The sequence below is a fragment of the Neobacillus niacini genome, assembly GCF_023715415.1.
In the GTDB taxonomy this organism is placed as follows: domain Bacteria; phylum Bacillota; class Bacilli; order Bacillales; family Cytobacillaceae; genus Neobacillus; species Neobacillus niacini_C.
Genome location: NZ_JAMBOB010000005.1, coordinates 173,015 through 230,685, shown reverse-complemented (window position 1 = coordinate 230,685; position 57,671 = coordinate 173,015). Strand labels below are relative to the sequence as shown.

The following is a 57,671-nucleotide window of genomic DNA, read 5'->3' as shown; positions in this document are numbered from 1 at the left end:
ATCACGATCTGATAAATGTGGCAGCTTGCGTTCAATACTAACCATTGTTTCTGCTTGAATGGCAACCGCCTTATCTCTTAGAGCCGAGATAACAGGAACAACACCCAATAGTCCAAGCCATTGCTTGAAATCCACGATTTCTTTTTCAATCATCAGCATAATGACTTGAGCCGCTTTCTTACGCTCCTGAAGGTTTGCCTCAACAATTCCCTCTAGGTCATCGATATCATATAAAAAGACACTTTCAAGCTCAGCAATTTTCGGATCTAAGTCACGTGGAACGGCGATATCAACCATAAACAATGGCTTACCCTTCCGCTTTTTCTCGACTTTTTCCATCATTGTTTTGGTAATGACAAAGTCCTTTGCACCAGTAGAACTGATTAGGATATCTGCATCAATCAATGATTTTTGTAGTTCTTCCATTGTTTTTGCCTCGCCGGCAAATCGGTTTGCAAGAACTTTCGCTTTTTCATACGTACGATTAATCACGGTAACTTTTCTAACACCGTTACCATGTAGATTTTGAGCAGCCAGCTCGCCCATTTTGCCTGCACCAAAAATTAAAACATGCTTATTCTCAAGTGAACCGAAGATTTTCTTTGCTAGTTCCACTGCAGCATAGCTGACAGAGACCGCATTTGCGCCTATTTCCGTTTCGGCATGTCCACGCTTCGCTAAAGTAATCGCTTGTTTAAATAGTTGGTTAAAGACTGTGCCCGTTGTTCCTAGTTCTTGAGCTAACATAAAGCTCGTACGAACCTGCCCCAAAATTTGAGTTTCCCCTAATACCATGGAATGAAGACCGCATGCCACCTTAAATAAATGCTCAATGGCACCATCTTCCTCATAAACAAATAGGAAAGGTGAAAACTCAGATTGGTCAATTCCGAACCATTCAGATAAAAATTCTTTAATATAATAGCGGCCAGTATGCAACTGATCTACAACCGCATAGATTTCTGTACGATTGCAAGTGGATACGATTATATTTTCTAGGATGCTTTTTTTCGTGCTTAATTTTTGTATCGCATCCCCTAGGTCGGATTCATTAAATGTCAACCGCTCACGGATTTCCACAGGGGCAGTTTTATAGTTTAAACCTATCACTACAATATGCATTTTGTTACAACACCCCCAATAAGTAATACAAGAACTACTTTTACATTATTAACTAGTCTGATTATAACACGGGTTTTTTCACTATTTCCCCGAAAAATGTGAACAGAAAACGAAACATATGTTACTATAAAAAGCGGAGGCGCCTTGTCCAGAGGCGACAGGCATAAGACGAGCTGGCGTGAAGGTTGCTCTTTAACCTTCTCGACAGATTGGCTTATGACCCCGAGCCTCTAGGCGCTGCAGCTAGCCTAATATATAGGAAAAAAGTTTAAGTAATAAATAAATATATCATCCTTATGTACAGTACCAAAAAAATGAAAGTTATTCAAGTATACCTTACTGGAAGTGGTGTTAAAATGAAGAATCAGCGCATTTTCCCTGGAATTATTCTTATAGGCTTTGGGGCCTATCTTTTCTTACAACAGTCTGGATTTACGGCTCTACAGACATTGTATTCATGGCCAACGCTTCTTATTATAGTTGGCGTCGCTTTTTTAGGACAGGGATATTCTGCAAAGGACCATGAAGCTATTCTGCCAGGAGTCATCCTTGCTGGGTTCGGTCTTCATTATCATTTTGCCGGCAAGATTGTATTCTGGCCCAACAACACGATTGGTATGCTTGTATTGTTTATATCCATTGGCTTCTTTCTTCGTTTTCAAAAGACAAATAATGGTTTGTTTCAAGCCTTTCTCTTTTTAGTATTGGCATTATTGCTATTATTTTACGATAAAGTTTCAGAATATCTTGGATTTCTTCAAAATGGCCTAAGTATTGCGTGGAAGTTTTGGCCTGCAATCATTATTTTGATAGGGGTTTACTTTCTTTTTCGAAAGAAAAAATAAACGTCAGGCAGAGAGCCTGACGTTTTTTTCTTACATATAACTCTGTAAAATGGACCATGCCTTATCTTTGCCTTCACCGGTTTCCGATGAGAACAGAACGATATGGTCATTTTCATCTATATCGAGTGTTTCTTTTGTGACCTTTAAATATTTTTGCCATTTCCCTCTTGGGATTTTATCTGCCTTCGTCGCTATAACAACACAAGGAATATCATAATGCTTGAGGAAATCATACATCATCACATCATCCTGTGTTGGCGGATGCCGTAAGTCAACAATCAAAACTGCTGCTCTTAATTGCTCACGGGAGGTAAAATACGTTTCAATCATTTTCCCCCAGGCTGCCCGCTCCGATTTAGATACTTTGGCATATCCATAACCAGGAACATCGACAAAGTGAAGAATTTCGTTAATTAGATAAAAGTTTAGGGTTTGCGTTTTACCCGGCTTAGAAGAAATTCTCGCTAAGCCTTTTCTGTTAAGCATTTTATTGATAAAGGAAGACTTACCCACATTAGAGCGTCCTGCTAATGCAAATTCAGGTAAATCTGTTTCTGGGTACTGTGCTGGCCTTACGGCACTGATGACGATATCGGAACTAACTACTTTCATTTACAATCCACCTTCTACTAGTGCATGCCTTAGTACTTCATCGACATGCGAAACAAGCACAAACTCTATTTCATTTCTAACACTTTCTGGGATGTCATCTATATCTATTTCATTATCCTTCGGAAGAATGACCTTTGTTAACCCTGCTCTATGAGCACTGAGTGTTTTTTCTTTTAAGCCGCCAATTGGAAGTACACGTCCTCTTAGCGTAATTTCTCCTGTCATGCCCACTTCACGGCGAATTGCTCTGCCTGTAAGTGCCGAAACAAGAGCTGTCGCCATTGTAATCCCTGCAGACGGACCATCCTTCGGTACAGCACCTTCTGGGACATGAATGTGAACATCATATTTTTCATGGAAATCTTCTTCGATACCAAGCTCGCCCGCTTTAGAACGGATATAACTGAAAGCAGCCTGGGCGGATTCTTTCATAACGTCCCCTAGTTTTCCTGTCAAGACAAGTCTTCCTTTACCTGGAGATAAAGATACTTCGATTTGCAGTGTATCTCCACCAACGGTTGTATAGGCTAGACCAGTCGCAACCCCGATTTGATCCTCTGTCTCCGCTTGACCATAGCGGAATCTAGGTTTACCTAGGAACTCCTCGACATTCTTTTCCGTTACGATGACGCGCTTTTTCTCACCTGATACCACGATTTTGGCTGTTTTCCGACAGATAGTGGCCATTTGTCGTTCAAGACTCCGGACCCCTGCTTCACGGGTATAATACCTGACTGCCTTAAGAATCGCATCATCGCGGACTTGAAGGATGCCTTTTGTAAGTCCATTTTCTTTAATTTGCTTTGGCAGCAAATGATCTCTTGTGATATGAACTTTTTCGATTTCCGTATAACCAGCAATCGTGATAATTTCCATTCTGTCTAGTAGCGGTCCTGGAATTGTTGACAGGTTATTAGCAGTTGCTATAAACATAACCTTGGAAAGGTCGTATGTCTCTTCGATATAATGATCGCTAAAATTATGGTTTTGTTCTGGATCCAACACCTCAAGCATTGCGGAAGATGGATCTCCCCGGAAGTCGCTCGACATCTTATCTATCTCATCTAATAAGAATACAGGATTAATGGTACCCGCTTTTTTCATACCTTGAATAATTCGACCAGGCATCGCACCTACATAGGTTCTTCGATGACCGCGAATTTCAGATTCATCACGCACTCCGCCAAGGGACACACGGACAAAATTACGATTTAATGAATTGGCAATGGAGCGTGCTAAGCTTGTTTTCCCTACTCCTGGAGGTCCAGCTAGACAAAGAATAGGTCCTTTTAAGGAATTCGTTAGTTTTTGAACGGATAAAAATTCCAAGACACGTTCCTTTACTTTTTCAAGTCCAAAATGGTCCTGATTGAGAATTTTTTCGGCACGAAGAATGTCAATATCATCATTTGTTTTCTTCGACCATGGAATCGTAATCAGCCATTCAATATAGTTTCGAATCACAGCACTTTCAGCTGAACTTGAAGGCACTTTCTCATAGCGGTCAAGCTCTTTCAATGCTGTCTTCTGTACATGTTCAGGCATGCCCGCTTTGTTTATTTTTTCCGTTAAATCGGCGATTTCGCCTGTCTTTCCTTCTTTATCGCCTAATTCCTTCTGGATAGCCTTCATTTGTTCACGCAGGTAATATTCCTTTTGCGTCCTTTCCATGGAACGTTTGACACGCTGCCCAATCTTCTTTTCAAGATTTAGGACTTCTTTTTCATTTTGAATCGTATCGATAACCATATTCATACGTGCTTTAATATCGATTGTTTCAAGTATTTCTTGTTTTTCCTTCAGCTTGATTGGTAAATGGGAAGAGATAATATCTGCCATTCTTCCTGGTTCTTCGATATCTACAACAGAAGCATAGGTTTCGGCTGAAATCTTTTTAGATAACTTTATGTATTGCTCGAAATACTCAAGCATTGTTCTCATTAATGCCTGATCTTCAACATCCTTCGTTGTAGACTCCTCATATGTCACAATGCTGACAGCATAATATTCTTCCTCATCATGAAAGGATTCTATTCTTGCTCTGTTAAGCCCCTCAACCAATACCCTGATAGTGCCATTCGGAAGCTTTAGCATTTGTTTAACCTTCGTTAAGGTCCCAATTTGGTATAAATCCTCTTCAGAGGGATCGTCTATTGCTATATCCTTTTGTGTAGTTAAAAAAATCAAATGGTCATCTACCATCGCTTTTTCAAGAGCTTCAACCGATCTTTCACGTCCAACATCTAAATGAAGGACCATAGTCGGATATACAAGCAACCCTCGAAGCGGCAGGAGGGGGACGATCAATTCTCTATCTTTCGCCATTAAATTGCACCTCCACATGCATAAATCAATCTTTCCCGCTAAAATAAGCAGAAATCGTCTTTGTACAATTCTATCTCATTTGCAAATATGTGTCTAATATTACGAAAGTCACAAATTAAGTTTGTCAATATATTATTAATTTTCCCCAATGAGGACGATTTCTTTCGTCCTTTGCTTATAAAAAACACTTCGGTTAGGACAACCGAAGTGTTATCTGTTAAATGGATTCTTTTTTAGAAAGTTCTATAGAAGCTGGAATAACCTCTTTATGTGCGAGATTGCTGACAAGTGCAATGTCAAACACTTCACTTAAATGGGTAACAGGCACAATTCTGATTCCCTTTATTTCATTTAAAATCGATTGCATATTTTCCTCTGGAATGATAACGGTTGTCGCTCCCGCTTTTTGTGCTGCCTTTACTTTAGGGTATACCCCGCCGATTGGCTTCACATTGCCATGAATGCTAATTTCTCCCGTCATCGCCACTTTGTTATCAATCGGGGTTTTGTAGATGGCAGAATAAATACCCGTTGCCATTGCTATACCCGCCGACGGTCCATCAATCGGTACCCCGCCTGGGAAATTAACATGAATATCAAAATCTCCTGCTGGAACACCCATTGACCTTAGAACGGTAATAACATTTTCAATCGATCCACGTGCCATACTTTTTCTACGGATGGATTTACCTTGTCCGCCAATACTTTCTTCATCAACGATTCCTGTAATGTTGATAGTTCCTTTATCCTTCGCTGGGATAACCGTTACCTCGATTTCAAGCAAGGCCCCTGTATTCGGACCATACACAGCTAATCCATTCACCAGACCAATCCTTGAATCGTCATTGATTTTTCTTTCCATTCTAGGTGACAGCTGACTGGAATGAGCAACCCATTCTAAATCTTCGTCTTTGATATATTCTCGCTCATCGGTAATTGCCAGCCCAGCAGAAATTTGAATCATATTTACGGCTTCCCGGCCATTTCTTGCATATGTAGATAATATCTCTAATCCATCTTCACTAATGTCCAGTTTCACTTTTTCAGCTGCTTTTTTTCCGACTTCAATGATTTCTTCCTGTGTTAAATCTCTAAAGAATACCTCCATACAGCGTGACCGAATGGCTGGCGGTATTTCACTTGGAGTCCTAGTTGTTGCACCAATCAAACGAAAGTCTGCCGGCAGTCCATTCTTAAAAATATCATGGATATGAGTCGGAATTTGTGTGTTTTCTTCGTGATAATAGGCACTTTCAAGGAAAACCTTCCGATCCTCTAGCACCTTCAATAACTTGTTCATTTGAATCGGATGCAGCTCACCAATCTCATCAATAAATAGTACACCACCATGGGCGTTTGTTACGGCACCTTGCTTTGGCTGAGGAATTCCTGCCTGTCCCATCGCACCTGCACCCTGATAAATCGGATCATGAACAGAGCCAATTAAGGGGTCGGCAATGCCTCTTTCATCAAATCGAGCTGTGGTTGCGTCCAATTCAATAAAAACAGAGGTTTGTTTAAAAGGTGATTTTTGAACTTTTTTTGCTTCCTCTAGAACTAATCGAGCGGCAGCAGTTTTCCCTACCCCTGGTGGTCCATATATAATAACATGCTGAGGATTTGGACCACATAAAGCTGCTTTTAATGACTTTATTCCATCTTCTTGTCCAACAATATCTTCAAAGCTTGTAGGGCGTACTTTTTCAGCTAATGGTTCTGTTAAAGAAATTGATCTCATTTTTCGAAGCTGTTCCATTTCCTTACGGGATTCCCGATCAATGGAAACCTTTTGTGTCCGTTGGTTTCTTAGCAAATTCCAGAAATACAGCCCAATAATGATTCCAAAAAACAGCTGTACAAATAAGGCAATCCCCGTCCAACTCATACTTTTCCCTCCTGCTACAAGAATACTCAATAGATATTAATAAGTATTTCCTGCATGTTGGTGGAATAAACCACAAATTGTAAGAAACTGTTTCCAGTGGAAGGTATAATTTTATAAAAAAAAGACTATGCAATAATTGCAGGTGGAAAATTCTAATTGTAAAATAAGGAAAAATTTATCTATTCTTTGTGAGAAAATTCTATATAATAGATTTATGCGGAGCACTCCCGTTTATCTGTGCTCCATTTCTATTAGAAAAAAGAAGCTGGGGGCGAAACATTCATGTCTAATGAAAATGAAGTTTTATTAGATAAAGGAAAACAAAATGAACCAAGAAAGATAAAAGTAGAAAGGAAAGAGGGAGAACCAACTCCAGCTTTCATAGGGGCTTCATGGGCAGCGCTATTAATAGGGGTTTCGGCGTATTTCATAGGCTTATTTAACGCAGCCATGCAATTGAACGAAAAAGGATATTACTTTGCAGTTTTAATATTTGGACTTTATGCTGCGGTATCTTTACAAAAAGCGGTTAGAGATAAAGATGAGGGAATACCGGTTACGAATATTTATTATGGTATAAGTTGGTTAGCACTGATTGTCTCTATTTCATTAATGGGCATCGGTTTATACAACGCCGGCAGTATAGATTTAAGCGAAAAAGGCTTTTATGGTATGTCATTTGTTCTTAGTTTATTTGCAGCGATAACGGTGCAAAAGAATATTCGAGATACACAGCGCGCAAGAGAAAGAAATTAAGTTTTTCCTTTAAAAGACGACAGTGAGATGTCGTTTTTTTATTGAATTAAAAGAGCACAACAAAAAAAAGCAGAGATAACTCAATTGTGAATTATCTCTGCAAAATTTTATAACCACGGTCTCATGTATTACTTTTGATTAAGCAGATTTCTCTTCTGCTACAACGGTTCCATCCTCTAGGACAAGCTTCGGAAGACTGTTGTCGATAACGGTTTCTTTGGTAATGATACATTTCTGGATATCATCACGAGAAGGTAAATCAAACATAACGTCCAGCATGATTCCTTCAATAATAGAACGTAATCCGCGGGCACCTGTTTTGCGTTCAATCGCTTTCTTCGCAATTTCGCTAAGTGCACCTTCCTCGAATTCCAATTCTACCTCATCGATTTCAAGCATTTTTTGATATTGCTTAACTAATGCATTCTTAGGCTTCGTTAAGATTTCAATTAATGCAGACTCATCTAACTGCTCAAGACTTGCAATAACAGGCAGACGACCGATGAATTCAGGAATTAACCCGAAGCGGAGTAAATCCTCAGGTAATACTTTAGAAAGAAGCTCTTTTTGCGTAATTTCCAGCTGCTTCATATCAGAACCAAAACCAATAACCTTTTGACCTAAGCGGCGCTTAATAATTGGTTCGATTCCATCAAATGCTCCACCGCAAATAAATAAGATATTGGTGGTATCGATTTGGATAAATTCTTGGTGTGGATGTTTACGTCCGCCTTGAGGTGGAACGCTCGCAACCGTACCTTCTAGAATTTTCAATAATGCTTGTTGTACACCTTCACCAGACACATCTCTTGTGATAGATGGATTTTCTGATTTACGGGCAATTTTATCAATTTCATCAATATAAATAATACCCTTTTCAGCTTTTTCCACATCGTAATCAGCAGCTTGAATCAATTTTAAAAGAATATTTTCAACGTCTTCCCCAACATAACCAGCTTCCGTTAAGGACGTTGCATCCGCAATTGCAAACGGCACATTCAGAATACGTGCTAATGTCTGTGCTAGTAACGTTTTACCACTACCCGTTGGTCCAATCATAGCGATATTACTCTTAGAGAGCTCAACATCATCAATCTTACTGTTAGAATTGATACGCTTGTAATGATTATATACCGCAACCGATAGCGATTTCTTTGCTTGATCTTGACCAATGACGTAATCATCAAGAATCTCACAAATTTCTTTTGGCTTAGGAACGTCTTTAAATTCTACTTCCTCTTCTGTTCCAAGCTCTTCTTCAACGATTTCTGTGCAAAGCTCAATACACTCGTCACATATATATACACCTGGTCCTGCGACCAATTTACGAACTTGGTCTTGTGTCTTTCCACAGAATGAACACTTTAATTGGCCTTTTTCATCATTAAATTTAAACAATTCTTTCACCCCTTGAGAACGTGTTATAACCCTATTTAAAGTTGCGTAACACAAACAAAAATCCGTTTTTTTCGAAACTATTCAGTGGTATGTATTGCATTGTAACACATGGACCTAACGGACAGGTAATAAAAAGCTTTTCAACTATGTTTTTACGGCAGCGCATTTTTGTTTGGACGCCCTTTAAATAATTCCTATGTACCCATTAAGCATAACCACTTTTTCTTAAATTAAATCTTCTATAAAGCCGGTTTTACTTAATTCGCTATGTAATTCTGTTTTTCCTGCAAGCATTTGTATGCTTGTTAAAAAGGTTTCCCTGTCCTTATTATAATATGTAATTGAAAAAATGTATAAAAACAGGCACGATAAAATCGTGCCATGTTTTAACAATCGTTATTATTTTTTATTTTCTATTAAGAATTCAACCGCTTTTTGCTTTTGAAGATCGCCTTTGATTCCTTCTAGGCCGCCAAGTGCTTGCTTAATGTTTTCAACTGTCATGTTGTACATGCCAGCCATTTTTTCAAGCTCAGCATTAACATCTTCGTCAGTAGCTTCAATGTTTTCTGCTTTTGCAATTGCTTCAAGAGTTAAAGCAACGCGAACACGGTTTACAGCTTCTTCATTCATTTGCGCGCGTAATGCATTCTCATCTTGACCTGAGAATTGGAAGTAAAGCTCAAGGTTCATCCCTTGCATTTGTAAACGTTGTTCAAATTCTTGAAGCATACGGTTTACTTCGTTTGTAACCATTACTTCTGGAATTTCAACTTGTGCATTTTCTGCAGCTTTTTCAACTACTGAATCACGTAGGTGGTGCTCAGCTTCGTGCTTCTTGCTATCTTCTAAACGAGTTCTGATTTTTTCTTTTAATGCGTCTAATGTTTCAACTTCATCATCCACATCTTTCGCAAACTCATCATCTAATGCAGGAAGTTCTTTTCCTTTAATTTCATGAATCGTTACTTTGAATACTGCTGGCTTACCTGCAAGTTCAGCTGCATGGTATTCTTCTGGGAAAGATACTTCTACATCTTTAGATTCGCCAGTAGCTAATCCTACTAACTGCTCTTCAAATCCTGGAATGAATGAGCCAGAACCTAATTCAAGTGAATGATTTTCAGCTTTTCCGCCTTCGAATGCTTCACCATCAACGAATCCTTCAAAGTCAAGAACAACAGTATCGCCAAGTTCAGCAGTACCTTCTTCTTTCACTACAAGCTCAGCTTGACGGTTTTGAAGAGTTTCTAATTCTTTTGCTACATCTTCGTCTGTTACAGTTGTGTCGAACTCTTCTACTTCTAGTCCTTTGTACTCGCCTAATGTTACTTCAGGCTTAACTTGTACAGTCGCTTTGAAGATAAGTTCTTTACCTTTTTCCATTTGTTCGATATCGATATCTGGACGGTCGATTGGGTCGATGCCTGCTTCGTCAATCGCATTACCGTATGCTTCTGGAAGAAGAATATCTAATGCATCTTGATAAAGTGATTCTACGCCAAAACGCTTTTCAAACATTTGACGAGGCATTTTTCCTTTACGGAAGCCAGGTACATTTACAGTCTTAACAACTTTATTAAAAGCTGCAGTTAAGCCTTCATTTACTTTTTCAGCACTTACTTCAACAGTAAGTACACCAGTGTTTCCTTCTAACTTTTCCCATTTTACTGTCATACTATTTTCCCTCCAACAATCTATTATCATTTCATTCGTAACGAAATTGACAGGATAATGAATTCATCCACTTTTTTTATGTAAAAGATAGTTTTTACACAATGCAACCCTTATATTATAACACAGGATTTTTTACTTTCAACAAAGTTACCTATATATTGGGATAAGAAATTTCTTCTAATTCTCTTATTTTTACAAGTGCCTGTTCTAGTTTTTCTTGCGAAATCTCGTATTCATTTGCTATATCTCTTAAATCAGTTTCCATTCCGAGATAATCAAGCACCAGTAAGTGAAAAGCACCTGCCCAGGCTTCCGTCTCTTCAGGTGTGAACTCAAATGGATAGCTGATGAAAAAAATCCGTTCTACCATTCCTTTGATATTTTCAAAAAGATAGGGGTCACTATGTTCCAATCTTTTTTCTAGTAAATATTCTATTTCTTTCATTCTTGGCTGTAATTGGATATCTGGAAGTTCAGTAGGTATAATACTTTGATCCTCACTAAACTTTTTAACCACAATTTCTTTATCATATTCCTGTTCTTTTAATAGGGATAGGAGCATGGTTTTTAGAAAGGGGTGGCCAGCATCTGAGTTTAGATATTCTTTGATTTCGTCCATGTAGGGACGGATATTCTTTTCTGCCAAATTGGAAATCGCAAGCATTTGCTCATTTAGATTTTTTAAGGATGAAAGATTAATTTCCTTTGGATGGTTATCTTCTTCTATTATTTCTTCTATTGGCTCCTGCTGATTGTCGTTATCTGCCATCCGTCTGCTGAATTGGAGGATGGTCAGGAAATGATCATGTCTTTCTGGTGGTATCTCCTTTTCTTCAAATAGTGCTTCAATCGTCAAGACAATCTCCTGGTATTCATGCAGCTGTATTAAAATGGTCAGGTACAAATCAACCATATGAAAATAGTCGCCAATACCTTTTAGCAGCATTTCGTTTGCTAGTTCTCTGGCTTTTATATAGGCACCTGCTTCAAAGTATGCAAGCACGAGACCGATTAAAATATCACTATTTTCAGAGTCATGCTCCTTTGCCTCTTCCAGCAGGGTGATGGCTTCTTGATACCTTTTATTTTGCAGGCTCTCAAGACCCTTATCCGTCAATCTCTTTTCGAATCCGGGAAGGAATATAATATTGTCTTTCCGTTTCGCTCGTTCCCGTTTTTTCATATGTATACCGCCCTCTACTTCTACTATATGGAAATTAGTTTAGCATGAAATTTGGTAAAAACAAAAAAACTCACCTTCTGAAGGTGAGTAGTAAGTTTGGTATGTAGTTAAATGGCGTCCCAGGAGAGATTCGAACTCCCGACCGTACGCTTAGAAGGCGTATGCTCTATCCGGCTGAGCTACTGGGACGTATTTGTATTTCAAAGACAAGATTTATTATATAATCCATATAATCAAAAGTCAACACTATTTAATAACTTTTTTCATAAAAATAAAATGGGGAAGAAATAATCTTCCCTCATTTTTTCGGCAAGGCAAATTCAAAGGCTAAATCTTTAAGTTCCTGTCCACTAATGTCATATACGGACATTTTAATCGACTCATCCAGTAACTCTAGAATCACATACGTTTTCTCCATACGTTCCCGGGGCAAGCGTATGCTTCCAGGGTTCAAGAACAACGTATCTCCAATAACTTCTGCTCCCAATACATGAGAGTGCCCAAAACAGGCGATATCTGCATCAACTTCTGCTGCCTTATATTTTAAGTTCATTAATGAAGACTTTACTGAATACTTGTGACCATGTGTAACCAAGAACTTTCGACCAGCAATCTCGGTTGTTGTTTCTAATGGATATCCGCCCCCAAAGTCGCAATTCCCCTTCACGGTCAAATAACCACTTATCGATTTATCGTCAGCCAACAACTCAGAGTCTCCACAATGGATCATTAAATCGACTTCGTGCAAATGCCGCTCCCTTACTACCTCGAGCTCTCTCGTTAAACCATGGCTATCACTAACAACTAGAACCTTGCTCATGATTAATCCGCTCTCTTTACGATAGAATCTAAGATACCGTCCAGCTTATTCAATGCATTTGCCCGATGACTTATTTTATTTTTTTCATTGGAAGATAGTTCTGCCATGGTGCAGCCTTTTCCCGGCACATAAAAGACGGGATCATACCCAAATCCATATGTTCCCCTTTGCTCTTCCAGAATTCGTCCTTCACAAGTCCCAGACACAGTAATTGTCTCTTTGCCTGGCACTGCTACCGCAAGGGCACAATAAAATCGAGCAGTCCGATTTTCATCAGAGACTCCCTGTAATTCATCAAGAACCTTTTCAAGATTTTTCTGATCATCTTTTGGCTCTTCCCCTGCATAACGTGCTGAATAAATACCTGGTCTGCCATCTAATGCATCCACAATTAAGCCAGAATCATCGCCAATCACCATTATATTTAATTGTTTCGAAACAGATTCTGCTTTTAATATTGCATTCTCTTCAAAAGTGGAGCCTGTTTCTTCGACATCCTCGATTTCCGGAAAATCAATCAGGGTCTTGACTACAATCCCTCTTGGAGTAAAAATATGTTCAAATTCTTTCGCCTTACCTGTATTTTTGGTAGCAATAATAACTTCCTTCATACTCCATATCCCCTTATTTTTTCCGTCTTGCTTCAATCTTCGCCGTAATTTCTTCCCCTAATGCTGCCTTTTGATGTTCAAACAGTTCAAGCAGCCCTTCTTGAGCGACACCTAACATATCTTGAAGCTGTTGATAAGAGAAGGTGGATTCTTCGCCAGTTCCCTGTAATTCCACGAATTCTCCATTTCCCGTCATTACGATATTCATATCTACTTGTGCTTTGGAATCTTCAGCATAATTCAAATCAAGAACCGTTTCCTTATTTTTTAATACTCCGACACTCGTTGCTGCTAGGTAATCTGTAATCGGGAAATTCATTTTCTTTTTTTCTCCAAGTCGATGAAGGGCAATGGCCATTGCGACAAATGCTCCGGTAATGGAAGCGGTCCTTGTACCGCCATCAGCTTGAATAACATCGCAATCAATCCATACTGTTCTTTCCCCTAATGAAGATAAATCGACGATTGCTCTTAGGGCACGTCCAATTAAACGCTGGATTTCCATTGTTCTTCCGGTAACTTTCCCTTTTGAAGACTCACGAATATTTCTTGTTTCTGTTGCCCGTGGCAGCATGGAATATTCGGCCGTAATCCAGCCTTTGCCTTCACCGCGCATAAAAGGCGGAACTCTCTCCTCGATGCTGGCTGTGCAAATTACCTTCGTATTTCCAACAGAAATAAGGACAGAGCCTTCTGGATGCATTAAATAATTTGTTTCAATATGTATTGGTCTTAATTGAAATGACTCCCTGCCATCAACCCGCATATTATTTCCTCCTTGTTGTGAATTCCCACATGTTTTACTTACACAAATAAAGAAGAGGCGGCCTTAAGGCAACCTCCCTGATTGTCACTATATAGTATATCAAAAATACATTTTTAAAAACTACCTGTATTGACTTTTTCTGGGCGAGTTACTGGCTCAGATAATTTATCACCTTTATCATTTACCAAATCAGCCTTGCCATCTACAGTAACCGCAACACTTTCAATGCCTTTTTGCTCAGTCAACGAAAGGACAAGTGCGTTAAGTAAATGCTGAGAAACAATTTTTTCTTCAAAGCTTCCGTAGATGGATTTATTAAAGTTCAAAGTAACTTTTCCATCTTCAATTTTTGGTGCCTCTAGAAGCTCCACGTCAGGCATAAACTCTGAAGCAAGATTAGACTTTGAATTTGGACCTTTGACCAATTCATTAACGACCGCAACAATATTATTTTTCTCACTTGTATTTACCCTCTTCGTGACAGGTACATAGTAGTACGAATCTTCTTCACCGCCGATATAATAGACGGTTACTGGCTTTGTGTTCGTGATATCAATGACGCCAGCGGTATCAATGTTAATTCCAGTTGCCCTTGATAGATTTTCACTAATCGGCGTGCCATTAACAGGCATTTCCGTTAAGTCATGTCCATTCATTTGAAGCTTCACTTTCTCAATTGTGTCAAATTGTGTAAGTGTCCATGTGATAGATTCAAGGATTTTTCTTTCATCCTCTGGCTGGTAGTTTTTAAACTCCTTCGAGAAGTCGACTACCGCTACACCATCTTTAATGTTTACAGAAATTTGAGTTTCTTCTGGTAAGACAGCACGGAAATCATTTGGAAGCATGTCGGTAACTGGTCCATTCGCAACTAAATGTTCTAAGGCTTGCTTTGCAACCGAGGTTGTTTTCGGAAGTGTTAATGTTTGCGGCACCACTAACCCATCTTTATTGATTAAGTATAACTCTGTCTTCACTGTGCCTTCGACTTCTTCATTCTGGCCGGTGGTTTCCTTAGTTGGGTTCGTATCCGTTACTGTAACCTGTTTTGGCGGATCAACTTTTTTCTGGACTTCTTTCCCAAACAAACCGCACCCCGATAATAGAAGTGTTGAAGCGAATACGGCTGTAACAAGGGGTTTGACTTTATTTTTTGACATATTTTTTCCCTCCTAAGACAGTTTGTACTATCATGTATACGAGCCTATTAAACTAATTAGACCGTCTTTGGAAAAGAAAATTAGGACATTCTTTGATTTTTTTCAAAAAAAATCAAGCTCCTGTAATGGGAGCTTAATTATAGTTTAATCTTTTTAACATTATTGATGGGTTCACCCAGCCACTGAGAAGCAATTTTTGAAAAAATATACTTCGAACCTGTTGTGTAAAATTCATGTTCAGTTATTTCCTCATCTGTTTCGAGGATTCCGTTATATTGAAGAATGGCACTAATCTCCCTTGCTGTTTCATCACCAGAACTAATGATATTTACAGTTTCGCCCATCACTTTTTGAATAAGTGGTTCGAGTAAGGGGTAATGAGTGCAGCCAAGGATTAGTGTATCTAAATTTTGATTTTGCAGCGGCTTTAGCGCTTCGACGACAATTCTCTCTGCAATTTCTCCGTCATATTCTCCGCTCTCAACTAGCGGAACGAATTTCGGGCAAGCTTGTCCTGTTACATATAATCGGCTGTTTAGTGCTTTTAATGCTTTTTCATAAGCACCGCTTTTGATGGTACCTTCTGTCCCAATAATCCCTACTCGGTAATTCTTTGTGGTTTTGATTGCAGCTCGTGCTCCCGGATAGATAACTCCAAGTACCGGAATCCTTAGCTCATTTCTTATGTCATCTAGGACTGCCGCCGTTGCCGTGTTGCAGGCAATGACGAGCATCTTAATATTTTTTTCTAACAAGAATGTAGTCAGTTCCCAGGTGAATTTTTTAACTTCCTTAAGAGGTCTTGGGCCGTATGGGCACCTGGCCGTATCTCCCAAATAAATAATTTTTTCATTCGGAAGCTGTCTCATGATCTCTTTCGCAACCGTTAAACCGCCAACTCCGGAATCTATGACACCAATTGGTTGTTTCAAAATTCTCGCCTCTTTTTTAACGCATATCTTGATGCAGTTTCATTAAATGTGTTTGAAATTGTTGAATTTCTTCTAAGGAGAAATTCGTTAAAACTTCTTCTAAGTAAACTTGTCGTTTCTTAATTACTTCATCAATAATTCTTTCGCCTTCTTCAAGCAGGTGAATTCGGACAACACGACGATCCTTAGGATCCTTTACCCGGACAACTAGTTGACTTTTTTCCATCCGATCAACAAGGTCTGTAGTCGTACTGAAGGCCAAATACATTTTGGTAGACAACTCTCCAATGGTCATGTCACCATCTTCAAAAAGCCATTGCAATGCAATAAATTGGGGCGGAGTTATTTTATAATGAGTAAGCATTTCTCTGCCCTTTTGCTTAATAATTCCTGAAATATAACGCATGTCCTTTTCTATTCTAGCGACAATTTCACCGCTAATCATTTGTGATTTTTCGACAGTCATTCTATAACACTCCTATATGAGGCGTCCCTTTGCCATGTTTTCGCAGACTCTTCCATTTTACAATCTTGCTCTTATTTTCTACTTTTTTCGCTAAAATTACAAGCAAGAATCTATCTCTTCACAAAATACATGTTGATTCTATGTATAATTCCTCATAAAAACATGAACCGGCCTCCCGTAGGATGCCGGTCATGATTAAAGTTCTAGCTCTCCCATACGAAGGAGCTCTACAACTGCTTGTGAACGCCCCTTAACACCAAGCTTTTGCATAGCATTCGCCACGTGTTATGAATCACCTATAATTGACTACAATTTCCCAAGAGGAGTATATATATCCACATTTCCATCTTGATGAACATCGATTCGGTCAATCAGCTGCTTTAAAATAAACTGCAATTCTGCTACATCAGAAACATTCAATTTCTGCAATTCCTCTAATGCCTTTTTGATTTCTTCCCTTGTTTTTTCTTTGTCTTGTTCAGGAAGTTTTTTCGGTGAAATGGCTTTTAACTTTTTTTCAAATTCCTCAATTTCTTTTTCATACTTTTCTTTTTCAAATTGATATTGCCCCTCGTCGATTTCTCCCAGTTTTTTATCCTTTCGAAGATCCGCAAGAAGGTATCTGGTTTGATTAATTAGTTCTTTGTATTTCTTCAAATCTTTTTCACTGTTATCTTCTATATTATATGTTGGAATTTCTACCTTTTGAGAAATATCTTCCACTTGAATGGCATCTTTTAAAAAAAGAGTTAATTCATTGATGAGTGCGTCACGAAATTTATCGTATTGTATCCATAATCCATTCTCGCAACCTGCTGGACCCATTCTACTCCGTCTTGAGCACATTAAATATCGGTACTCTTGCCCTTTTTTTCCCACTTTCCCACTTTTCTTGTTTGTATAACTGCTTCCACAATGAGCACATTGCACAATACCTGCAAAAGCATTCGCTTTAATGTTCCTTACTCCACCACGCTTCCCGCCTCCTCGCTTAAGCCTCATCTCTTGGGATTTTTTGAATGTTTCATCATCAATAATAGGTTCCCATGCTTTCCCTTCAGAACTATTCCATAATTCCTGTTCTACTTGAACTAGTTTCATTCGCCTGTTCTGCATATCATCGATATTGTCATAGTGTTTTTTTGTCGTATATTTTCCAAATACATTTTTTCCAGTATAGACTGGGTTCTGTAAAATCCGCTGAACGGATGTAACACCCCACGGACCCTTTTTCCTAGGTGAGGGTATTTCCATCGCATTTAATTCATTGACAATTTGTTTTTCTCCCATACCTTGATAACAATACCACTCAAAGATTTGCTGAACGATACTGGCATTTTTCTCATCCATTTTAAGTAATTTTCGTTTTTTATTATCCTCTTCTATTGTCACTTTTTTATAGCCGAATGGAGGAAATGAACCCGTAAAATTTCCTGACATAGCAGATTGTCTTATTCCGCGCCTTGAAGAAAGGGATATTTGTTCTGACAGCTTTTGATTGACAGCAGAGATGATGGTGAAAAGCATTTCATCGTCTTTTTCCTTTGAATCATATGTGTCATCAATACTGATTAATCTTATTCCTAATGCATTTACCAATTTTCTTTTTAAAATAATGGCATCTAACGAATCCCTTGAGAAACGGGATAGTGAGGCAAAAATAACCGTACTAAAAAGTCCTTTTTGGGCATCCGCCAATAATTCTTTTATATCATCACGTTGCACGATGCTGGTTCCAGTGGATTTATCTTCGTAGATAAATGGCGCTTCCAATCCTTCCACCTTTGCTTTTTCCAGACAGTATGCCTTTTGGTGTTCAGGACTGTCCTTTTGTGAATCCTTCAGTGTAGAAACACGAACATATATGGCAGCAAGATTATTTTCCATTGCAATACCTCCAATACAAAAAAATACCTCTTAGTTTCACTAAGAGGTATGTTCTTTCAATCTATTATAATACTTTTTTTCATTTTCGGCTAAGACTCTTTTTATGGTTGAATCCACCAATGACTGGATGATTTCCTCGGCTGTTTTTCCATCCTTGCTGTGGGAATGGTGAAAACGAAATCTTAATTTGACTTTTTCTTTTTTGTCCTCCATTCTAATCATCTCCCCCACTATCCCTATTCTAATCTTATGTATATGGTGATTTGTCTCATTCCATGAACAAAAAACGTTTTTTGATTTACATTTTTTAATGTGTAAGTAGTATACAGACGAAAATAGCCAATATCTAGAGGGGACGAAAAATTTTTTAAAAAAATTTGGATTCATGAAATTTTGAATATTTTATTTGAGAACAGTTTAAGTGTTCTTTGTTCATGGTATAATAATGGAGAGGGGATGATGAAATTGAAACTGGGACCATTTATCAAAAAGGAACGGCTAAACAAAGGGCTTAAAGTAAGAGGGCTGTCAAGGACATCTGGGGTGACGCTCAGTTATCTTTCGAATCTGGAAAATGAAAAAATCGACAATCCGAATCCGTCCATTGTGGCTGATTTGTTTTCAGCCCTTGAAATCCCCTTATCGAGAATGGCTGATTTCGGGCTGATTGAAAGTCCTGAAATGGGGATCAATTTGCAGAATAATTACAACACGGAAAAAAGAAATGAATATATAGAAGAAATCCGACTTTTACTGGAGGGAATGGAACTATCCGAAGTGGAGAGTCTTTCCCTTTTATTGAAAGGAAATTTTTCAATTATCAAAATACTGTCTGTCATGAAGGAGAACTTTCATCGGAAACAGGCATTGAGTAACCTTGAGACGTTCCTCGAATTTGCTGAATTCAAGAAAGAGAAGGAAAAGAAAAAAGCCCTCCATCCAACTGAAAAAAAAAATAAGGGACATATCGATGGAAATATCCGTTTTCTGGAATAAAACAGGACATCCATCATATATAAATAAAAGAAAGATTTAGTTTTTGGAGTTTGATAACCTTCTTTCTAAAACACCTTTCTTTTTCCTGGGTACTCAAGTCTTGAGTGCCCTTTTGATTAGGAGTGATAATGATAACGGTTCGAGAATTGCTGGAAGATACGCTGAATTTGCTTTGTTTGAAATACAAAAGCGACATATCGCTGGGGTGGGACAGCACATTTGTCCATTTTCATCTCAGAAAATTTGGGACAGTGGTAAAAGTGCATAAAGTGGAATTAAGACAATATAAAAATCCTGAGCAATTAGTGAATGACATGAAAGAGTATATTGAACCACTAACACACCCACCAATTACAGATTTTAATGATTTACGCCTTTAAAGGACGGGTACCCCGTCTTTTTTATTTGATATGGATTAACTGGAAACGAAGTGACATATTTTATTAGATTAAAGGAATACTACAAATAGGTGATAATTATATTTAAAACAAAAGGAAAATGGGCACCCCACTACGTCATGCATAAATGGACATTGCTTAAACAAATTATTGAAACTAAATACAATGGAAAAGTAAAAATTGTCAATAAGTTTGAAATTGTGGTTTTGATTAACGAAAGAGTTCTAGGAATCAAATGCAATTCATTTGACGGGGAATTATATATTCTTCAAAAGAAAGAAGGGCAAGTTTCTATGGTTGAATTTTTCACCTCCTTCTCGAATCTTGAAAATTATTTATTTACAAAACAAACCACATAAAAATATTTTTTGGGGATAACCCTTTCATAAAAAAATTCCTCCACTCATAGAGTAAGGTAGGAGGTATTTTATATTATGAATTTACGAATAAGAGATGTGTATTCTAATCGAAGGGTCTTTAGATTGGATGATCAGGAATTTTTAGATATTCATATCGAGGCATTGTCTGAAGTCACAAAAAGTTTGGATAGAAATATGAGGCAGCTAAAAACCATCTCACAAAATTTAGAAGTATTATTAAGAGACGGGACTTGAGTCCCGTCTCTTTTTCTCTATTCCTTAAAGTCTTTTCATTTCTTATGAATAAAAGTATTCCTTGTTACTTTTTGATGTCTTTTTCCTGCTGTATTTAGTTCTTGTCATATAACCAGATTTCAACAACTTATGGAGTTCATCTGTTGGTCTCCCCTTAATAATGCCAAGAACATCCTCTTTGGTAATGACTTTCCCATTCATCTTTATTCCCCGCTGTTCGAAAACACGGGCAATTTCAGAGCCGCTGTTAGTATAGGCATACTCTCTGATAATCTGTTTTTCAATCGTGCTTGCATTATAATTTTCAACAAGATCGATGTAAGCCTTGAGTCGTTCTACTTCTTTTTTTGCCCTCTTATAAGTAATTAATTGTGCCATTAAGCACCTCCTATTCGAATGATTCGACAAGAAGAGTATTACACCTGTTGACAATTAAGTGAACAATATTATTTGGCAACAACAAAACGCCTCGTTGTAATAGCAAAAAATGAAATGAATTATTTTTTAATTTCTTCAAGAACCTAATTCGATTATCGTCTAACAATTTCGATTCCGTGAATCATTGGATAGAGTTTATATAGTGATAGCTTTGTCTAACGGAGCGAAAGAAAAGAAGAAAAATGCTGTTAAAACGAAATTGTAATAGAAAATATGATACTATTAGGTTAAATGGGAATATTTTTCATATGGTAGATAGAAAGTGAGAGGATAAGAATGGAAAAAAATCAGCAGCTAACGGAATATGGAAAGAAATTGATGGAACTAAGAAATGGTTTGACTGACAATGTGAAGAAAATGATGGATTCAGATGTAGAATTTGCTGAAACGCTTGAGGAATTCGCTATCAAATTAACGGTTGGAAATCAGGAACACACTTTGCATTTTAATGCTGACCTGTATACTGACCTTTTGGAATTGATTGACAGTCAAATAAAGGAATATGGCAGTAACGAATAAATTTAATAAAAAAAGAGGTTTACTCATCTTTGGAGTAAACCTCTTTCATATTTCCTTTGACCTCATTGATTTTTCTTCCGAAATCATAGGGTTGACTGTAATATTGCCGATTACATTCCGCGCATTCCAAATCGCACAATCGGTCATAAAGTAACTTTTCTTGTTTTGATAAATGTTCTGGTGGCTCTTCAATCCGAATGACTAATAACGGGGCCCCGCATTCACATTTCATGAAAAAACTCCTATACGAACAATTTCATTTGAGTTTCTTTTTTGTTGTTCTCTTTTATATACTGCATTGCCCATTCTGCAATTGGCTTGGCAACGGCACGAGCCAAGAAAACAGGTACAGCATTTCCAATTTGTTTGTATTGCTTGTCCAAACGGTTATTCGCAGATACTTTCATATTCCCGCCATCACTGAATTCATACCAATCTGGGAACGTCTGAATTCTCTTTATTTCTGAAACCGATAATCGTCTGTTGTTTTCCTCTCCATCTGTAAACACCCATAAGTTCTTATGAACTTTTTCCATTGGAGCACCGCCTGGATGAATTGGTGCTTGACGACCACTTGCCTGAATGGTAAAACTTTGTTCATTCCAATTCTTTTTACGGTTACGGCTCAAGAAAATGGTTGAATAACTTCCTGTAAAATAAGGACCAGGATCATCTTGCAAATCACCAATCGCTTCTTCTAAAGTTACAAATGGAAGTAACCCTTCTTCAGTTCCATGTGTTGCTTCAGGGTATTCGTATTCAAAATCTAAATCATTTCTTACCCCAACTAAAATAACACGTTCTCTGAGCTGCGCTACGCCGTGATCGCGAGAATTTAGGAGTTTTGCCTGAACACGGTATCCAGCAGAAGCAAAGTCTTCTACAATCTGTCTGAACACTTCTCCACCGCCAAGCGTCATCATGCCTTTTACATTCTCCGCGACAAAGATCTCTGGTTGGACTTGCATCAAACATCGAATGAAGTGAATGTATAGAAAGTTTCTTTCATCATCAACGAGTCTTGGTCCTGCTTCCGAGAATCCAGGACAAGGAAATCCACCCACAACAATATTCGCATTCGGAAACTCTTTTACTTTACGAATATCTTTTTGATGGATATACACGTGGTTTGGCATATTGTTTTTATACGTTTCTAATGCTTCTTTAAATAGGTCATTCGAATAAACGGTATGGAATATACTTTCATGCCTAACAGCATTAAATTCTTCTTTGTCTTTGAATGCCTGTAATGCTCTTTCACTTCCAATCGTTGCTTCAAGTCCAGCAAGTTCAAATCCTAAATCTAGTCCACCTGCTCCGCAAAATAATGAAAGAACATTAAATTTATTGGTATTGTATTGGATTTCATCATCAGAAAAATCGCTTTCATCACTGATGTATGCTTCCATCTCTTCGTTGATTCTTTCCAATAATAATTCTTTTACTTCCTCTTTTTGATATGTAGGAGCAGGTTTAAATTTTCCTCTTCCTCTTTCGTTCAGCTTAATTGCCATTTGGAATTCGTTGCCCCTTTCGACAAAGTTCTCATCCTCTAATTTTAAAGGAACCCCGTCACAAAGACAACCGTCAAAATTTCCTATTGTTTTTTTTTATATACCTTCGAAGGGTCTGAAACATCCTCTTCTGGCACCATTTCTTCTGGGTGGAATTTCCCTAGTTCCTCCAACGCCTTAAGTAAACTTGGTACCGCTTCTTTCCCTGTGAAGGCTAATGGATCATGATACATAAAATGAGGCGTAATTTTTCCATTCTGGACTTCCCAATTTACCCGAACAGCGAGTGACCTTGCTCCGTCGCATTTTGCAGTATCAGTTCTATAATTATTGGCAGTAAAAACTAAATAAGCATCTCCCAAATGTGCATCATCGATTAATTCCATTTGAGACAATACATCTTGAGTCGTATGTATATCATCAAGTTCCGTTTCAATTATATACTCTGCTATCCCTGAATCTGGGATGATACCACCATTTACAATGGCATCTCGTTTATCAGGTGGAAGATTGATTCCTTTATATAATAAGTCTTTTATTTCTTGTTCGGTTAAATCCATCTTTGCAGAGAGTGTTCGTTCTTTGTTTGTAATTTCCGCTTTCCAACCAAGTGTAATCGAATTTTTCAATGTAGGATATTTTGCTTCTGGATAAATTAAATAGAAATTGGAGAAACTATTTGCTATTTTTTCAGAAGCATTTTGGATAATTTCCTCCCAGTCATCACCCAATATATCTTTCATGCGAACAGCCGTGATTTTATTTTCAATAAATTCAAAGTCTCTCTTTTTCACAGAGAGTTTTAATTCGATGGTATCATTTCCGCCAATTTCTTCGCCTTTAATATACACATCTGTTTTAGGTTCACCAGAGCCACCTTGCTTTTGCGGTTTATCAATCTTCACTACTTTGTAGCGTTTTCCCTGAAAATTGAATTCTCCTTCACTAAGAAAAATATCAATTACTTTTCTTTCCAATGCACCATATTTTCTTTGTACCAATACATCCACCTACCAAAATTATTTGATAGGTTAATAGATTCGAGCTACTAGTATAATTTTCCTGCCATTATAGTAAAATAGTTCTAAATAAAAAAAGGAAGAAAATCAACCCATTAAAGGTTGAAATCTTCCTCTTCCTCCACAATATCCAGTTCATAAAATACCTGACTCACGTAATAATCAAAAATCTCGCTTAAAAAGCGAAAATGATTAGCACCTTCCAATCTTTTATGAGGAAGTGTTATTTCAACCCCATATTCTTCTTCGCAGAAATCATTTAGTTCCCTGAACACATTCTCCAAAAGCAATTGTTCTTCTTTTTTCGTATAGATATTAGGAAAGCATTCATCTGTTCTCGCATAAAAGAGTATGATATAGGGCTGAACCATTTCAACTGCATATTTGTGGAGAGATTCCTTAAATTGATGAAAAATCTCTTGTCTTATTTTAGCTGCTCTCATTTAACCTCCTACCTAATACTTATGAAAATGGGAGCTGGGCTATTCAAAATCAGAATATTTTCCACAAAACAAAAAATATATTAAATGTATAGAGGATTCCATGAACAGTTCGCTTTTAAGAATTTCAATATATATACCTTTTGGAATGTCTTTTTTAATATGTATCTTACTTTACCAATCATATATTTTTTAAATAAAATAAATATAAAGTAAAATAAAGAAAATATGTACTCGTATATTATTACGTCCATTAATGGATAGATTTATTTAATTTTACATATAATGCGCTTTCTTTATGTTACTTGGTAACTAAAATAATAGGTTCTTTGACACAAAAGAAAAAATTCAAATGCTTTAAGAAACGCTAGGCGCGTTTCGTGGAAAAGAGCATCATTAACAGATGGTTGACTTTTCATTCTTTAGTACAGACCAAAGAGTATAGCCCCAAACGCATTTAAGAATGGTTTTTTCAAAACTGCGGGTCGCTTGCCCCCGCATCGGAATCTTGATTATAACGATCATACTTTTGTTGAACAACAAAAAAAGGTTCAAAGAGTTATTCCTCATAAATTGGTAATTTTACCAAATCTAAAGCATTATGGGATAGACTCTATCCTTAATGACTAAAAACAACACAAAATAAGCCATATTTTGATGGATGATTTTTTCAAAATAAATGTATAATGCAAAAACATTATAAAAATTAATCATTTCTGTGGCAATAATTAAATCAATACAAAACAACAAAATGTAATTTAAAAGCACTAGCGCACTTTTCTTACGAAAAGTTTGCTGCAACCGAAACGGAATAGCGTATTTCGATTGCTTTGTAGGATTATTTTATTTAATAATTTAGAAATGATGAATAAATTCTGTTTTAAAATTTCAATAAAATGATTGATTTGTGGGTTTTATGTTTCAGGAAAAAATAATTGATTATTTGGTTTATAAATTTCCAAATCTAAATGCTCTTAATGTTTTTAAAATGGCGTACTCCGCCATTTTAAAAACCGCCAAAGTGTAACGTAGGCGTAAAAAGATCAGTATGAATTTGTAAATTAACTATTAACATCTGCAAGAGTTAAAGAAAGGAGACAAGTTTAAGGTAATAAAAAAATAGTTATCAACAATTGATACATAAGGTTTTACAGGTTTTTTTTGAAAAAAGGGAAAAGTTCCAAGTGGTAATGTAACCTCAATATTTTGCACTTTTGAACTTTTCCAAAGGGTAATGTAAACTACATAATTTGCATTTTTGAATTTTTCCAAGTGGTAATGTAAACTCGATACTTTGTATTTCATGTGGTAATGTAACCCCTATACTTTGCACACTAAAAATGAAGTAAAAATATAAAAAACAGGAATTTTTTATTCCTGTTTTTCGTTTGAAGCAGATTTATTTTCATTAAAATCACTTAATACATATTCAGTATAATTGTCTTTTCCATCACCTTGTGCGCTAAATAATAAATGTGGATGTATTCTGACAGTTGTGATACCTGAAGATTTATAATACATTAACGCACCTGCTTCTTGCAATGTATCCAAATGTTCAAAAACCAAATCCTTCTCCATTTTAGCCAAATTGCATTCTTTTGATTGGTCTTCTTCATCGTTTTCTTTTGTGGTTCTTGAAGCCATAATTTGTTGTAGCTGTGTCATTGGTAGATGAACATGCTTCCTTCTTTTAGAATTACGATCTCTTTTTAAAGCGTCTAAAACTGTTTCCCCGCTATTCATAATATTTCTATTAGGATATTTAGTTAAATAATATGTCTGAAAATGAAAATATGGAATGATAGAATGAAGAATTCCTACTGCACTTGTCCTTCTTTCTTTTCCTTTTTTATATCCTTTTCCAGTTTGCTTTTTTTGTTCGATTTTTTCTACTTTTATAATGGTTTCTTCTAATTTCTCTAGAAACACTTTAACAAAATCGTTTTTCCCATCTATTTTACCCATTAAAACGGATTTTTTATTGAATTTATAGTGCCATTTTTTTCCTGATTTTTTTTTAATAATAATTTCAAGTGTTACATATCTTTGCAAAAGTTTCTTTGCCATATCTTCCGAAATACCTAGGTAATCTGCTATATCTTTCTTTACCATAGGTTTGTCATTCCACATAAGCACTTTATCGTAGTTTATTCTTAGCATTAATTTTAACAAATAACTTCTTTCTGCATTTTTAAGTTTTCCTACTAAATTAATGTAAAAATCCTGAAACATTTGAACATAGTCTCCACGAGAATCTTTTGTTACTTTTCTTAATTCTGCTATTCTTCCGAAAAATATTTGGCATGCATACTTTGCTTCTGGATTTGATAAATTAAAATTGCTAGTCCAGTCAATTCCATCTTTATCAACTAATTTTAATCCTCCTATACCAAGTAAGTCATTTAAATATGAATTAAAGTCTAAAAATTTGTTAGGATTTGTGCTTTCAGCCAAATCTAAACACTTTTGTTTGATTTCTTCTTTTCTGTCTTTTTTTAATGAATTTGTTTTTAACCTCATAATAATCCCCCCTTAAATTAAAATTCTGTTTGAGTTCCCATTCTGTGGAGATTTTCCACATATTTTTCAGCAACCTGCTTCACTTCTCCACTTAGTTCATTAATAATCATGTCATGAACTTCTTTGTATTCTCTATCAGTAAATTTCAAAGAACCTTCTGCAAATGCTTTACCGTTTTCTTTCGTTAGGACGAGAGTGATATATAGATTCTGATTTAATTGTTCATATGGAATTAGCAGATCCTTTTCAAGTTGATCCATATTCCTTGTATCATCCAAACTCACAACAACAATATCAGGTTGTTTTAATGCGGCCGCCGTTCGGCAAAGTGCCACAGCATAAAATAAAGCCGAAAATTGCTCGTAATTCAGTTCTTTATTCATAATGACTGCATGTTTTAATCCATCCCAAAATTCTTCAGTATCCTTTATTTTCGGAGCAACATTAATAACTCGATTATAAAAAGATACGTTCTTTTTCAACTTCCAAATTTTTGTTTTAAACATTGTAAATTCCTCCTAATTAAACATGAAAATCTTTCATTGATTCTTGAATATCATCAGATGTTAAACCGATATAATCGAGTGTTTGTTTTTGAGTGTTGTGACCAAACAGATCCATCAAATAAGCGATATTTCTATTTTGCTTGTAATAAAAATAGCCGAAACTCTTTCGCATTGAATGCGAATTTACGTTTTTCAACTCCAGGGCATTAGCTGCTTCTTTGATGACCGTGGAAGCCATCTGCCTTGTAATTGGTCTGTTTACCCCTTCACGGGAAGGAAACAAGCGCTCTTTCTCTTCTTTTCCTTCGATGTATTTTTTGATTACTTCTCGGATGTACGGATTTAAATGAACTTCCACTTCTCTTTCTGTTTTTTCCATGATGATTGTAAATCGATCCGTATCCCTTACATCCCATACGCGTAAACGTATTAAATCTGATATTCTAAGCCCCGTATTGCACCCAAGAAGCCACAGAAAATAATATTTATATCCTTTATTCCTAAGAAGCCAATCTTTCATTTTTGCCATTGTATCCTTATTTCGAATCGGCTGCATTTTCCCTTTATTTCGTCCAGCCATATCTATACCCTCCAATTCAAATAAGCCCGCAGATTAGCGAGCTCTAACTTTTACACCTTCGATGGATGTTTCTCTTCCTAATGCTTTAATGTAATAATCTTCGCCATTGTGTTCTACTACGGAACGAGTCCAAACATATCTTTCATCGAATTCATCATAATGCCATACATCAAGAGGTGAACCACTTGTAAAATAAATGTCTGCACCTTCGATTTCATATTTTCCATCACTTCTTTTGAACAAATTCCCCTCTGCAAGGACAGGTTTTTCCATCCATTTCAACAGACGGTTCACTTCATCCAATTTGTAAACTATTGTTCGAGCCATATCATCTTTAAAGCGTTCATCTGGACTGTCATAATCGTTTAATTCGAACTCCTCAGGCATAGAACCCCATCGATCTTCTAATTTACCAATGGTATTTTTTATCTCATTAAAAATCTTATAGGCTTGTTCGATGTTCATGTTTTGACCTCCGATTTGTAAAATTGTATTTTCACTATTTTATTTTTTTGTAAAATTTAAAAGTCCTTCTGCAAATTTATATTTATTTTACTGGGCTACACCTGTCAATTTTACTTTCCATACGGAATGTAAAACTAGGAGAAAAAAGGCCTTTCCTTAAAATTTTTACAGAAAAAGGAATCCTTTTTTCTCTTCCTTAGTTTTACTTTTTCAGGATTTTGAATTTTTCTTTTTGAGTTCTATCCACCTAGATCAAATAAACATTAGCCGCTTCTAACTCGAACATTAATTTTATCCTTGAGCCCCCTCATCCTCAAGATCTTCATACAAAAGGTTTAATGTTTCAACCTTTGCTCTTTCTTCACTTCTAGCAAAGACAGTCTTTACAATCGGTTCCCCATTTTTCTTATTAAACACTACTTCAAATTTATGTTTCATGAACTTTTTCCCCTGATTCCTTCTTGTTTTATCACTCATATTTAATCCCTCCTTAAATTGTAAAATCACAATGTCACTTCGTATCCAAAAATAAATGACGTCTTCTTATAAACATTAAACGTTTTTTGTTTACTGATGTAGTATAGCAGGTGAATTTATCAATCTCAAGCAGTCCTTAATTTTTTATAAAAAAAAAGACTGCTTTAAAGCAGCCTACTTAACTACAACCACGTCAACTACATTCTCTAAAGTTATTTTCTCGTATTCCCCAGGTTTAACTTCCAAATAGAGTTGATGGTTGATTGGGTTTACATATTGAATGCGGCCCATTATTTCTGTTGTAAAACCCTTGTTACACACTTTTATCATTACCTCTAGGTTAAATTCCATTGCGATAGCAAAGTCTTAATCAAATTTATCAGCCTCATTTTCATCGATAATGGGCTTAGTCTGCCGTTGTTGATCTTTAATCATTTCCCGCTTCCTGTTAAATGCTAACGGTATAAAAGAAGCAGGTTGCCATTTTAGTTTTCCTCTATCCAGTATTTTCTGAACTTTATAAGAACAAACATTCTATATGCATTATAAATAAAAAACGCCTATAAGGCGTTATCGTTTAAAATTGTGGCTGAACCCTAGTTATGTAATTGGATTAATAGTTCCATAAACTACTCGGTTGACTTAAAATATAGGTAAGAAGAAACTAAATTACTGGAGGGATACTTACGAAACATATACTTTCTTACAATGCTGATATTGAGAAAAATGCGTACCTAAACTGGCGAACTCATAGGCATGAACACATTCACAATATGATTGTTTTAGCAGACGGTTTCATGTCTTCCGCTCTTTTATTAACAAAACAAGTGTTAATGGATAATAGTGATAAAAAAGCTGACTCATTAATTTATCCTATCCTCTTTAATACCAATCATGGGATCGAAGTGTATCTAAAAGCAATTTCTTGGTCATTAAACATTTTAACTAATACTGGTAAGGAATTTAGAACAAATCATAATCTAAATGATTTATTACAAGATGTAAAATCACTGGTTTATTCATTTGAATGTGATAAAGAAAAAATCAAAGTTTTTGAGGCAAGAATTGAGCCTTTGGATAACTATATAAAAGAACTTTATTCTAAAATTGAAAATGTAAAACCTAATGGTAAAAAGTTTTATAGTATTGATTTTTCACGTTATTCACTTACTATTCAAGGAGAGCCACAATTTTATATCAATGAATTTGATAATGTAGTTGTAGATATGGAAAATTTCGTTAAGGTATTTAATCAAATACATAAATCATTGGACGGTTTTGCAAGCCATTTTTTATACGACTACGAGGACCACTAATTCCTAGAGAAACATTTCTCTTACATCCAGAAATTTTTATTAATAAATTGATGTAAGAGAAGCCCCCCTGAGGTGAACCAGTTAATTATTTATATGGGTATTCTTTGAACAAAAAATGGTTTTGACTTTCAAAAATTCTCAGTACCAAATAACGAACAAAACAATCATTTTTTATTCGTTTAATAAATCTAGAAGCAGCGATATACGATCAAATAACTCATCAAAAGTTATGATAATTACGTTTTTCATCTCCTTTCTATACAGTTCAAAGGATTGTATTTTATTTTTTTCCTCATTTCCAATCGTACCAGCTATTACAACGCAAACTGGATCAAAAACTGAAAAATCTTCATCGGAGTCATTTGATAAACTGTTATAGTTTTTTTGTATTGAGTCTTTGTAAGAAAGAACTTGAACTATTGCCCCTGATAAATCTGGATGGATTGAATACACTTTATTTCTATATTGATTTGATAATAATAACTGCGTTTTAGGGGTTTTAATTTCTATTAAGGATACATCTTTAGTAATTCTATTTTGATAAATAAAATCTACTACTTTTCCACCTTTGTTTCCAATACTTTTACCGCCTAAATATGCTTTTTCGTCCAAAAATAGAACTGGGCTAGAAAATACTTGACTTAACACCCAAGAGTTTTCACTAAAAAGCCGTTGCCAAAATTCTTCATCTTTATTTTCCTTATGCTCTTCCCAAGTTTCAAGAAGTTTTTTCATGTTGGTAATTCCGATCAAATTATTAAGTTTTTCTAAATCCTTCGAACTTATTTGTTGCAATTTATCTAACATTTCTTCCGCATGATCTTGTTGGACCACCCATTTAATACTATCTGTTATGTATTCCCCTTTTGTCTCATCCATTAGGGCTTTAAAAAGATCACGATCGTTAGTAAACTTTTCTACCATTGCTTTAATTTCACTGTCAGCAATATAAAAATTATTAGAACCATACGATATTCCATATTCTTGATGAATTTGATAATACATATCCAGTGCTTCTCGGAGTTGTAATAATTCCCCTGATTTTAATTCAAGTTTAATCCATTCTGTTGCCTTTAACTTAGTAAGATCAAATTCCTTGTGGTCTTCCCAATCATCATTTTTCTTTTTCTTTTGGAATATAAAGCAACCCCTTACAGCAGCCTTTACATCATGGGCGTTATTAACTAACTCTGGTCTAAATAACAATCTTGTCAGTTGATTCTCACGAAGTATAATGTCCTCACCTGTGCTTGAGTCTAAAGATGTAGAATTTGTCTGTATTTTTAATACCATTCTCTCCCCATCCAATTCATCATAAATTCTATCTTCAAATTATAACAAAAATTTACATTATTATGGGGGTATTTTCTAATACATTTTATCTAGGTAATATGAATCACCACTCTTTTTTACTTCTTCTACATATTCAGCATGTTTCTGGCATTTAATTGATGTAGGTTTTGGCATTATGTTTATAAGTCATTTTGAATCAATACTCAAACCAATCATAAAGCCGAAAACATGCAAGTTTTCATTTAATGCAAATTCTCGGCTTATTAACATTCAAAAAATATACTGACATTAGAGCATTTTTTAATTGCAAAATACACATTTACAATGTTAAGGAATTAGAAAGATAAAAAAGCCTAATTCCTCAATATATTTTGCGAGAAATTAGGCTTTTGATCTTCCACAAAGGAAACCATTTAAGTTTAAGTACATTTATACACTAACAAAATTTCTAATCTCCCTGTTCTTTCCTTTTTTAACACGGTATGAATTTACATTCCACTTGTTACACCAATTCCTTCACCTGTAATTGCTGTCGCACCATCTGAAGCATTGCACAAACTTCTGATGGTTTTATCAAGCGTTCCATCCATTGTTTTCCTAAGATATGATGGTTTAGGACTCCCAAGTGGAACAAGCCTAGTCCTATCATCGATAATCACAACTCAATAAATCTGTTTCTTTGTTCCGCTCCTTCCTATTGGTAAGTATATCCCATACTTAATGTCCGTTTGCCACAGTCTATCATTTAAATTCGTTTGAATTTTTTAAAAAACCATCTGTAATATCCATAGGCTAATAATAAAGTAATCAACATACTAACCCAACTATAAAACCAATTCCATTTAATGTATTCTATATTATCAGTGTATTTTTCAATTATTATTTCAAAAATAATTAACACTGAAGGGAAAGACAATGAGTAAATACTTTTCCTTAATTTTGACCCTTTTTTAGGAAAATATAAATTAAATAGTATGCTGAATACTGGGAATATTATAAATTCAAATGTGAAACTTGTGCGGAAAGCGTAACTAAAGTATCGAACTGGATATTCAATTAGTTTAAACTGAACAGTCACCCCACTAAGAATCCAAGTTAATGACTGCATTATAACTAGAGATAGGCTTGCTTCACGTAACTTTCTTAATGGGACAAGGAAAAGTAATAATCCCACTGAAATAACGCATGAAGATATTTCAATCATATTTTCTACCGTCAATAGTAACATCCCCTGATTTAACAATTCCTGCAAACAATTCGATTTCACTATTACTTATTCCCCAATATTTGCGCCCGCAAATAAATTCTATCAATTATTCTTTGCGTGTGCAAACGTTTTTTTATTTCCAAGTTAGTGCCTAAAAAGGTTATAATCAATTTCCAGAAAAATAGATTCAGCCAATCCCATCTAGTTTAAAGGAAAAGATGATGGGAACAATGTTTATACTATAAATTTTATATGGAGGACTAATATAATGAATTCAAGTAAAGATCTGATTGCTAAAGCTCATTTAGTATTTTCTTTTATTAGAGGTCTATATTTATTAGCAGAAGATGAACTACGACAAAATATAAAAGAACATGGTTTAACTTATTCGGGTTTTAGAATTCTTTGGATTTTATATTTTGATAAAAAAATGAACATGACGGATCTGTCATTTATATCACAAACAAATATATCCAATACATATCGCCAACTAGTAAAACTTAAAGAACAAAACTTGGTGTTAATTGACAATGGAAAGGATGCACGAAATAAAGAAGCCACATTAACAGAAAGTGGGAAAAAATTTGTGGATGATGTAATATCCAAAAATGAAAAAGTAACGAATTTAGAGTTCATCACCATATTATCAAAGATTCCAAAGGAAGATTTAGATAAATTTATCGAAGTTGCCTCCATATTAAGTTCCCAATTAATAGGGCAACCTTTCACTGATTGGGTTTTAAAAACAGCAAACAAAATTAAGGAGAATTAATTAGATGGAGGAAAAGGGCAGAATTATAGCAGGCTGACAATCATTATTGGAACTACTTCTTGATGCCATTATAATCTGACAGATGCGAATAGCCCTTACAAAAACGGATGAAATCATCTGTTTTTGTAAGGGCTAACTAAACTGAAAAAACTTGCTATTTTGAAAAGGGATTTCATTTTTAAAGGATGGATTTTTGTTAACATAAATTAAAAGTTTTTTTAGATCGTTTCTGTTTTTTTGTGTGATTCAATTAAGTTTATAGCCTTGCGCTCCACTTTTATATCCTTTTCTTGAAATATGTCTAGGAACGCATCAACTACTTCAGGATCAAATTGTGTCCCCTTATTTCGGCGAATCTCATTAAGAGCAAAATTCATATCTAATTCAATTCTATAAACACGTTTGGAAATCATCGCATCAAACGCATCAGCAACACCGACGATTCGAGCAGCCAATGGAATTTCGTTGCCTTTTAATCCTTTCGGATAGCCTTTCCCGTCATATCTTTCGTGATGATATAAAACAATATCTAAAATACCATTTCTCTTTAAACCCTCAACATGTTTAAGCATTTCATATCCAATTACTGGATGTGTCTTTATGACGTTATATTCTTCCGAAGTTAGTTTCCCTGTTTTGGTCAAGATGTTTTCAGGAATACCAATCTTTCCAATGTCATGCAATAACCCCCCTGTACGAATGACATTGCACAGGTCTTTTGAAAGGTTCATTTTTTCGGCTATTTGCATAGCGTATCTTGATACATTTTCAGAATGATCAGAGGTATAAGAATCCCTGGAATCCAAGGCATTAATAAGGGATTCCGTTAAATCTAAACTATCTTTTTTCACTTTCTGAACATATAGCATCATACACGCTGAAATGAACGTAACTAAAAAATAAGTCACTAAATAAATAAAAAAGACACTCTCTTCTGCCTTTGGTACGAAATAAAACCTGAAACAAACCACTAAAACTGAGAAAATGAGCAATAACACGGGTTTATTATAAAAGCCAATACCTAAAAAAATCACAGAAACAATATAAAACACGAAATTATCATTATGAGGAAAAACAATACTGAGAAATAAACTTAATGATAAAAATATAAAAAAAATGTAGCGATAATTATATTTTCCTATCTTTTCAACAAATTTATCCAGCATATCTTCTCCCTTATTTCAAATATAGTAAAATTGGAATAAAACTTCCTTTAAAAGATACCATATTTTTTCCTGAAAAAGTCCCTATTCAAAATAGCAAGTTTTTTCAGTTTATTTAACCCATACAAAAATGGATTTTTTATAAGAATTAGGTACATCTGTAAGGTTAAAATCAAGAATTAGGCAGCGAGCGTTAGACATTACATGAAAAATTCAAAAAATTACTGACAATGATCTGCCTAATATTTTGGTTGATAAATATCAAATTTATATGTGATTTATTGGATATTTTTAACCTGTTTTAGAGTTTTTTATAGAACACCCACCACCTTGTTTCTTTGCAAATCGTGCATGAAGTAATTCGACTAGAAAAATAAGAATAGATGCGGGAAGAAACCTTTTTATGGTGCATGACCCTAATAGGGGTAGTGTTAACCATGACAATAAAACCAGAGCAACGTTAATTAATCTTTGAATTTTTATTGTCAAAGCCTTCACCATTCTACCTTTTTCTATTCACGAAATAAGTTTTGTGAAGAATTGCACTTAAAGTAAAGGGTGCGTTAGTGAAAGAAGAAATAATTGATTTTATAATTGAGATCATATTTTAGTTATTCTATTATAGGTCGCAATTCTGCAGCAAGAATTGTGCTTTTTCTTAATGTTTAGGGCCTGATATTTGAATAACACTCGGTGGTAAGTTTGGATATTTATGGAAAACTAGAGATTGTAGGAATATACTTAAATTAACGGATGCAGGTTTGTTAACAATAACTTACATACAAGTTTCATTTTTTGGAAACTTTACCTATGAGGAATATGTTTTCGAAATGGAGTTGAATAAATGTGTCAATAAAGATTCAAAGGTTGGTAAACATCGCTATGGTCCTACTAGCGTGGCTTACGATACCTTTTTTAGGGTTACATAATATAAAAAGATTTTTTCCAGCTTCACTCCTTATTGTAATTTTTGAATTTATTAATGTACTAATTGGGAAAAGACGTAAATGGTGGGTTTTTTATAATAAACCCAATTCTTATTTATTTAACGAATTTCCTTTTAATATTGGTCCGTTTTTGGTAGGGTCTATGTGGATATTAAAATGGACACATGGAAATTTTAAACAGTTTATTTCGCTTAATGCTACTGTTAATGCTTTCTTTGCATTTACTTTAATAAAGTTACTGGAAAAGTTAAAAGTAGCTAAATTAGTTCGATTTAATAATTTACAATTTTTCCTGTTTTTCTTTTACAAAGCACCCTTGTTATATGGGATTCAATACATTATTGAAAGTAAAAAGAAATATTCATCAACTTAGACATTTTTTCCGTTAAATAAGAATAAAAAGATTGCGAACTAATTCACTTAAAGTAAAGGGTGCGAGAGCTAAAGAAGGGGCTGCTACGACAGCACTTTTTTCTTGAACTAGAGGTGCAACTTTGTGGAAGAAGGGACAAAATAGATGGGTGAAATGTTTCATTATTTCGGGGAATATTTTTCTAAGAAAAAAGCAATATACTAAATGGCTACTCGAATCTTCTAGTACAGAGCATAATTAGATTTTTTTAGACAGTAGCTTGACTAACATAAAGATGTAGAAAAGGAGGGTATAAATAATGACAAAACGTAAAAACAATCGAAATCAGCCACATTCTGGGGGCAGTAAGTCTGCCGACACTGAATTTGGAGCAGAGTTTGCACAAAGTAAAAAAGCCAGGAAAAAAGCAGCTAGAGAGCAAAAAAACAATAGATAATCATAGGGTGTTAATAAATAAATTTTAAATTGATTCTAAGCTCAGAGCAAGGCTTTATTTCTTCATCCAAGGCGGGATAGAAGCTTACTCTTTCAGGAAAGGTGGAGTATATATAGCCTTGCTCTTAATCAGAAGTTTATCCTACAAATAGGTATTTATGTATAGATTGAATTGCGAAATATATTTTCAATATCTAACTGCTGAATAAAGGCAGCTTTTTTTATTGAACTAACGAAAGCCGATTTGTAAAATAAAAGTTTTTTCTACCATTTGGATTAGTTGTTATAAAAATACATATCATAAAATTTGAGGTGGTAAAATGAAAAACTCAAAATTATTTTATACAGCTTTGCTAATTCTTCCTTGGCTAACAGTACCATTATTAGGTCGAAATTCATTTAAAAAATATCTTCCAGCAGCAATATTTATTTGTACATTCACAAAAGCAATAGATATATTTGGTGAAAATAAAAAATGGTGGCGATTTTATAAAGGAATACCTCCCTTTGATAGCATGAATTTTTTTAATTTTGGTCCTTACTTTGTTACAAGTCTTTGGATGTTAAAAATGACTTATGGTAAATTTCCATTATATTTAATTTCTAATATGATTCTTCACATTTGTTTTATCTACCTAGGTGGTATAAATCTAGTAAAACGCTATAAAATATTTTCCTTAGTAAAATTAACAAAATTTCAATACTTTGCAATCGACCTTCTAAGAGGATTACTTCTATACAGCTTTCAAAATATTAATGATTTTAGTCATATTAAAAAACGCTATTAACAAATAAGCAAATTGAGTGGATTACTGAATAAATAAAGCATTGTATCTAGTGCTTTTTCACATCATTTTGTGAAGGAATTCACTTAAACTAACAGGAAAATATATACAGTATCAGCAACAAAATATTGATATGATGCACCTTTTATCATTGTTTATATGTAATTGTAGAATGGGCGTTTAAGGACTTGACTTGGAGCCTCTGTGAGTACGATTTGTCTTGAAAGGCTGAAGCAGTTGTTTCATCAGGCAAACGAGCCTATCATACCCACTTCTCCAAGTAAAGTCCTATCGTTGTTTACGTTGAAAACTATATTTACTTACTGAATATAATGAGTAAGCGAAGTTAGAAAAGTGGCTGTTTTTGTTTCATTATTTACGATGGATACGGTCAAAAATCATACTGTATATTAATATCCCATTTGCCTTAATAAAAAAAGAGTTGCGGATCAGCAACCCCTTGTTAAACCCGCTTAAAATAATTCAAATTAAGTTCTGTTTCATAACAATCAAGAATAACCAATAAACTTTCCTTTACTTTTCCAGTGTTAATTTCAATTGTGTATTCATAATCATAAAACCTTCCCATAACCCTTTCGTCCCCTTTTGGATCAAGGAATAAACTGATTGTGGCTTTTTGCTTAACCATCTCAAGTATTGGTAAAATATCATGGTATTCTTTTTCAAAGAAAATAAAATGATTTTCCTTTTCTCTAAACTTTACTAGCAAAAAAACACCTCCCGATTGTATTTTGTATTTAACAAGTGAAAGGTATGTAAATATTCCTGACCCAAATAGAACATAGAAGAATATTATTTGAACCAACCGAAAATGCCTTTTTTCCTTTTTATCTTTTCCCCAGTTTGTTCCAATATTTTTTGAATCCCTTTCTTTAATTCTGTGTTACTTTTCCTTTGATCCAATGTTATTTGAAAGATGAATTTTTTTAATTCTTGTAATTCATTATTTAATTTATTTACTTCATGATCATGCTGCGCCAGTTTTTGTGCGGCCGTTTTACCCATTTCAACATTCATTTTTTTCAGCAGGTCATTTTGTTCCTGTACGGTTTTTAATTCGGTTTGAAGTGTATCGATTTTCTTCAACGACTTAAGTGTATTTTCAATCTCCTGAAATCGGTTTTCGTATCGTTCAAAATCTATTTGAGCAGGAGTTAACTCCGTATCAGTTACAGTCTGTATCTTTTTTTTGTTCCCTACGTCCACCATCACCATTTGTGCTAAACTCTTTACATCAGCATTGGTTTTTTTGCTCATTTCGAACATTTTTCTAAGATATAAAATATCCCGTTCCACAAACATCCTAACCTCTATTTTTCCACGTTTGCTTTTGGCAAATTGGTACCCTTGCACTTCAAGTGCCTGGGCATATTTTTTCACCGTCGGCTCTGAAAAATCAGCCATCATTGCTACATCTTTGGTGGTAAATGCTTTTTCACTTGTTTCTATCAACTCATTATTTTCCACGTCCCCCCACCTCTTGCTTATGTAATTCTATATCTGTTACAAAATCCTTCTATATCCGATATTCATATCTAATAAACTACTTTTGAATATACCACCCAAAACGTTGCTATATCGATGTTTTCAAAACTGATTCGTGTCGCTATCTTAAATCGCACCCCAAAATCCTAGACAACAAGTTGTCCAAATAAAAAAGAAGTGAAATCACTTCTTTTCTTGTTCGGATTCCCTTCGAGATTTCATTTCTTAAAAGATTTATCTCGATTTTACCTAGTCTTATCAGTACATTTTCAGGAGTTGCAAATAGGTTGTTATATCCCAATTGCTGTTCAAAAAAAAATACGCCAAATTTTCTATACCTTTAAGAGGCAGGTTATTTACCTTCAATATAATTAACTTTTGCTTGGTTTAATTGTTTTTCAACGAGCCCCCAACGATTGTCCAATATTTCGATATCCTTAATACTGATTTCCCCAAAATGTTCCTTATATGCACTTTCCCTTGCTTTATCCATAAATTCATCTAATTTTTCCGCTTCATTATTAACAATAATTGTTACCCACCAATGTTCAAACCCTTCTTCTTCTATTTCGGAATACAATTTATCAGATCTTTCCCTAAGTCCATCCCTTTTTGAAACCCATTTTTTCCTACTTTCTTTATCCATACTAATACTTTCTTTTAAAATTTCATTTAGTCTTCTTAACCTCGTAGAAACATCTGCCAATTCTCTAAATTTCCTCCGAATTGGTTCATCCACTCTCAACTTCTCTAAGGTTTGCATCAATTTTTGTTGTTCTGCTTTTATGACAAGTTCCTCAAATACTTCAACCATGTCCATTTTTCTTCACCCTTTGTTCCAAAGTAATTTTCCTAATCTCTGATAATTGATTAATACTTTAGTTTTATTTTAAAAACAATAATTAGAAAAAAATAATATCAGCGTAAAATACCATATTGTAGACTTCTGACTTGAATTATTAAATCAAGTGAAAATGACCTAGCCTCATTTTGAGTATTAACTTTAAACCGCCTCTCCATATGGAAGGAGGTTTAAATACTATAAAAAACATTATTATCATTTTACCCTAATCAACTACCACCACACCGATAACATCCTCGAAACTTATTTTCTCGTATACTCTTGGCTCTATCTCCACATGAAGTTGATGATTAATCGGGGCTAAATTATGAATGCGGCCATATATTTCTTTTGTAAAACCCTTTTCCCATAAGGTCAGCATTATCTCAAGGGTAAATTCCATTGCAAGAGCAATGTCCTGATCAAACTTTTCAGCCTCATTTTCATCTATAATGGGCTTAATCTGTCGCTCTTGATCTTTAAACATTTCACGCTGCATTTCGAATGCTAACGATAAAAAAGAAGCGGCTCTCCATTTTATTTTCCCTCTATCACGAATTGACATTAATATTCCTCCTTTATTTACATTATACAGGAACAGGTGTTCCTTTTTTTATCAAAATAAAAAACGCCTTTTTGGCGATTTTATTAATTATGCATACCATGGTACAAATGAAGGAATTCGAAGTAGCCCTGCTTTTGTTATATTCCTGTACTTTATACTGCATAAGTTGATCATATAGGACGGATAATTCCAGCTTCAATACCCGCAATCATGCTCTCATTTACCTTTCTTATTCCTCTTTCGTTTTCTATTGCTGTAATCCATTTAGAATTAAGATTCCTAAATAATAATTCAAAATATTTTTTTGCATGTGTTTCCAAATGTTTTTTGTAATCATTAAAAGACTCATAAGAACCTATATACCTAAAATAGGTTTCAAAGAGAAGTGCATCATCAAAATATGTATCAATTATAAAACAAAAGGTTGAATCATTAGGGAAAAAATACTTCTTCATCTTTTTCAATAAATCAAATTGTTTTTCATCTAATTGAAACCAATCATTAGGCAAAAGTTTTCTTTTTTCTGGATTACTTTTATCATACCTGTGTTCAATTGCTAATTTTGAAATATATTTTCCTGAAATTACGACCAAAACATCAGAAATTCGAAGTCCAACATGATTTTTAGAATCTTCATCTAATTTTATTGATTGAAAATTTAATTTCTTGAACGGTTCTAATGGAATCCCTTCATCAAGAATCAGTTCTGACGATTGCACATTAAATTTATTTGCAAGACTCATTTCTGTAATCCACAAGTCAATATCAAATGACACTTTGTTCCAATCAAATGTGACTTCATCAAAAGGAGTGTTCTGAATTAAATGCTTTGTATTTCTAATCGTTTGAATTAACTTCTTATATTCCTTTATTTGGACATTCATTCTCTTAATATCCTTGTTCTTCTCAACAAAAGCCGCCATATCTTTTTGAATTTCTGTAAGAACTTCTCTATTTCCCTTATTCGAATCAAAAAAAGATTGTATTACACTATAACTAGCTTCAATCTCCATATATTTTACAAGAGAATATTTTAAGAGCCGTGCCGATTCTATAAATCTTTTTTCTTCTAATTTAAGGATCCAACTTGTCAATCTCTTATCTGCAACTAGAGACATTTTATTTATTGAAAATAATAAATTATCAACGTGATTTTCAAGTAGTAAGTCAAATAGGGAAATATAAAAATCTAGTTCACGACCCTTAAGACTAGCAATACCATACTTAAAATTTTTTCCCAAAATATATTTTCCTTTTAATTCTTCATTGTCAGGAAAATTTCTAGAAGACATGTATTCTTTTTCTAACAATTTATACTTCTCTTCAATTTCATGGAGGCTTTCCTCATCTATCTTAATTAAGTCAGCAACATAAACATGCATGTTGTCATTTCCTAATTTAATTTTTTTCCTTTCATCATAGGGATTCGTCATCCTAATTGTTTCTTGCGGCCCTTTTTCATCAATATATAAGTAATCCATTTTTTCATCCTTTCACTTCTAGTTTGATATATCTACATCTATTTACTATTTAAAATCATAGCAAGTTAGATGTTGCTTAATTGCTTGAGTACGTATCAACAATATCTCCTTAAGAAAATGAAACTAAGATTTACTGATAATAATAACGAATATAATTCTTGGATAAATCATACATTCCTATGTCATCTTAAGCAATCATATTTCCAGGATCTTCCTAGATTTTTTGTTTTTTTATTACCTCATTAATAAACACTTTCAAAAAAAAAGCTAAGAAAGGAGGATTGGAGTTCGCCCTCAATCCTCTTTTCCTTCTTTGTGGTTTTTATATGGTTTGTTCGCGTCTCGGCGATTGTGAGACAACTGCTGTGCTACATACAATTCTTTCAATGTCCGCCACTGGGCTTTTTTTAATTTTTCGAATTGGTATTTTGGCACCATTACAGGTTGCCCTTTTTCATCAAAAAACTTTTTATCATCAGGAACTTTTCTTATTTTTCCTGTTTTTTTATTCTTCACTTCCTTCATTTTTCGAACCGTGATGGTTCTTCCCAGTGTATCCAGTGCAAGACTTCCGTCAGCATTACGTTTAAGTTCGTACTGCGGTTCTGTTTTTTTTATCGGTTTATTATGAGGTTTATGCCAATTACCGTTCTTATCCTGAACTTCAATATCTGCCAGTTTCATTATTTCAGTTGCAATCCATTCTTTTTTATCATTCATCGACATATTTTTGGTCATTTCAGGGATTTTTTCTGTGTCGTAATATTCATAGGTTGCAGAACGAAAAGCATGGATTCCTTTCCAATCGATTCCCGTTTCTTCACACGCATTTTTGATGATTTTTTCTATTTTGTCATGTGAAACATTGCCAAATATCATGTCATCTGGTGAAAATTCGCCTTCTTTATAGATTTTTTCCAATTCTGATTTTGCTGCATTCACTTCTGCTTTTTGTTTTCTTCCTGCTTTCATTTGTCCATCGTGCATGAAAGTCATTTCATCTTTGATTTTCCCTTCTTCATCCACTACATCGCTCCAGGTCATATGTTCAACCGTACCTATTCGCTGTCCAACGTATGTATACGTGCTGATTGCCAATTTCACCATAGGATCGTCAACTGCCTCATACAATTCTCTAGCTTGTTTCAGCGAATATCCCTTTTTTCCGTCCGTTTTCCCTACACTTCGGACGGCGGTCTCCTTGCTTCTGTTTGGAATGCTGTCGACGATTTTACTTCCTCCTCTGCATTGTCTCATGAGTGCTACATGACTTTTAATTCCACCTTCTACGGTGCTTTCGAATACTTTTTGAAGTTTTGTCACATACTCCCTCGCACTCGACGCTGCAACTGTCGCTTTCTTATGTTCAACAAATTCTTTTAGATGGTGCTGATTAATATGTCCGATACGTTCGACAGGCTTCGCTCCTTTTGTTTTTTCAAAAAAACCACTTTCTGTTTTCTCTTTATCTTTTTTGATGATGAAACGAGAAAAAGCAGAAGCCATCTCACGGGCTTTATTGACATTTGAGTCACTCCAAATCCCTGAAGCGTAATTGTTTTTTTCTTTTATTTCGCTTTTTGTCATCGGTGTTCCATCTACGTGTTTTGGGCGATTTTCAATCACTGTCATATCATTTTTTAAAATTAACCGAGTGAATTCGGCATTTAATTTGTAAAATTTATTTCGCATTTCCTGCGTCCATCCATCTTCATCTCTTATTTTGAGTCTTGCCCAAGATGGAGTCTTTTGTTTACGGTTGTAACTTCTTTTTTGAAGATTTTCTTTGATTCTCTGATCTTTTCCTTTTCAGACTGGTTTTTTAAACTTATGTTTTTTGAATTTTGCTGTTTCCCCTTATTTTTCAACCTCTCCACCTCCCCACTCACATGATAATTGAAAAACTTGAAATTTGAATAAATTAGTCATTTTATTTCAAATTCAAAGTTCAAAAGCTGCTCGCCGCATGGCGCAACGGTTCGGTCCGTTGCATCAACCGAGAGCTTTTGTCCCCACCTCCAAACTTCCAAAAAAAATTGATTTTTTCGCCGTTCAGGCTCAAAAATAGCAATTTTTTTCTCGTTCTCCTGTGGAAACAAGCTCTCAACCTAGAAATTAGCAGAAATCGCTAATTTTAGGTTGAGAGCTGTTCGTTTGCCCGTCACACCAACGATTGCAAAGCCTTCCACGTTCAGTGGAAGGCTTTGCAACGTCGTTTCTAGGTCAAGCCGAGAGATCTTAAGAGCGTTACTGCCATCTAATCCGATTGATTTTTTATGTGCATTCTGATGAATGTACATAAAAAACCATCGGAATCATGCTACCAGATGCAAAAAGCACCCATCCTTTATCAATTTTTAAAAAAAATGATAAACGCTGCGTGTTACCAATCAACTTATATTCATTACTCTCATTCCTATAACTCAATAGAAATCGTTTTCTTACACAAATTTCGTGAAGCAAGGAGTATCCATACGGACCTCGGAGTTATAAGTTTGATTTCATTCTTTTGTTTCTCGCATTCTTTTTAATCGTTTTTCCCTGAATTCTAAAATACTAATTTTAAGCAAAAGATTTCCAACCTCCGAAATACAGAGTTCTTTCGCTTCTTCAAACTCAATTTACTTGATAATTCCCATTTTCTTTTCCTCCTGTTTAGGTGTATTTTTGTTTCATTTCCAAAGTCTAAAATGACGTTGCGACAATTTGCAGACCTCTTACTGCGATTATCTCATTTGATGTCTCACCAAACGAAACATGAACACGTTGGATCAAAACACATCTTATCTCACAAACTTGTGCGAGGATTTTCGACTGCCCGTTCCCAACTCATAATAATGAATCCATTACGACGCATAGCCTTGAATTGCAAAAAGGAACACATAGGGTGTTCATTTTTGCAAAGACAAATGCGAAGGTATTCGTTCGTCAAATAATTATCAGTTACTAAATACTTAATAATACTAACGCCGATTTAACTGAATGGAACAAAAAAAGGTATTAATTTGCCCATTTTTACAATTTTCATTTATAATGAATGATTTGATTAAAATAACACTCTTAAAGTACAAAAATACCCCTTCATTCTTTATTTATCGCCCCACTAAACTTCTCCCCCCGACAAAAGAAAAAAAGCACAGAGAACGTCTCTGTGCCTTAAAGAATGCATTAAAATTCCACCAATATGATTTTATTATTTTTTACAGCATTACTATATTTCCTTTCCTACTAATTTTGCAACGATGAAGTTTATGCTCTTTTTTTAGGTACCTCTTATATAGTGGCTATAAAAGTAAATTAATATAACAAAATTTCAACTTCCTGGTTCTTGATAAGCAAAAAACCCAATAAACTTTATTGGGTTTTTTAAATCTTTACATACTTATACATATCTGAAGATGGGTTGGGATATTTAATCTCATCTTTAAATTCATCATCTTTTAAGCATATCATACCATATTCCTTATTTAGTCCTTTAAGTTTCAATTTAAAATAGTTAAATTTCGATTCATTGCCAATAATCTCTCTAATACTAATAATCTCAAAATCAATTAATTCTTTAGTATTACCGATTTTTTTTAAAAACAATTGTTGAAGATACACCAATGTAGCGACTTTTTCAAGACAATAAAAATATGATACATCACTAAAGTTAAAATTTACATTTATTTCTTTTACAATATCATAATTTACCTTCAACCACGGATCATCAGGATTGAGTACATACGGCTTATTAAATTGGCGTAACTTAATAAATGCAGCATTCAAACTTTTATTATCAAAATTTTGAATTGATACCTTAATTAAATATCCAACGCAAGCATAATGACCTAATTCAATGGCTTTTATCATACATAGGATGAATAAATAAATTAGTTTTTCGTCATTATCCTGATTTTGTAACTTTTCTTTTAATTTATTAAAATTAAACGATATTCCCCCATTAGGAGCCTTAATTTGGCGATTATTTCTTTCTTGCATTGTAAATGCAATGTTTGCTACATCAGTTAGGGACTTAACATTGTTTTTTTCGACTGAAACAATCAATAAACTATAAATAAGTGCCATCAAATCTTCTTGTCTATATATTTGATCAGAGTCATTTTCAAGGATATTCATATTTCGTAATATGCTTACAGCATAGTGATGTTGCTTATCGGAAAGCAAAGTTAATGAATCAAATACCGTTTTATAAAATTCATTATAAAATTCTTTAGAATAAAGGCTGTTTATTGGAGGTACTAAATTTGTAAGATTTTTTATTACCTCATTCAAATCCTTTAAACTATTTAGTGATAAACACTGTGAAACTAACTGAACATGCTCCTTCAGTATCAATCTATAAAATTTGAAATACTCCTTGCTATACATTTTGTAGAATTCATTGTCGTAATTAAATAAATCTGCAATTTCATTATTAATGTCAACAATACTGGAACTAAATTCTTGATTATTGTTTGAAAAATCAATTGGTAAATTGTATTTCACTTTAGAAAAGAGAATTTGGAAATTTGATTCTACTAAAATAGTAAGTTTAAAGAAACAATTTGAAATATTTTTTTTCTTAATATACCTCAAAAATTGAGTTATTTCATCACCGTTTCTATCATGAATTCTTATTTTTTTTGATTCAACTTTTAACTTTAATCTGTTTTTTACTTTTTTAATACGTGTGGTATTTTCTGAAAATGTATATTTTATATTAATTGATCTTAATACTTTATCATATGAGAATCCGACAGATAACAACCATAGAATAAAAACAGTTATTGGGGTATATTTATAATTTATTACAGGCAAAAACTGCAAATAGGGAAATAAAATTAAAAGTATTGAAAAGACTATATAAAAAAAGTATCTAAATGAAAATGTAAAATGTAAAAGTGAATAAGCAATGTCCTTTTTTTCTTTATAAAGAAAAAAGTAAATTGTAAAACTAAGCGGAAATACATATCTCATTATTGTACTTATTCCATTTACTAATTGATTATTTATTTCTTCAAATAGTCCCAGTAAATCCATAATGCCTCCTAAAAAAAAGAGTGCCTATTATGTTAGACACCCCCTAAATATTCTCTTTCAAAGTAATCAGCAATGAAGTAAGGATCAATTGGTGTATTACTGTACTGGTGCCATGCTAAATTATTTCTTGCATTTAACCATGGCTCTTCCTGATGAGTAATTCTTTCGAGTTCTTTCCCTGAAAAATTTCTAAATGTTTCCCAAACCATATCTAGAACTTCGATATCTTCAGGTGCAATATTAACTTCATGTTGCTCAACAATATCATGATATTTGTAATTTGAAAAATGTCTGTATACATTAGGAACTACTGGTCCGTGGACCCATGCTTCTATGGTATCAGGAAATAATAATTCTCTGTTTGGATGTCTAGCAATATAAAATCCTTGAGCATAATAGAGGAGTTTTTGTAGTTTTAAATTAGTAACGCTTTCATTCGTATTTGGAACACTTCTATTTATAAAATAAAATGCAATCATTAGTGCTTCATACATATTTATCCCCTCCTCATAAATATTATATCATATTATGGCAAAAGACAGTCAATAGTCGGAATATTTACACACTTATTATTACTTTTTTCATTTATTCCATTATAAATAAAAAACCAAAAGGATTTTGGAGGTCCCTTTATGCTTAAATAATACAGAACGCTCGTTCTGTATTCAAATGGATTGGAAGGCGGAAAAGAAAAAAATCTTCCTTTTTCAAAGAAGATTTTTCTGTCCGTTTATTATAGTGTACAAGCAAAAATATGCAATTCATGGTTCAGCAAGAAAAAAGCATAAGTGTTTTTAAGCGAGTAAGAGGAGATTGTAAACCAAATTTGATTTATTTATTTCTGGCTAATTTGTCTTCTATGCTCTTTTGGATGATGACCGTTCGGTAAGCAGATACATACAGATCGCTTAATAGACCGTTTTCCACTAATTCATCCGAAAGATTCTCTTCTTTTGCTTTTTTGCGATAATCTTCTCTGAATTTCAAATAGGTTTCGTCTTTCAATAAATTTTCTCTCACAATATCTGTGCGCTCGATATTGTAAATGTCCAATATTTTTTTCAATTTGTTGTTTTCCATGATGATGCCTCCTTTTTTTCCAAATCTATCTATTCGACAAAAAAAAGCAAATTCCTCTATTTAAGAGGAATTTGCTTGCTGCCCCATTCCACCAACAAGATTCGGTTGGAATAGGGGTCAATGAACCATCTTGTGTCCATTTCGTCTGTAATCATTTGAATCATGATTAGCCCTCCTTAAAGATAGCCAACCATTGTTTCTCCTACTCACATATATATGAGCCAGCATTTATTTTATACCTAGACCTTAATAAATCAAGGGTTTAAGGACGAAAAATTATGGGTGATTCATAACATTTTACATTGGAAATATGATTTCGAACCGTCTTCTCGCTTATAAATAATTCACCAGCGATTTCCTTAGTAGTTTTATCCTGTACTAAGAGTTCGAATACTTCTCTTTCACGTTTGGTGAGTAACGGCTTGTGAGTATATTCATTCTCCTTCAAGTATTGTGACCCTCCTTGCCTTCGCCAGTTATGATCCGTTGGGTGGGTATATATTTAGTCACGATATCTTATGTGAATAACACATTTGTAGTGACTAGAATTACTAAAGAAGAATGATTTTATAAAAATAAAAAAAGCCCCTTTCTCAGGACTTTAAATGGGTTTTGCATAAATGATATAGCGCTGTGGAGCGTTTCCGACAAAACGGAATGGATAACAGGTAATGACGATTAATTCTTCCTTCGTATTTTGCAGGGTAATGACGGTTCGATCGTCCGCATCAACGATTTTGGTATTGGTCAATTCATATTTAAATTTACCATTTGGCATGTGCATCACAAAAGTATCTCCTGGCTTTAATTCACCTAAACGCCTAAAAACAGTATCACGATGACCAGATAAGACAATCTGACCGTTCTCTGCAGGAAAATAGGATCCCTTGTAATGCCCGACACCCTTTTTTAGATCATTGGGGTCCGTTCCTTCCACAATGGCCAACTCCGCTTCAATCTTTGGTATCTTCAATAACCCAATTGTATCACCAAACTTGGGCGGATCGACTTTTTTAGGGTTTTTAAAAGGTTCTTCCTCATCATAGGTAGATTCAGCCTTTGCTACAATTTCTTTCGCTTCTTTTAGTGAAGCATCAGTCTGAAAATAAGTCTCGACGATTTGCCAGACTCCGACTCCAATGACAATTAATCCTGCCAAAATCATTATTAACGGAAGCTTTTTCACCCTCATATACCATCCTTTTTCCGAACTTAAAAATTATTACTATTAGTATACCAAAAGGCTGTTCAAAAGTCCTAGCCTCTGGATAGAAAAACCTTCTTTTCATAATAGAAAAGAAGGTTTTTCTTAAATTAAGAGTTACGCATTATCGCTTCCAAAGAAGTTTCTAAATGCTTGGATTGTCGTGTCACGGTTTAGAGCTGCAATCGATGTAGTTAATGGAATTCCTTTCGGACATGATTGAACACAGTTCTGTGAGTTACCACAGTTTGCTAGTCCACCATCGCCCATAATCGCTTCTAAACGTTCTGATCTGTTCATTTCACCAGTTGGGTGAGCATTGAACAAACGTACTTGTGAAAGCGGCTGAGGTCCAATAAAGCTTGAGTTGCTGTTTACATTTGGACATGCCTCAAGACAAACACCACATGTCATACATTTTGAAAGCTCGTAAGCCCATTGACGCTTTTTCTCTGGCATACGAGGACCAGGTCCCAAATCGTACGTTCCATCGATTGGTATCCAGGCTTTTACTTTCTTTAATGCATCGAACATTCTGCTGCGGTCAACCTGTAGGTCACGGACAACAGGGAATGTTCTCATTGGCTCTAAACGAATTGGCTGCTCTAATTGGTCAACGAGTGCCGAACAAGATTGACGCGGCTTTCCGTTAATAACCATTGAACATGCTCCACAAACTTCTTCAAGGCAGTTACTATCCCAAGTAATTGGGGTAGTGTCTTGTCCTTTTGTATTGACAGGATTTCTACGAATTTCCATTAAAGCAGAAATTACGTTCATATTTGGACGATACGCTAGCTCAAACTCCTCTTCATAAGGAGCAGAATCAGGGCTATCTTGACGTGTAACAATAAATTTCACTGTTTTATTTTCAGACATATCTTCCTACTCCCCTTTCTTTTTTGCATAGTTGCGTTCACGAGGCTTGATTAATGAAACGTCAATCTCCTCGTAATGGAAAGCTGGTGCAGATGAGCCATCAACAAATTTTGCCATTGTTGTTTTTAAGAAGTTTTCATCATCACGGTTCGGGAACTCTGGCTTATAGTGCGCACCGCGACTTTCATTACGATTATAAGCACCAATAGTGATAACGCGTGCCAATTGTAGCATGTTTTGTAATTGACGTGTAAAGGTTGCTCCCTGATTGCTCCATTTGCTTGTATCTTGAATATTAATATTTTTATAACGCTCTAATAACTCTTGAATCTTGTCATCTGTTTTTAATAGTCTGTCATTGTGACGTACAACTGTCACATTATCAGTCATCCATTCGCCAAGCTCTTTATGAAGAACGTACGCATTTTCTGTACCATTTAAAGACATAATGGAAGACCACTTCTCTTCTTGTTCCTTGACATGACGATCAAATACAGTTGATGAAACAGCATCTGAACTCTTTTCAAGACCCTTGATATATCTAACTGCATTCGGCCCAACGACCATACCGCCATAAATAGCAGATAGTAATGAATTCGCACCTAAACGATTGGCGCCGTGCTGTGAATAATCACACTCACCTGCAGCAAAAAGGCCAGGAATGTTCGTCATTTGGTCATAGTCAACCCAAAGTCCGCCCATAGAATAGTGCACGGCAGGGAAGATTTTCATTGGAACTTTACGCGGATCGTCACCCATGAATTTTTCATAGATTTCAATAATTCCACCAAGTTTAATATCTAATTCTTTTGGATCCTTATGCGAAAGATCTAGGTATACCATGTTTTCACCATTAATACCTAACTTCTGGTCTACACAGACAGAGAAAATTTCACGTGTTGCAATATCACGTGGTACTAGATTTCCATAAGCAGGATATTTTTCCTCCAGGAAGTACCATGGTTTTCCATCTTTATAAGTCCAAACCCGACCGCCTTCACCACGAGCTGATTCACTCATTAAACGAAGCTTATCATCTCCAGGGATAGCAGTTGGGTGTATTTGAATCATTTCACCATTAGCGTAATATGCACCTTGTTGATAAACGATTGATGCAGCTGAGCCTGTATTAATAACTGAGTTCGTTGTTTTACCAAAAATAATTCCAGGTCCGCCGGTTGCCATAATGACAGCATCTCCTGCGAAGGATTTAATCTCCATAGAAGTTAAATTTTGTGCAACGATTCCGCGGCAAACACCATCCTCATCGACAACTGATCCTAAAAATTCCCATCCTTCGTACTTTGTTACTAGACCCGCCACTTCGTGTCGACGAACCTGCTCGTCCAATGCATAAAGTAGCTGCTGACCTGTAGTCGCACCAGCAAATGCTGTTCTTGAATGCTGTGTACCTCCGAAACGGCGGAAGTCTAAAAGTCCTTCAGGAGTACGGTTAAACATTACACCCATCCGGTCCATTAAGTGAATAATTCCAGGTGCAGCTTCACACATCGCCTTAACTGGCGGCTGGTTAGCTAAGAAGTCTCCGCCATAAACGGTATCATCAAAGTGTATCCACGGAGAATCTCCTTCTCCTTTAGTATTTACTGCTCCATTCATACCGCCTTGGGCACAAACGGAGTGGGAACGCTTAACTGGAACAAGTGAAAATAATTCTACAGGTGTCCCTGTTTCTGCAACTTTGATCGTTGCCATTAAGCCGGCTAAACCGCCGCCAACTATGATCACCTTACCTTTACTCATTGTGACTCACTCCCTTAATCCAAAAATCCGATATTTTTCAACACGGAGTATGAAGTTAATTTTTTAAATAAAAGCTAAGATTGCTCTAATTCCTACAATTGAAAGAACCACGAAAACTCCAATTGTAAAATATGTAGAAATTACTTGAGAACGTGGGGAAACTGTAATACCCCAGCTAACCAAGAATGACCACAAACCGTTCGCAAAGTGGAAAATCGTTGAAATGACACCAATCAAATAGAAAGTAAGCATGAATGGTGAAGATAAGATATCAGCCATCATGTCATAGTTAACATGGGCACCAAATGCTGCTGCAACGCGAGTTTGCCATACGTGCCATGTAATAAAGATTAGCGTAATTACACCTGAAACACGCTGTAATAGGAACATCCAGTTTCTGAAATATCCATATTTTCCTGCGTTGTTTTTTGCAGTAAATGCAATATAAAGCCCATAGATTGCATGAAATAAAATTGGTAAATAAATAATTACAGTTTCTAGGACAATTCTAAAAGGTAGGTTCCCCATAAAATCTGCAGCTTTGTTAAAGGACTCAGCCCCTCCTGTAGCAAAATGGTTGACTACTAGATGCTGCACAAGGAATAAACCTATTGGAATTACTCCTAGTAATGAATGCAATCTTCGATTCAAAAACTCTCGATTCCCCGCCATAATTAACCCCCCTTGAATTTTTAACATGATGTTAAGCCTTTTTTCACAATTTAATTTAAATAGATTCAAACTTAGCACCACTGTGACAAATATGTGACATGTCCATTTTACTCCCAACGGGTATAAGCGTCAAGAAAACGTATACACAAAAGTTGGATAAAAATAAAATTTTTAAAATATATTGATATTATAATAAATTATAAGTTTCTCTACTTGAAAATGGAATTATCTAGTATTAAATCCAGTAGAATTACAACGAATAATTAAATTTTCTTCATAGTCTATATTGTTAATTGGGAAACATAAATTATGATGAAAGATGGGCTATTGTATTGCAAGATAACAATCCTTTACCACTCTAATGCTTTACACTATATTCCATAAAAAGTGTTCTTACTTAAAGACGTTATTGTATATAATAGAATGGTAGAAAGAGGGGATGCTATTTATGAATGAAAGTACTGCCGTCGAACTTACTTTACAATCCGATGAATCAAGAAATATTTCACTATTTGGTTATGAACTAATCAGGGAATTCGTATTGCCCGAAATCTTAGGCAAGGACACCCCAGAGATTCTGTATTGGGCTGGAAAAAGTTTAGCTCGTAAACACCCATTAAATACACTTGATGACATCATCGAATTCTTTTCAAGAGCCTCCTGGGGACAGCTCGAAATAAAAAAAGAGCGAAAAGATGAAATCGAATTCGAACTAGTCAGCCCGTTAATCGTTTCACGAGTCAAATCAAAAGCAGAACACTACTTCCAAATCGAAGCAGGCTTCCTTGCGGAGCAAATCCAACACCAAAAACAAGTCATCGCCGAAACCTTTGAACACCCAATAAAAAAAGCAAACAAAGTCCAATTCACCGTCAAATGGGATCGAAAAGACACTATTTGATGGTGCCATTAACAACCGCCATTAATGGTGCCGCCATTAATGGTGCCTGTCACCATCCGTGGACACTGTCCACCTCAGGCGGACACTAAGAGTAAAAACATTCCTTGAAGGAGTTCCTTCAAGGAATGTTTTTTATTTTTTACACTTCGCTATTTAGACCAAATGCTTGGTGCAGGACTTCTACTGCTTTTAGCATGTGTTTTTCTTCGACTACTGCTGAGACTTTAATTTCTGAGGTGCTGACCATTTTTATTTGAATCTGGTTGGCCGCCAGTACTTCAAACATTTTGGCTGCAACACCTGGATTTGAAATCATTCCGGAACCAACGATAGACACCTTCGCCAATTTATTTTCTGCGTCAAGCTGATCATAATTCAGAACATCCTTGTTATTTTCAAGGACATTTAACGTCTCTAATAGGTCATCTGTTTTAATCGAGAAAGCAAGATTTGCTGTTTCTGCATCTGTTGTGCTTTGAACAATGATATCGACGTTTAAATGATTCTCAGCTAATGTTGTAAAGATGGTTGATAAACTAGTTAAAGAATTAGCCAGCCCTAACACGCTCACCTTTGTAATTTCATCTTCAAATGCCACTCCACGGACTACCAGGTTTTGTTCCATTGATGCTTCCTCCTCAATCACTGTTCCTTCTACTCTCTCCAAACTTGAACGAACTTCAAGTCGTACTTGATAGTTTTTCGCAAATTCTACTGCTCTCGGGTGCAGGACACCGGCTCCTAAATTTGCTAGCTCAAGCATTTCATCATAAGACACTGATTTTAATTTACGTGCACTCTTCACATATCGTGGATCTGTCGTGAAAACTCCGGTTACATCGGTATATATATCGCATTTATCAGCCTTAAGCGTTGCTGCAAGCGCCACCGCTGTGGTATCAGAACCGCCTCGGCCAAGAGTTGTAATCTCGCCATTTTCGGTAATCCCTTGGAATCCTGCGACAATCACCACTTTGCCAGCAGCTAGCTGATTCTTTACCGCTTCTGCATTAATCGTTGTAATGCGGGCATTTCCATGGATAGGCTCTGTGACAATTCCAGCCTGCCAGCCTGTAAACGAAACGGCAGGCAGCTTTTGCTCATTTAATGCCATTGACAATAAAGCGATTGTCACCTGTTCTCCTGTGCTTAACAGCATATCCATATCCCGTTTATTTGGCTGTCCAGAAATTTCCTTCGCTAAATCCACCAGCTGATCCGTTGATTTCCCCATTGCAGAAACAACCACAACCACCTGATTCCCCTGAGCAGTTTCCGCCTTTACCCGCTGTACTACATTAAGTATTTTTTCCACACTACCTACTGAAGTGCCGCCAAACTTTTGAACAATTAAACCCATCTTTTCCCCTGCTTTCAGTTATAGGTTTAGCTATCATTATAGTTTTCCCCGCAAAAAAAGAAAAAAGCAATGAGAGGGCATCTCATTGCTTGAATACACAAAAAAATTTTCGCGTCTACAATGTAAGATAGCTCTCCAAGACATGACGTCTTGACAATCCGGTATTTATTCAATACTCAGACCAGCAAAGAAAGAAATGAGACTTTCTTCACTTCGGCGAACATCCCCTTTCATGATTCTTCCCAGAAGCTCATCCTTCTCTGAATCATTACTCTTGAAGCTCGCACCTCTACCTTCACTTTAGTATTAAAAAGTGATAGTAATATAATTTTCACTCATTATAGCATAGTGCCATTATTCTGACAATCACTAGGTTTGAAGTTTTTTCATTAATTCTTCTACTACGGGAGCTGGAATACCCAGGGCTCTAAATTCTTCAAATGTAGCTTCTTTCATTTTCTTAACCGAACCAAATTCCTTTAATAATTGCTTTTTCCTTTTTTCACCTACACCTGGAATGTCATCGAGCACCGATTGAAATGCACTCTTTCCACGAGTTTGACGATGGAAGGTAATCGCAAAACGGTGAACTTCATCTTGAATTCTTTGTAATAAATAAAACTCTTGGCTGTTTCTGCCAAGCGGGATAATTTCAAGTGGATTCCCATATAACAAATTAGAAGTTTTGTGCTTATCATCCTTCACCAATCCAGCCAGTGGGATATCTAAGCCAAGCTCGTTCTCTAGCACGTCTCTGACAGCCTCCACATGTCCTTTTCCACCATCAATGATAATTAAGTCTGGAAGTGGCAATTCTTCTTTTAAAGCTCTTGAATATCTCCTTCTCGTTACTTCACGCATCGATTCATAATCATCAGGACCTTTAACCGACTTTATCTTATACTTTCGATACTCACGTTTATTCGGCTTTCCGTCGATAAATACGACCATGGCAGATACCGGATCCGTCCCTTGAATATTAGAATTATCGAAAGACTCTATTCGGTGAGGGGTATAAATACCCATAAGTTCTCCAAGATTTTCAACTGCTTTGATAGTTCGTACCTCATCCTTTTCAATCAGTGAAAATTTCTCATTCAGTGCTATTTTTGCATTTTTGATGGCCATTTTAATCAAATCTTTTTTCTGACCACGCTGTGGCTTGAGTACTTTCACTTGAAGAAGCTGCTCTGCTATATTTAAGTCAACTTCATCTTGAATGAAAATTTCTTTTGGTTTGAAATGATTGGATTTTTCGTAAAATTGACCAAGGAAAGTGAGAATCTCTTCTTCTGGCTCATTGTAAATGGGAAACATGGAAACATCACGTTCGATTAGTTTTCCTTGGCGTACGAAGAAAACTTGTACACACATCCAGCCTTTGTCGACTGCATAGCCAAATACATCACGGTCAGTAAAATCTGTCATCGTGATTTTTTGCTTTTCCATAATCGTCTCGATATGAATAATCTTGTCGCGGAATTCCTTTGCACGTTCAAAATCCAATTCCTCAGAAGCGCTGGCCATTTTTTCAGTCAGTTCTTTTTTTATCTCTTTATAACCGCCATTAAGGAAGCGGGTAATTTCGTCTGTCATTTGCTTGTATTGCTCTTCATGGACCTCATTGACACATGGTGCCAGGCACTGTCCTAAATGGTAATACAAGCAAACCCGGTCAGGAAGGGTTGAACATTTTCGCAATGGGTAAATCCGGTCTAGGAGCTTTTTTGTTTCATTTGCTGCCATAACGTTTGGATACGGACCAAAGTACTTGCCTTTATCCTTTTTTACTTTTCTTGTTATGATTAGCTTTGGATGTCTTTCCGCGGTTAACTTAATAAACGGATAGGTTTTATCATCCTTCAGCATGACGTTATATTTTGGGTCGTATTTTTTGATTAAATTTAATTCAAGTAACAGCGCCTCAATATTGGATGAGGTGACAATATATTCGAAGTCCTCAATCTCATTGACGAGTCTGAACGTTTTTCCATCGTGTGACCCAGTAAAATAAGAGCGTACACGATTTTTTAGTATTTTTGCTTTACCAACATAAATGATCGTTCCCTGACGGTCTTTCATCAAGTAGCAGCCAGGCTGATCAGGCAGCAGTGTTAACTTTTGTTTAATATTTTCATTCATTCTTAGCTGCTCCTCTCCGTCTTTATCTATCTGTAAATTTTAAATCATAGCACTGATAAAGAAAAGCCTGATGTTTTTTCCAAAAATAAAAAACCTTAGCCAGTGTAAACTAGCTAAGGTTATCTGTGCTTATGCGTGCTTTTCTAACACACCTGCTAAAGCATCTTTAGGCTGGAAGCCGACAACTTTGTCAACTACTTCGCCATTTTTGAAAACTAGAAGTGTAGGGATGCTCATAACGCCGTATTTAGCAGCAGTTTCTTGGTTATCGTCTACATCTAATTTCACAATTTTAACTTTGTCGCCCATTTCTGAATCAAGTTCTTCAAGAACGGGAGCGATCATTTTACAAGGTCCACACCATGGAGCCCAGAAATCTGCAAGCACAAGGCCAGAGCCTGTTTCAGCAGAGAAATTTGCATCTGTTACATTTGAAATAGCCATTTATTTTGCCTCCTAATTAATACTAATTACAACGAAAGTATAGCATTGTTTAAACCATCATGCTAATAATCTGTCTCGCAATAATTTCCCCTAAAATACAGTAAGTATTCCGGCTTATTATATGAGAAAAAGCGAGCAGTTTGCCGCTGCTCGCCCTTATATTATGAGTGAACTTTAAGTTTTTTAAACTCTTCTGTTAAAAGTGGGACTACTTCAAATAAATCCCCAACAATTCCGTAATCTGCCACTTTAAAGATATTTGCTTCTGGATCTTTGTTAATCGCAACAATTACCTTAGAGTTAGACATACCTGCTAAATGCTGAATTGCTCCTGAGATACCGCAAGCAATATAAAGGTCCGGTGTTACAACTTTACCTGTTTGTCCGATTTGTAAGGAATAGTCACAATAGTCAGCATCACAGGCTCCCCGAGAAGCACCAACCGCACCACCTAATACTTTCGCTAATTCTTTAAGTGGTTCAAACCCATCTGCACTTTTCACACCGCGTCCACCAGAGATAACGACTTTCGCTTCACTTAAATCTACACCTTCACTTGCTTTTCGAACCACTTCTTTAATAATGGCA

The 57,671-nt window shown here is 35.4% G+C and carries 62 protein-coding genes, 1 tRNA gene, 1 pseudogene and 1 riboswitch (2 of these 65 running past the window's edge); of the genes and pseudogenes, 13 read left to right on the top strand and 51 right to left on the bottom strand.

The window, feature by feature from the left end:
* Positions 1-1,122, bottom strand: partial view of a glutamyl-tRNA reductase gene (gene hemA, locus M3189_RS13160; RefSeq protein WP_251634530.1) — the 5' portion only. 219 nt of this gene lie to the left of the window's left edge; only the first 1,122 of its 1,341 coding nucleotides appear in the window; the start codon lies at positions 1,120-1,122; its stop codon lies off the left edge, out of view.
* Positions 1,123-1,478: 356 nt separating this feature from the next.
* Between hemA and M3189_RS13155 the strand changes: the two genes are divergently transcribed.
* Positions 1,479-1,967 carry a LiaI-LiaF-like domain-containing protein gene (locus M3189_RS13155; RefSeq protein WP_251634778.1) on the top strand — a complete coding sequence of 163 codons (489 nt, stop codon included), beginning with the start codon at positions 1,479-1,481 and terminating at the stop codon, positions 1,965-1,967.
* A 30-nt stretch (positions 1,968-1,997) separates the two neighbouring features.
* On the opposite strand, the gene yihA is transcribed toward M3189_RS13155, so the two are convergent.
* The 3 genes from yihA to lonB all read right to left on the bottom strand — a co-directional run bounded on the left by yihA (position 1,998) and on the right by lonB (position 6,789).
* Positions 1,998-2,579 carry a ribosome biogenesis GTP-binding protein YihA/YsxC gene (yihA, locus tag M3189_RS13150; RefSeq protein WP_251634529.1) on the bottom strand — a complete coding sequence of 194 codons (582 nt, stop codon included), beginning with the start codon at positions 2,577-2,579 and terminating at the stop codon, positions 1,998-2,000.
* On the bottom strand, positions 2,580-4,904 hold the full coding sequence (lon, locus tag M3189_RS13145) for an endopeptidase La (RefSeq protein WP_251634528.1): 2,325 nt from the start codon (positions 4,902-4,904) through the stop codon (positions 2,580-2,582).
* A gap of 217 nt (positions 4,905-5,121) precedes the next feature.
* Complete coding sequence (lonB, locus tag M3189_RS13140) at positions 5,122-6,789, bottom strand: ATP-dependent protease LonB (RefSeq protein ID WP_251634527.1); 1,668 nt, start codon at positions 6,787-6,789, stop codon at positions 5,122-5,124.
* Positions 6,790-7,071: 282 nt separating this feature from the next.
* Between lonB and yiaA the strand changes: the two genes are divergently transcribed.
* A complete protein-coding gene (gene yiaA, locus M3189_RS13135; protein WP_251634526.1) occupies positions 7,072-7,545 on the top strand; it encodes an inner membrane protein YiaA in 474 nt (157 codons plus the stop codon).
* Between the two features lie 138 nt (positions 7,546-7,683).
* On the opposite strand, the gene clpX is transcribed toward yiaA, so the two are convergent.
* From clpX to M3189_RS13070, 13 genes and pseudogenes are all read right to left on the bottom strand, one after another.
* Positions 7,684-8,943 (bottom strand): ATP-dependent protease ATP-binding subunit ClpX, encoded by a 1,260-nt coding sequence (gene clpX / locus M3189_RS13130; RefSeq protein ID WP_251634525.1) that lies wholly within the window; start codon positions 8,941-8,943, stop codon positions 7,684-7,686.
* Positions 8,944-9,342: 399 nt separating this feature from the next.
* Positions 9,343-10,620 carry a trigger factor gene (gene tig, locus M3189_RS13125; RefSeq protein ID WP_251634524.1) on the bottom strand — a complete coding sequence of 426 codons (1,278 nt, stop codon included), beginning with the start codon at positions 10,618-10,620 and terminating at the stop codon, positions 9,343-9,345.
* 151 nt (positions 10,621-10,771) lie between these two features.
* Positions 10,772-11,803 (bottom strand): tetratricopeptide repeat protein, encoded by a 1,032-nt coding sequence (locus M3189_RS13120; protein ID WP_251634523.1) that lies wholly within the window; start codon positions 11,801-11,803, stop codon positions 10,772-10,774.
* A gap of 112 nt (positions 11,804-11,915) precedes the next feature.
* Positions 11,916-11,992 (bottom strand) — tRNA-Arg (locus M3189_RS13115).
* Between the two features lie 109 nt (positions 11,993-12,101).
* The gene (locus M3189_RS13110) at positions 12,102-12,623 is read right to left on the bottom strand and encodes a metallophosphoesterase family protein (RefSeq protein WP_251634522.1); all 522 of its coding nucleotides are present in this window, start codon (positions 12,621-12,623) and stop codon (positions 12,102-12,104) included.
* 2 nt (positions 12,624-12,625) lie between these two features.
* A complete protein-coding gene (locus M3189_RS13105; RefSeq protein WP_251634521.1) occupies positions 12,626-13,234 on the bottom strand; it encodes an XTP/dITP diphosphatase in 609 nt (202 codons plus the stop codon).
* Between the two features lie 13 nt (positions 13,235-13,247).
* Positions 13,248-14,000, bottom strand: coding sequence for a ribonuclease PH (gene rph / locus M3189_RS13100; RefSeq protein ID WP_251634520.1), 753 nt, complete (start codon positions 13,998-14,000; stop codon positions 13,248-13,250).
* 113 nt (positions 14,001-14,113) lie between these two features.
* Positions 14,114-15,160 (bottom strand): GerMN domain-containing protein, encoded by a 1,047-nt coding sequence (locus tag M3189_RS13095; protein ID WP_251634519.1) that lies wholly within the window; start codon positions 15,158-15,160, stop codon positions 14,114-14,116.
* Positions 15,161-15,297: 137 nt separating this feature from the next.
* Positions 15,298-16,092, bottom strand: coding sequence for a glutamate racemase (gene racE, locus M3189_RS13090; protein ID WP_251634518.1), 795 nt, complete (start codon positions 16,090-16,092; stop codon positions 15,298-15,300).
* A gap of 16 nt (positions 16,093-16,108) precedes the next feature.
* Positions 16,109-16,558 carry a MarR family winged helix-turn-helix transcriptional regulator gene (locus tag M3189_RS13085; protein ID WP_251634517.1) on the bottom strand — a complete coding sequence of 150 codons (450 nt, stop codon included), beginning with the start codon at positions 16,556-16,558 and terminating at the stop codon, positions 16,109-16,111.
* Positions 16,559-16,753: 195 nt separating this feature from the next.
* Positions 16,754-16,843 (bottom strand): annotated as a pseudogene (locus tag M3189_RS13080) (hypothetical protein); the annotation flags it as partial.
* Between the two features lie 21 nt (positions 16,844-16,864).
* Entirely contained in the window at positions 16,865-18,445 is a 1,581-nt protein-coding gene (locus tag M3189_RS13075; protein WP_251634516.1) for a recombinase family protein, read from the bottom strand.
* Between the two features lie 39 nt (positions 18,446-18,484).
* Complete coding sequence (locus M3189_RS13070) at positions 18,485-18,658, bottom strand: hypothetical protein (protein WP_251634515.1); 174 nt, start codon at positions 18,656-18,658, stop codon at positions 18,485-18,487.
* Between the two features lie 246 nt (positions 18,659-18,904).
* Between M3189_RS13070 and M3189_RS13065 the strand changes: the two genes are divergently transcribed.
* From M3189_RS13065 to M3189_RS13050, 4 genes are all read left to right on the top strand, one after another.
* Positions 18,905-19,441, top strand: a complete 537-nt coding sequence (locus M3189_RS13065; protein ID WP_251634514.1) for a helix-turn-helix domain-containing protein — start codon at positions 18,905-18,907, stop codon at positions 19,439-19,441.
* A 128-nt stretch (positions 19,442-19,569) separates the two neighbouring features.
* Complete coding sequence (locus M3189_RS13060; RefSeq protein ID WP_251634513.1) at positions 19,570-19,821, top strand: hypothetical protein; 252 nt, start codon at positions 19,570-19,572, stop codon at positions 19,819-19,821.
* 152 nt (positions 19,822-19,973) lie between these two features.
* Positions 19,974-20,198: a hypothetical protein gene (locus M3189_RS13055; RefSeq protein ID WP_251634512.1), complete on the top strand. Its 225-nt coding sequence runs from the start codon at positions 19,974-19,976 to the stop codon at positions 20,196-20,198.
* Positions 20,199-20,273: 75 nt separating this feature from the next.
* Entirely contained in the window at positions 20,274-20,453 is a 180-nt protein-coding gene (locus M3189_RS13050; RefSeq protein ID WP_251634511.1) for a hypothetical protein, read from the top strand.
* Between the two features lie 42 nt (positions 20,454-20,495).
* On the opposite strand, the gene M3189_RS13045 is transcribed toward M3189_RS13050, so the two are convergent.
* Entirely contained in the window at positions 20,496-20,831 is a 336-nt protein-coding gene (locus tag M3189_RS13045) for a hypothetical protein (protein WP_251634510.1), read from the bottom strand.
* A gap of 336 nt (positions 20,832-21,167) precedes the next feature.
* On the opposite strand from M3189_RS13045, the gene M3189_RS13040 reads away from it, so the two are divergent.
* Positions 21,168-21,410 (top strand): hypothetical protein, encoded by a 243-nt coding sequence (locus M3189_RS13040; RefSeq protein ID WP_251634509.1) that lies wholly within the window; start codon positions 21,168-21,170, stop codon positions 21,408-21,410.
* A gap of 19 nt (positions 21,411-21,429) precedes the next feature.
* Here the strand turns inward: M3189_RS13040 and M3189_RS13035 are convergent, their stop codons facing one another.
* From M3189_RS13035 to M3189_RS27150, 10 genes are all read right to left on the bottom strand, one after another.
* Entirely contained in the window at positions 21,430-21,642 is a 213-nt protein-coding gene (locus tag M3189_RS13035; RefSeq protein WP_251634508.1) for a hypothetical protein, read from the bottom strand.
* Between the two features lie 10 nt (positions 21,643-21,652).
* Positions 21,653-22,924 carry a DNA cytosine methyltransferase gene (locus tag M3189_RS13030; protein ID WP_251634507.1) on the bottom strand — a complete coding sequence of 424 codons (1,272 nt, stop codon included), beginning with the start codon at positions 22,922-22,924 and terminating at the stop codon, positions 21,653-21,655.
* An 83-nt stretch (positions 22,925-23,007) separates the two neighbouring features.
* A complete protein-coding gene (locus M3189_RS13025; protein WP_251634506.1) occupies positions 23,008-23,925 on the bottom strand; it encodes a hypothetical protein in 918 nt (305 codons plus the stop codon).
* Between the two features lie 113 nt (positions 23,926-24,038).
* Positions 24,039-24,386 (bottom strand): hypothetical protein, encoded by a 348-nt coding sequence (locus M3189_RS13020; RefSeq protein ID WP_251634505.1) that lies wholly within the window; start codon positions 24,384-24,386, stop codon positions 24,039-24,041.
* 1,368 nt (positions 24,387-25,754) lie between these two features.
* Entirely contained in the window at positions 25,755-26,903 is a 1,149-nt protein-coding gene (locus tag M3189_RS13015; RefSeq protein ID WP_251634504.1) for a hypothetical protein, read from the bottom strand.
* 17 nt (positions 26,904-26,920) lie between these two features.
* Positions 26,921-27,409, bottom strand: coding sequence for a hypothetical protein (locus M3189_RS13010; RefSeq protein WP_251634503.1), 489 nt, complete (start codon positions 27,407-27,409; stop codon positions 26,921-26,923).
* Between the two features lie 16 nt (positions 27,410-27,425).
* Positions 27,426-27,989 (bottom strand): tyrosine-type recombinase/integrase, encoded by a 564-nt coding sequence (locus M3189_RS13005; protein WP_251634502.1) that lies wholly within the window; start codon positions 27,987-27,989, stop codon positions 27,426-27,428.
* 33 nt (positions 27,990-28,022) lie between these two features.
* Positions 28,023-28,454, bottom strand: coding sequence for a DUF5348 domain-containing protein (locus M3189_RS13000; RefSeq protein ID WP_251634501.1), 432 nt, complete (start codon positions 28,452-28,454; stop codon positions 28,023-28,025).
* Between the two features lie 291 nt (positions 28,455-28,745).
* Positions 28,746-28,931, bottom strand: coding sequence for a hypothetical protein (locus M3189_RS12995; RefSeq protein ID WP_251634500.1), 186 nt, complete (start codon positions 28,929-28,931; stop codon positions 28,746-28,748).
* 174 nt (positions 28,932-29,105) lie between these two features.
* Positions 29,106-29,282, bottom strand: coding sequence for a YolD-like family protein (locus tag M3189_RS27150; protein WP_353057423.1), 177 nt, complete (start codon positions 29,280-29,282; stop codon positions 29,106-29,108).
* 422 nt (positions 29,283-29,704) lie between these two features.
* Between M3189_RS27150 and M3189_RS12990 the strand changes: the two genes are divergently transcribed.
* A complete protein-coding gene (locus M3189_RS12990; RefSeq protein WP_251634499.1) occupies positions 29,705-30,247 on the top strand; it encodes a hypothetical protein in 543 nt (180 codons plus the stop codon).
* 171 nt (positions 30,248-30,418) lie between these two features.
* Here the strand turns inward: M3189_RS12990 and M3189_RS12985 are convergent, their stop codons facing one another.
* The 3 genes from M3189_RS12985 to M3189_RS12975 form a co-directional block, all read right to left on the bottom strand.
* Positions 30,419-31,540: a Shedu immune nuclease family protein gene (locus M3189_RS12985; protein ID WP_251634498.1), complete on the bottom strand. Its 1,122-nt coding sequence runs from the start codon at positions 31,538-31,540 to the stop codon at positions 30,419-30,421.
* Between the two features lie 488 nt (positions 31,541-32,028).
* Positions 32,029-32,199, bottom strand: coding sequence for a hypothetical protein (locus M3189_RS12980; RefSeq protein WP_251634497.1), 171 nt, complete (start codon positions 32,197-32,199; stop codon positions 32,029-32,031).
* A gap of 86 nt (positions 32,200-32,285) precedes the next feature.
* The gene (locus tag M3189_RS12975) at positions 32,286-32,759 is read right to left on the bottom strand and encodes a CBO0543 family protein (RefSeq protein WP_251634496.1); all 474 of its coding nucleotides are present in this window, start codon (positions 32,757-32,759) and stop codon (positions 32,286-32,288) included.
* A 256-nt stretch (positions 32,760-33,015) separates the two neighbouring features.
* Here M3189_RS12975 and M3189_RS12970 point away from each other — a divergent pair, with 256 nt between their 5' ends.
* Entirely contained in the window at positions 33,016-33,519 is a 504-nt protein-coding gene (locus tag M3189_RS12970) for a MarR family winged helix-turn-helix transcriptional regulator (RefSeq protein ID WP_251634495.1), read from the top strand.
* A 218-nt stretch (positions 33,520-33,737) separates the two neighbouring features.
* On the opposite strand, the gene M3189_RS12965 is transcribed toward M3189_RS12970, so the two are convergent.
* Entirely contained in the window at positions 33,738-34,427 is a 690-nt protein-coding gene (locus M3189_RS12965; protein WP_251634494.1) for an HD-GYP domain-containing protein, read from the bottom strand.
* Positions 34,428-35,549: 1,122 nt separating this feature from the next.
* On the opposite strand from M3189_RS12965, the gene M3189_RS12960 reads away from it, so the two are divergent.
* From M3189_RS12960 to M3189_RS12950, 3 genes are all read left to right on the top strand, one after another.
* Positions 35,550-36,002, top strand: coding sequence for a hypothetical protein (locus tag M3189_RS12960; protein WP_285889634.1), 453 nt, complete (start codon positions 35,550-35,552; stop codon positions 36,000-36,002).
* Positions 36,003-36,300: 298 nt separating this feature from the next.
* Positions 36,301-36,438, top strand: a complete 138-nt coding sequence (locus tag M3189_RS12955) for a hypothetical protein (RefSeq protein ID WP_251634492.1) — start codon at positions 36,301-36,303, stop codon at positions 36,436-36,438.
* 319 nt (positions 36,439-36,757) lie between these two features.
* Positions 36,758-37,225, top strand: coding sequence for a hypothetical protein (locus M3189_RS12950; RefSeq protein ID WP_251634491.1), 468 nt, complete (start codon positions 36,758-36,760; stop codon positions 37,223-37,225).
* A gap of 460 nt (positions 37,226-37,685) precedes the next feature.
* Here M3189_RS12950 and M3189_RS12945 read toward each other — a convergent pair whose 3' ends face one another.
* The 15 genes from M3189_RS12945 to M3189_RS12875 all read right to left on the bottom strand — a co-directional run bounded on the left by M3189_RS12945 (position 37,686) and on the right by M3189_RS12875 (position 52,236).
* Positions 37,686-37,952: a hypothetical protein gene (locus M3189_RS12945; protein ID WP_251634490.1), complete on the bottom strand. Its 267-nt coding sequence runs from the start codon at positions 37,950-37,952 to the stop codon at positions 37,686-37,688.
* Between the two features lie 83 nt (positions 37,953-38,035).
* The gene (locus M3189_RS12940) at positions 38,036-38,710 is read right to left on the bottom strand and encodes a hypothetical protein (RefSeq protein ID WP_251634489.1); all 675 of its coding nucleotides are present in this window, start codon (positions 38,708-38,710) and stop codon (positions 38,036-38,038) included.
* Between the two features lie 370 nt (positions 38,711-39,080).
* Positions 39,081-39,548, bottom strand: a complete 468-nt coding sequence (locus tag M3189_RS12935; RefSeq protein WP_251634488.1) for a hypothetical protein — start codon at positions 39,546-39,548, stop codon at positions 39,081-39,083.
* Between the two features lie 247 nt (positions 39,549-39,795).
* Complete coding sequence (locus tag M3189_RS12930; RefSeq protein ID WP_251634487.1) at positions 39,796-40,134, bottom strand: YolD-like family protein; 339 nt, start codon at positions 40,132-40,134, stop codon at positions 39,796-39,798.
* Positions 40,135-40,304: 170 nt separating this feature from the next.
* The gene (locus M3189_RS12925; RefSeq protein ID WP_251634486.1) at positions 40,305-41,615 is read right to left on the bottom strand and encodes a hypothetical protein; all 1,311 of its coding nucleotides are present in this window, start codon (positions 41,613-41,615) and stop codon (positions 40,305-40,307) included.
* A 294-nt stretch (positions 41,616-41,909) separates the two neighbouring features.
* The gene (locus M3189_RS12920; protein ID WP_251634485.1) at positions 41,910-43,307 is read right to left on the bottom strand and encodes a hypothetical protein; all 1,398 of its coding nucleotides are present in this window, start codon (positions 43,305-43,307) and stop codon (positions 41,910-41,912) included.
* 26 nt (positions 43,308-43,333) lie between these two features.
* Positions 43,334-43,483 carry a hypothetical protein gene (locus M3189_RS12915; protein WP_251634484.1) on the bottom strand — a complete coding sequence of 50 codons (150 nt, stop codon included), beginning with the start codon at positions 43,481-43,483 and terminating at the stop codon, positions 43,334-43,336.
* 1,498 nt (positions 43,484-44,981) lie between these two features.
* Positions 44,982-46,637, bottom strand: a complete 1,656-nt coding sequence (locus M3189_RS12910) for a hypothetical protein (RefSeq protein WP_251634483.1) — start codon at positions 46,635-46,637, stop codon at positions 44,982-44,984.
* Between the two features lie 32 nt (positions 46,638-46,669).
* Entirely contained in the window at positions 46,670-47,131 is a 462-nt protein-coding gene (locus tag M3189_RS12905) for a Panacea domain-containing protein (protein ID WP_251634482.1), read from the bottom strand.
* Positions 47,132-47,468: 337 nt separating this feature from the next.
* Positions 47,469-47,717: a hypothetical protein gene (locus tag M3189_RS12900; RefSeq protein WP_251634481.1), complete on the bottom strand. Its 249-nt coding sequence runs from the start codon at positions 47,715-47,717 to the stop codon at positions 47,469-47,471.
* 262 nt (positions 47,718-47,979) lie between these two features.
* Positions 47,980-48,165, bottom strand: coding sequence for a helix-turn-helix domain-containing protein (locus tag M3189_RS12895; protein WP_251634480.1), 186 nt, complete (start codon positions 48,163-48,165; stop codon positions 47,980-47,982).
* A 153-nt stretch (positions 48,166-48,318) separates the two neighbouring features.
* The gene (locus M3189_RS12890) at positions 48,319-48,909 is read right to left on the bottom strand and encodes a class D sortase (RefSeq protein WP_251634479.1); all 591 of its coding nucleotides are present in this window, start codon (positions 48,907-48,909) and stop codon (positions 48,319-48,321) included.
* Positions 48,910-49,038: 129 nt separating this feature from the next.
* Complete coding sequence (sdhB, locus tag M3189_RS12885; RefSeq protein WP_251634478.1) at positions 49,039-49,800, bottom strand: succinate dehydrogenase iron-sulfur subunit; 762 nt, start codon at positions 49,798-49,800, stop codon at positions 49,039-49,041.
* 6 nt (positions 49,801-49,806) lie between these two features.
* The gene (sdhA, locus tag M3189_RS12880; protein WP_251634477.1) at positions 49,807-51,564 is read right to left on the bottom strand and encodes a succinate dehydrogenase flavoprotein subunit; all 1,758 of its coding nucleotides are present in this window, start codon (positions 51,562-51,564) and stop codon (positions 49,807-49,809) included.
* 63 nt (positions 51,565-51,627) lie between these two features.
* Complete coding sequence (locus M3189_RS12875; RefSeq protein ID WP_251634476.1) at positions 51,628-52,236, bottom strand: succinate dehydrogenase cytochrome b558 subunit; 609 nt, start codon at positions 52,234-52,236, stop codon at positions 51,628-51,630.
* 448 nt (positions 52,237-52,684) lie between these two features.
* Here M3189_RS12875 and M3189_RS12870 point away from each other — a divergent pair, with 448 nt between their 5' ends.
* Positions 52,685-53,137: a YslB family protein gene (locus tag M3189_RS12870; protein ID WP_251634475.1), complete on the top strand. Its 453-nt coding sequence runs from the start codon at positions 52,685-52,687 to the stop codon at positions 53,135-53,137.
* A 139-nt stretch (positions 53,138-53,276) separates the two neighbouring features.
* Here the strand turns inward: M3189_RS12870 and M3189_RS12865 are convergent, their stop codons facing one another.
* The 4 genes from M3189_RS12865 to M3189_RS12850 form a co-directional block, all read right to left on the bottom strand.
* The gene (locus tag M3189_RS12865; RefSeq protein ID WP_251634474.1) at positions 53,277-54,497 is read right to left on the bottom strand and encodes an aspartate kinase; all 1,221 of its coding nucleotides are present in this window, start codon (positions 54,495-54,497) and stop codon (positions 53,277-53,279) included.
* A 120-nt stretch (positions 54,498-54,617) separates the two neighbouring features.
* Positions 54,618-54,797: riboswitch (Lysine riboswitch) on the bottom strand.
* A gap of 69 nt (positions 54,798-54,866) precedes the next feature.
* Entirely contained in the window at positions 54,867-56,639 is a 1,773-nt protein-coding gene (gene uvrC, locus M3189_RS12860) for an excinuclease ABC subunit UvrC (protein ID WP_251634473.1), read from the bottom strand.
* A gap of 129 nt (positions 56,640-56,768) precedes the next feature.
* Entirely contained in the window at positions 56,769-57,083 is a 315-nt protein-coding gene (gene trxA, locus M3189_RS12855; protein ID WP_179159982.1) for a thioredoxin, read from the bottom strand.
* Between the two features lie 161 nt (positions 57,084-57,244).
* On the bottom strand, positions 57,245-57,671 hold the 3' portion of the coding sequence (locus M3189_RS12850; RefSeq protein ID WP_251634472.1) for an electron transfer flavoprotein subunit alpha/FixB family protein. 551 nt of this gene lie beyond the right edge of the window; the window shows 427 of its 978 coding nt (coding positions 552-978); its start codon lies beyond the right edge, outside the window; the stop codon is at positions 57,245-57,247.

Coding starts and splice junctions, on each gene's coding strand:
- M3189_RS13155 (WP_251634778.1), top strand. CDS start 1,479: ATGAAGAATCAGCGCATTTTCCCTGGAATTATTCTTATAGGCTTTGGG.
- yihA (WP_251634529.1), bottom strand. CDS start 2,579: ATGAAAGTAGTTAGTTCCGATATCGTCATCAGTGCCGTAAGGCCAGCA.
- lon (WP_251634528.1), bottom strand. CDS start 4,904: ATGGCGAAAGATAGAGAATTGATCGTCCCCCTCCTGCCGCTTCGAGGG.
- lonB (WP_251634527.1), bottom strand. CDS start 6,789: ATGAGTTGGACGGGGATTGCCTTATTTGTACAGCTGTTTTTTGGAATC.
- yiaA (WP_251634526.1), top strand. CDS start 7,072: ATGTCTAATGAAAATGAAGTTTTATTAGATAAAGGAAAACAAAATGAA.
- tig (WP_251634524.1), bottom strand. CDS start 10,620: ATGACAGTAAAATGGGAAAAGTTAGAAGGAAACACTGGTGTACTTACT.
- M3189_RS13120 (WP_251634523.1), bottom strand. CDS start 11,803: ATGAAAAAACGGGAACGAGCGAAACGGAAAGACAATATTATATTCCTT.
- M3189_RS13110 (WP_251634522.1), bottom strand. CDS start 12,623: ATGAGCAAGGTTCTAGTTGTTAGTGATAGCCATGGTTTAACGAGAGAG.
- M3189_RS13105 (WP_251634521.1), bottom strand. CDS start 13,234: ATGAAGGAAGTTATTATTGCTACCAAAAATACAGGTAAGGCGAAAGAA.
- rph (WP_251634520.1), bottom strand. CDS start 14,000: ATGCGGGTTGATGGCAGGGAGTCATTTCAATTAAGACCAATACATATT.
- M3189_RS13095 (WP_251634519.1), bottom strand. CDS start 15,160: ATGTCAAAAAATAAAGTCAAACCCCTTGTTACAGCCGTATTCGCTTCA.
- M3189_RS13085 (WP_251634517.1), bottom strand. CDS start 16,558: ATGACTGTCGAAAAATCACAAATGATTAGCGGTGAAATTGTCGCTAGA.
- M3189_RS13075 (WP_251634516.1), bottom strand. CDS start 18,445: ATGGAAAATAATCTTGCTGCCATATATGTTCGTGTTTCTACACTGAAG.
- M3189_RS13070 (WP_251634515.1), bottom strand. CDS start 18,658: ATGGAGGACAAAAAAGAAAAAGTCAAATTAAGATTTCGTTTTCACCAT.
- M3189_RS13065 (WP_251634514.1), top strand. CDS start 18,905: ATGAAATTGAAACTGGGACCATTTATCAAAAAGGAACGGCTAAACAAA.
- M3189_RS13060 (WP_251634513.1), top strand. CDS start 19,570: ATGATAACGGTTCGAGAATTGCTGGAAGATACGCTGAATTTGCTTTGT.
- M3189_RS13050 (WP_251634511.1), top strand. CDS start 20,274: ATGAATTTACGAATAAGAGATGTGTATTCTAATCGAAGGGTCTTTAGA.
- M3189_RS13045 (WP_251634510.1), bottom strand. CDS start 20,831: ATGGCACAATTAATTACTTATAAGAGGGCAAAAAAAGAAGTAGAACGA.
- M3189_RS13040 (WP_251634509.1), top strand. CDS start 21,168: ATGGAAAAAAATCAGCAGCTAACGGAATATGGAAAGAAATTGATGGAA.
- M3189_RS13035 (WP_251634508.1), bottom strand. CDS start 21,642: ATGAAATGTGAATGCGGGGCCCCGTTATTAGTCATTCGGATTGAAGAG.
- M3189_RS13030 (WP_251634507.1), bottom strand. CDS start 22,924: ATGGCAATTAAGCTGAACGAAAGAGGAAGAGGAAAATTTAAACCTGCT.
- M3189_RS13020 (WP_251634505.1), bottom strand. CDS start 24,386: ATGAGAGCAGCTAAAATAAGACAAGAGATTTTTCATCAATTTAAGGAA.
- M3189_RS13015 (WP_251634504.1), bottom strand. CDS start 26,903: ATGAGGTTAAAAACAAATTCATTAAAAAAAGACAGAAAAGAAGAAATC.
- M3189_RS13010 (WP_251634503.1), bottom strand. CDS start 27,409: ATGTTTAAAACAAAAATTTGGAAGTTGAAAAAGAACGTATCTTTTTAT.
- M3189_RS13005 (WP_251634502.1), bottom strand. CDS start 27,989: ATGGCTGGACGAAATAAAGGGAAAATGCAGCCGATTCGAAATAAGGAT.
- M3189_RS13000 (WP_251634501.1), bottom strand. CDS start 28,454: ATGAACATCGAACAAGCCTATAAGATTTTTAATGAGATAAAAAATACC.
- M3189_RS12995 (WP_251634500.1), bottom strand. CDS start 28,931: ATGAGTGATAAAACAAGAAGGAATCAGGGGAAAAAGTTCATGAAACAT.
- M3189_RS27150 (WP_353057423.1), bottom strand. CDS start 29,282: ATGGAATTTAACCTAGAGGTAATGATAAAAGTGTGTAACAAGGGTTTT.
- M3189_RS12990 (WP_251634499.1), top strand. CDS start 29,705: ATGATTGTTTTAGCAGACGGTTTCATGTCTTCCGCTCTTTTATTAACA.
- M3189_RS12985 (WP_251634498.1), bottom strand. CDS start 31,540: ATGGTATTAAAAATACAGACAAATTCTACATCTTTAGACTCAAGCACA.
- M3189_RS12970 (WP_251634495.1), top strand. CDS start 33,016: ATGAATTCAAGTAAAGATCTGATTGCTAAAGCTCATTTAGTATTTTCT.
- M3189_RS12955 (WP_251634492.1), top strand. CDS start 36,301: ATGACAAAACGTAAAAACAATCGAAATCAGCCACATTCTGGGGGCAGT.
- M3189_RS12950 (WP_251634491.1), top strand. CDS start 36,758: ATGAAAAACTCAAAATTATTTTATACAGCTTTGCTAATTCTTCCTTGG.
- M3189_RS12935 (WP_251634488.1), bottom strand. CDS start 39,548: ATGGACATGGTTGAAGTATTTGAGGAACTTGTCATAAAAGCAGAACAA.
- M3189_RS12930 (WP_251634487.1), bottom strand. CDS start 40,134: ATGTCAATTCGTGATAGAGGGAAAATAAAATGGAGAGCCGCTTCTTTT.
- M3189_RS12925 (WP_251634486.1), bottom strand. CDS start 41,615: ATGGATTACTTATATATTGATGAAAAAGGGCCGCAAGAAACAATTAGG.
- M3189_RS12920 (WP_251634485.1), bottom strand. CDS start 43,307: ATGCGAAATAAATTTTACAAATTAAATGCCGAATTCACTCGGTTAATT.
- M3189_RS12910 (WP_251634483.1), bottom strand. CDS start 46,637: ATGGATTTACTGGGACTATTTGAAGAAATAAATAATCAATTAGTAAAT.
- M3189_RS12905 (WP_251634482.1), bottom strand. CDS start 47,131: ATGTATGAAGCACTAATGATTGCATTTTATTTTATAAATAGAAGTGTT.
- M3189_RS12900 (WP_251634481.1), bottom strand. CDS start 47,717: ATGGAAAACAACAAATTGAAAAAAATATTGGACATTTACAATATCGAG.
- M3189_RS12890 (WP_251634479.1), bottom strand. CDS start 48,909: ATGAGGGTGAAAAAGCTTCCGTTAATAATGATTTTGGCAGGATTAATT.
- sdhB (WP_251634478.1), bottom strand. CDS start 49,800: ATGTCTGAAAATAAAACAGTGAAATTTATTGTTACACGTCAAGATAGC.
- sdhA (WP_251634477.1), bottom strand. CDS start 51,564: ATGAGTAAAGGTAAGGTGATCATAGTTGGCGGCGGTTTAGCCGGCTTA.
- M3189_RS12875 (WP_251634476.1), bottom strand. CDS start 52,236: ATGGCGGGGAATCGAGAGTTTTTGAATCGAAGATTGCATTCATTACTA.
- M3189_RS12870 (WP_251634475.1), top strand. CDS start 52,685: ATGAATGAAAGTACTGCCGTCGAACTTACTTTACAATCCGATGAATCA.
- M3189_RS12865 (WP_251634474.1), bottom strand. CDS start 54,497: ATGGGTTTAATTGTTCAAAAGTTTGGCGGCACTTCAGTAGGTAGTGTG.
- uvrC (WP_251634473.1), bottom strand. CDS start 56,639: ATGAATGAAAATATTAAACAAAAGTTAACACTGCTGCCTGATCAGCCT.
- trxA (WP_179159982.1), bottom strand. CDS start 57,083: ATGGCTATTTCAAATGTAACAGATGCAAATTTCTCTGCTGAAACAGGC.